Below are 55,746 nucleotides of genomic sequence, written 5' to 3'. Positions count from 1 at the left end.
CACGCCGGAGCTGAAGCATGGGCCGTTTCAGGCGCCTGGAACAGCCGTGCAGGCGGGCTTCATACGTCAACGGGAGAAAAGATTTCTGATTCGATTCCATCCGCAAACTTTGCGATCTGGTGGGATGGCGATCTGCTGCGGGAACTGGCAGATCATACGTATAACGAATCAGCTGCAGCCGGCGTCGGTACGATCGACAAATGGGATTACGAGCAAAATAAACTTGTGAATCTACTAACGGCAGAAGGAACATTCTCAAACAATACGACAAAAGGCAATCCGGCCATTCAAGCAGACTTGTTTGGCGACTGGCGTGAAGAAATTGCCTGGCGGACAGAAGACAGCTCTGCTCTTCGTATTTACACGACAACGGATTTAACGGAGCACAAACTGTACACATTAATGCATGACCTGCAGTACCGTCAGGCGGTTGCCTGGCAGAATGTCGGCTACAATCAGCCGCCTCATCCATCTTTCTTCTTAGGAGAGGAAATGGACGGCCAGCCGGAAGCCCGTATTGAACCAACAAAGTAAGGAAAGGAAGCGGCTCAGTGCCGCTTTTTTTCAGAATTATTTTGTGAATAATTTCACAAAAATGTGACATTGCTCGTTTTTGGACAATGACTTTTATATAATGACGTTATAACAGACCATCAGGAGGGAAAAGAATGACAAAGTGGGCATTTGTTTCTGATTTTGACGGCACGATTTCAAAACGCGATTTTTACTGGCTTATGATCGATGCGTATTTTCCGGAAGGACGCGATTTATATCCGAAATGGAAAAGCGGCGAGTGGAAAGACATTGATTTTTTGGCGAAAGTGTTTGGGTCCATTCACCAAAGCGAGGAACAGATTGCAAAAGACATTTTGTCTATTCCTATTGATGAAGATGTACCGGAGTTTGTCCGGTCTGTGCAGGCGGCTGGCGGCGATTTTTTCATTTTAAGCGCCGGTACCGATTACTATATTAAACCAATTATAGAAAGCCGCGGGCTGGAAAACGTAACTGTGCTTTCAAATAAAGGCGTGTACCGCGAGCAAAATATTCACCTTGATATTGATCCGGAGCACTGGAGTTATTCAGAACGGTATGGGATTGATAAAGCGATTGTAATTCAGCGATTGAAGGAAGAATATGATGTCGTTTATTTTGCTGGAGACAGTGAGCCGGATTCTCATCCAGCTGTTTTTGCGGACCGCACGTATGCGAAAGAAGCACTTCCGGCTATATTAGACGAAAAAGGGGTCCCTTATGTCCGTTTTGAACGCTTTAATGATGTTAAAGCAGATTTAATTAAAGAAGGAAGGCTGCCCGAATGAATCGTGCGCTGGCCTATGACATTCATGCCCCATTCTATTAAAAGAACTGATCAGCCCGATGACGATAAGGGGAATTGCAACTGAAATAAGCGGCTCAGAGCACTTGATTTCACACGCGCTTGATCCAATGGACAGAAAAGCCGCAAATGCACGTCATTCAAGTCGATGTCGCTGCTTTACATTATGGCGCTTGTGCAGGAGCATCGGCACGAGTGAATGTACAGGGCATTTTCGCGTAGAGGCTTTTTTGATTATGTAAAAACCATTGGAATGAAGCGGTTTGAATTTCTAATGGCTATTGACCGGGATCCGGAATAAAGACGAGCCGCAGCACGTACTTGCACGAAGAAGCATACAGAGAAAAAGAGGAGCAGGTAGTGAAGCAGAATTCGACATTGAAAGAGATTTTGCATGAAGAGAAAAACGGTTGTTTTTTCGACAAAGATTCTCTATAGTGATGAAGTAATAACATCTGTAAAGACAGGAGAAGGGATCAATGGCAGAAAAAACAATTTCTCAGAAAAAACTGCTTGGCGTTGCCGGGCTCGGCTGGATGTTTGATGCGATGGACGTCGGCATGCTGTCGTTTATTATTGCGGCGCTGAAAGTAGAGTGGGATTTAACGCCGGAGCAAATGGGCTGGATCGGCAGCGTAAACTCTATTGGTATGGCAGTGGGTGCACTTGTATTTGGCATTTATGCTGACCGGATCGGCCGAAAAAATATTTTTATTATTACATTGTTGATGTTTTCCCTGGCAAGCGGCTTATCCGCCCTGACAACGACGCTTACTGTTTTCTTATTATTACGCTTTTTCGTTGGAATGGGCTTGGGCGGCGAGCTGCCGGTCGCTTCTACACTTGTATCAGAAAGCGTTCCGGCGAAGGATCGCGGCCGTGTGGTTGTGCTGCTTGAAAGCTTTTGGGCATTGGGCTGGCTGCTGGCTGCTGTCATTTCGTACTTTGTTATTCCATCCTATGGATGGCAGACGGCTCTCGTCATTGGAGCACTTCCGGCGCTTTACGCGCTGTATTTAAGGCTGAAGCTGCCGGATTCGCCGGCGTTTTCCCCGTCTAAAGCTGAAAAACGGACGATTGGGCAAAATATCCGCGATGTATGGTCGAAAAAGTATGCACGGTCTACACTCGTACTATGGATCGTATGGTTTACGGTCGTGTTTTCTTATTACGGCATGTTTTTATGGCTGCCGAGTGTAATGGTGATAAAAGGTTTTGATTTAATTCAAAGCTTCGGATATGTCCTTGTTATGACTCTGGCACAGCTGCCTGGCTACTTTACGGCTGCCTGGCTGATTGAACGGGCGGGCCGGAAGTTTGTTTTAGTTGTTTATCTGCTTGGAACAGCTGCTTCTGCTCTTGTATTTGGAAATGCTGAATCAACTGCAGTATTGATTGCCTCAGGAATGCTTCTCTCATTCTTTAACCTGGGGGCGTGGGGAGCACTATATGCCTACACGCCAGAACAGTACCCAGCTGTTATCCGTGGTACGGGATCGGGTATGGCAGCTTCTATTGGGCGAATTGGCGGTATTTTAGGTCCGCTTTTAGTTGGCTCGCTTGTTGCCTCCGGCCAGTCAATCGGCTTTGTGTTTGGTTTGTTTTGCGTAAGTATTGTCATCGGCGTACTTGTGCTGGCTCTGCTTGGGCGTGAAACAAAACAAACGGAACTCGAATAAATGTCTTTTATGTTTCACTCGTTCATCAAACCGTAATGTAACTTAACTCCATTGTCACACGTGTGTAACTGCCCAACGCTATACTAACCTCATGAGATTACGTGAGAGGGGCGTATAGCAGAAATGAGCTTTTTTCTTATCATGTTTGTAACATTTATTGTTGCGATTGCGATCGCCAGCGGCGGGCTTCATTTGCTGTTTAAACAGCTAAATCAATATTTAGATCAAAACAAACGTTAATATAAAAAAACCGCCCCATAACGGCGGTTTTTTTCTTTATGCCAGAAAAATAAAAAAGAAGGTAACGAAAAAAACAAGGGCAAACAATACAACGAAAATAGTCCGCTGTTTTTTCTCTGCTTCTTTCATAAAAAGATCTTCAATCGTCATAAAAATAGCGATAACCGCTACAAGCAGCGCGAATCGGCTCCAGCCGCCCGGATAAGCGGAAATTCCGTAAAAAAGCGAAAAAATAATTAATACGATGCGATATATGAGCCGGAATGACCATGTTTTCAATCTATCACTTCCTTTTAGTTACTATTTTACGAAAAGATCTTACATAAGTACAGCTGAGTGGGTAAAATGTCACATATATACGGAAGAAATTGTCCATGTTACAATAGATTGAAAAAACATGTCAAAATGAGGGATCACGCTTATGAACTTGCCAAATGACCTTGTACACCCGAAAGTGGCGTTAACAAAAAATATGGAATTGATAAGTGGAACCCACATTTTATATTTATATGAAAATCAGGAAAAGTACTGGGAAAATATGTTTTCCTTCGCTATAACGGGTTTGGAGCTGAAGCATCAGGTGATCCTGCTTGAGTCGGCAAAAAAGATTGATAAAATCAAACAGCAGCTTGCTCAAAAAGGGTTCTCGGATGAACAAATCACCTCTATTGGATTTATAGACCACTGCCAATTTTATAACACCTATCAATCATTTGAAACCGAAACGGTGCTGCAGGGGCTTGATGACGCTGTTCGTCATTATGTAGCGAACGGGGCACCTATTCGTATATGGAGCCGTGTGATATGGCGTAAAGATGTGGACTGCGATAAGGAAATTCCGCTTTATGAGCAAGAGGCCAACGCCCTTTTAAAACCGTTCCACGTATTCACAGTCTGTGCGTATGATGGCAATGATGTTTCGGCAAACTTCTCTTTAAAACTGATGAAGGGCCACTCGCATATCATGACAGATAACGAGATTACAAATTCACCGTATTATGAAAGTGAACGAAACACACCCTCTCTATTTGTAGAAGACTTTTTGCAGGAAAAAGTCCAGCACTATAAACATTTAATCAACGAAATGCCTGATGCTGTTTTTATTTTTTCGGCTGAGAAAGTGGTGTATGGAAATTATACCGCTTTAAAGATGCTGAATTGCAAAGAAAGTGATTTGCAGCATGCGACCATTTGGGACTTATTCACAAAGGAATATCATCCTCTTATTTACAAAAATACAGAAAAACTTTTGCGAAACGATAGAGTACCGCTTGAGGAAATGAAAATAAAAACGTATGACGGCCAAATTTTAGATGTTGAGGTGGCGACTTTTCCTTTTTCATTTGATATTGAAAAAGATTTTACGGTCATTGCCATTATCCGCAGCATTCAGGATCGCAAAGCTCACCAGCAGCTGACTATTAAAACAGAAAAGCTCAGCCTTGCCGGACAGCTTGCTGCGTCGATTGCCCATGAAGTGCGCAACCCGCTGACTTCGATTAAGGGGTTTATTAAGCTGGCCCGTGAAGACGCCATGCATGATGTATATTACGCGATTATCGAAGAAGAGATTGACCGGATTGAAACGATCGCGAGTGAGCTGCTTGTGCTCGGCAAGCCGATGTCGGTTGAAATTGAAACGTGCGATGCCGGTAAAATGCTGAAAGACGTATCGATGCTGCTTCAATCACAGGCAGTAATGCGGAAAATTGACATTCAATACAGTGACATAGAACCGAATTGCTTTGTTCGGTGTAATGCCGGGCAGATGAAGCAGGTGTTTATTAATATTATAAAAAATGCAATTGAAGCGATGGAAAATGGCGGAGTGGTACGCACTTCGGCACGTTTAAACGGTGAAAAAGTGGAAATTGTAATCACTGATGAAGGAAAAGGGATGCCGGAAAGCGTATTAAAAAAGCTGGGTGAACCTTTTTATTCGACAAAGGAAGATGGGACAGGCCTCGGATTAATGGTTTGCTTTAATATTGTCGAGCAATATGAAGGCATTATCCGCGTTGAATCTACGGTGGGCAAAGGGACAGCTTTTACAATCGAGCTGCCGCTTGTTTCGGTTTAAAGTCGTCTATTGAGGGCGTCTTTTTTTTTCACTCTTTTTTCATTAAAACATGGTATAACAAAAAAAGCGAAAGGAAGTGGATCGGATGAATATATTGCTGGCAGAAGATGATTTGCAGCTTGGGGAATTAGTCAGCTTTATGCTGAAGAAAAAAGGCGGTCATGGGGTAGAATGGGTGAAAACAGGAGAAGACGCTTATGATTATGCATCCTCTGTTCACTATGATGTTCTCGTTTTAGACTGGATGATGCCGAATGGCACTGGAGTGGAGGTATGCCGGGACCTGCGCAAAGAAGGATACGGTGGAGCCATTTTAATGCTGACGGCAAAGGATGCAGTAGAAGACCGGGTGATGGGGCTTGATGCAGGAGCAGATGATTACCTGGTAAAGCCGTTTGAAATTGATGAGCTGCTTGCGCGGCTTAGGGCGCTTACCCGCCGCAACTATGCCCCTATTGTGGAAGAAACGGTATCTATTCAAGGAGTAGAGCTGAACCGGAATAGCCAAACAATTCAAAAGAACGGCCAATCTATTCAGTTAAGCCCTCGTGAGTTCCAGCTTTTAGACCTGCTTGTGCAAAATAAAGGACAAGTATTAACCCGGGATGTGATGCTTGACCGCATTTGGGGGTACGAGGCGGACGTAACGGCCAAAACGATCGATGCAACGGTAAAGCTGCTGCGCAAAAAGCTCGATCTCGTTGACCGGCCGGATATTGTGCAAAGTGTACGGGGAGTCGGATATAAAGTTGAAGAATAAAAGGTTAAAGATAAACTGGTTCAAGAGCAGCAGCGACTTGTTTCAACAAACACAGCGGAAACTCACTATGCAGTACAGCAGCTTAATTATGCTGTTTCTCGTTCTTTTTATCGTGGTTGTATACACGCTGCTATATATCGTGATTTTGCGTGACCAGCATCGGGAGCTTGAACAGCTGACCCGGCAGGAAACGCGGGTGATCAGTAATTACTTGGCAGAGAGCGCCCGAAATGAATTGCAGGGAATCGGCAGCCAGGAGCTGGTGCTTGCCGGGGTTGACCAGTTTTTTTACTATGTGACAGATGCAGACGGGAATTTTGTAATGGGAAATGAGATGGTTCCGAATATACGGGAGGATTTGTTTTCGCTTGTGTCGGGCTGGGTGCCTGACCGCAATCAAATTCGTGAAGAAACCATACAGGTGCAATTTGATGAACGGCGTATCGGCGGAAAAGAAATTAAAGAACAGCCGAAATCTGATACAGTCCGGCTGATGATCGACGGCAGCCCGATTTTTTATAATGGACAGTTTGTCGGCATGATTTACATTGGCAAGGACATTTCTTTTGCGTATCAATTGTTTCAATGGCTGCTTGTTGTGCTGGTCAGCTTAACGGTACTGTTTGCCGGCGTAGCGATTTTTATCAGCTCTGTTATGTCGAAAAAAGCGATGGGACCCATTTCAAATGCTTTTAACCGGCAGAAAGAGTTTGTCGGTGATGCTTCACATGAACTGCGGACGCCGCTCAGTGTCATGCTTTCATCCATTGATGCGATTCACATGACCGACGGTGTTGAAGCAGATCCTTTTGCACAGAAACTACTGCGAAATATGAAGTCGGAAGTGAAAAGAATGACAGGGCTTGTCAGCGATCTGCTTGTGCTGGCCCGTGCTGATTCGGGCGGGGTAGAGCGTACAGTGGCCAGCTTCGATGTGAGGGAAGAAGCTGGCCGTGTGATCGAATCGCTGACACTGCATGCCGAAACAAACGGTGTTTCACTTGAGATAGAAGCACCGGAAAGCCTGCCGGTCATGGGGGATCGGGAGCGATTAAAACAGCTTATGTACATTTTGCTGGATAATGCAGTCAAGTATTCACCGGACGGAGGCAGGGTCAGCCTGCAATTATCAGAGACCGCCCGTCACTGGACGATGAAAGTAACAGATGAAGGCATCGGTATTCATCCTGATGACCAGCCTCGTATTTTTGACCGCTTTTACCGCTCTGATAAATCGCGCACCCGCACTGTCGGCGGGCATGGGCTAGGCTTATCGATCGGCAAGTGGATTGTTGATATTCATCACGGCACCATTTCTGTAGAGAGCGAGCCGGAAAAGGGCAGTACATTTATTGTTACGATACCAAAAGAAAAAGCTGTTTCCGCATAATAGGGAAACAGCTTTTTTATTGTTCACCGCCGCCTGTGTAAGAACAGCCAAGCCGTTTTTAGGTGAGCGGTGGGAAAGACCATCAACCGAAATAAAATAAAAAACACTTTTTCTGCATTTTCACCGTCTTTTCACTTTTCTTTTCTACAATAAAGTCAATTCAGTAAATCAATTACGCAAAAGGAGCAGATAAATATGGAGACAGAAGAACGTTATACACCACAGCCAGAGAAAAAAGGAAAGGCCGGTTTCATGAAAATGGCAGCCGCTTCATTTACGGGTGTTTTGGCCGGCGGCACAATGATGTTTTATATGGCACCATCTCTGCTTGATACCAATACAACAGCGACTGAAACAAAGTCGTCAAATACAGCAAATGAAATCACTGTACAGCCGGCATCAACGGCTTCCTCTTCGGAAAATAACTTAATGTCCGCCATTGATTCAATGAGTGAAGCGGTTGTCGGTGTCGTTAATTTGCAGCAGCAGGAGCAATTTAATCCTTTTGGCAGCCAGTCCATGGCTGCTACAGGTGAAGGTACTGAGGAAACAGAAGCTGGTACTGGCTCGGGAGTTATTTTCAAAAAAGGGAAAGATGTCAGCTACATTGTAACGAATAACCATGTCGTGGAGGGAGCCGACACGGTGGAAGTGGCGCTGGCAGGAGGAGAGAGGATTGATGCAGAGGTAGTTGGAACGGATGCACTGACGGATCTTGCTGTTTTGAAAATTTCCAGTGACCATGTTACTGAAGTCGCTGACTTTGGTGATTCAAGTGCCCTTAAATTAGGTCAGCAGGTAGCAGCAATCGGCAACCCGCTCGGACTGGATTTATCAAGTTCAGTTACGGAAGGGATTGTCAGTGGAATCAACCGGTCTGTGCCGGTTTCAACCTCAGCAGGTGAATGGGAAGCAAATGTCATTCAAACCGATGCGGCGATCAACCCGGGAAACAGCGGCGGCGCGCTTATTAATAGTACCGGCCAGGTGATCGGCATTAACAGCATGAAAATTGCGGAAGAAGGTGTAGAAGGGCTTGGTTTTGCCATCCCATCTGAGGATGCCATCCCGGTTATTCAAGAATTGATGGAAGACGGGAAAGTGGATCGTCCGTACCTTGGAGTAGGTTTGGAAGATGTGAGTGTGTTATCACGTGAAGTTACAGAAAACCAGCTGAATTTGCCGGCAAGCGTCACGGAAGGCACTGTAATTTCCCAAGTGGAAATGGGGTCATCAGCCGCAAAAGCCGGCTTTGAGGTTGGAGATGTGATTGTAAAGATTAATGATACAAAAGTGGCAAGCACATCAGAATTCCGAAAGTACTTGTACAATAAAGCGAACATTGGAGACAAAGTGAACATCACCATTTATCGAGGCGGCAAGGAGCAAACGATTTCGATGACGTTATCCGCGCAAAGTGAATAACTTTCACTGATTTTTCACCAAGGCTGGTTACAGTATGAGCAGGGCTGGAAAAGCTCAAATCTAAAGGAGGAAAGTGAATGAAAAAAAGCGTTTTTAATGTAGTGGTGACCGGAGCCCTATCACTAGGTGTCCTCGGTGCAGCAAGCCTGCCGGTGTTTGCAGCGAGCAATTCTGCACTCGACAGCAGCACACAGGCAAAAGCAGACACTATTATGAGTAATTTACGGACAAAGCTTGAAGCCATCGGTGTGGACCTTCCGGAAAAAGACGGGATGTTCGCGAACTTGGATGAGGAAACAAAAGCGAAAGCCGAAGCCATTGTGGATAAAAAGAAAGCCGGTGAGATCACGGAAGAAGAAGCAAAAACACAGCTTGAAGCACTGGGAGTTCAAATGCCAGAGCGTGGCAAAGGCATCGGTCATCTGGCACAAGATGTAGAAGATGCGGATTTGAATGAAGCCGCACAGAAGAAAGCCGATAATATTCTTGCGCAGGCAGAAAACGGCACCATTACCCATGATCAAGCGGAGGAGCAGCTGGCGGCGCTCGGTATTGAAACCAATGAACGTGGCGGCAAGGACGGCTTTCTCTCAAGCTTAGATGAAGATACGAAAGCAAAAGCCGAAGCGATTTTAGAAAAGAAAAAGAACGGCATTTTAACGGAGGCAGAAGCAAAGAAACAGCTTCAAGCACTCGGTATCACTCTTCCTGAGCGCCCGGATCTATTTGCGGACTTGGATGATGAAACAAAAGCAAAAGCGGAAGCGATTATGGAAAAACTGAAAAGTGGAGATTTAACACGTGAGCAAGCGGACGAGCAGCTTGAAGCGCTTGGTGTAGATCTGCCTGAACATGGCAGACATGGCGGCAAAGGACGCGGTAATATGCTGCAAGGGCTGGATGATGAAACAAAAGCAAAAGCAGAAAGCCTGATTGAAGAAGCGAAAACACAGCTTGAAGACCTTGGTGTTGACAAAATGCCATTGCATTAAAGAAAAGCGTAAGGCGGCCGTTCAGCCTGACGGCTTATGACCGAGGGGCTGGCTGGCTGAAGCTGGACATTGAGAAAAGCACAAAGCTTACCTGGATCAAGAGCTGTCAGCCAGCGGCCGGCCGTCAGCCCTTGTAACCCAGCAGCGGATTGGACATCCGGAGTTGGACAGCGTAACAAAAAAGCCCTGGGGAGCCAGGGCTTTTTTGTTTTGGAAAAAACTTATATACTAAAAAAAAGATTGGAGGCTGCCATATGAGTAACATAAATATCGCCGACGTTTTATTTCAAATAGTTATGCTGCTGATGCTCTTCGTGCCAGCCGGTTTGATTTTCATCGGTATACGCTCCTGGCGCAGACGATCAAAGCAGCTGGACCGAATAGAAAGAAAGCTGGAGGAGCGCCAATGATTGTCGAAAGCTTTTACACCGTGGGCCTCGGGCTTTTGCTCGGAGTACCGGTGCTTATTTTATTAGCCGCACTGATTAAAATCGGTAAAAAAAGAAGCTGAATAAAGTCGGCTTCTTTTTTGCAAAGTTTTTGAACAGTAAAAAGGCGGGTAAAGAAAGAGAAAGAAAGGTGGCGTCATCATGAATCTTACACGAGTCAGCCAGACACCGGACCGCATTTCTCTGAGCTGGGAGACAGCAGGACCGGTGCGCATTTTAAAAGACGGCAAAGAGGTCTACAGCGGCCAGGATACGACGTTTACAGATACAGGCCTGAAACCGGGAACCACATATTCCTATTTATTTAAAGGAGACAGCACGCTGAAGGTTCAAACGGCAACAGCAGTAGAGCGTGAGGACAAAAATGCGGACATTCCGCTGCAGGAACTGATTGTTACAACAGTTGTAGAAGAAGGAAAAATCGCGATGGCCTGGGAGCCGATTCGCGGTGTAGAGGAGTATGCGATTTACCGTAACGATGAATATGCCGGAACCGTAACAGAGCCGGGTTTTCATGATACCCGTATAACGATGAATGAATCATATGTATACGAAATTAAAGGTGTCCGGCCGCTTGAGCCGGGAGATGAAGAAGCGGCGGAAAAACCATCTCCGATTGCCAAAGTGATCGATTTGTTAAAAGTTCAAAAGAATGAAGATGATATGCTTGTTGAAACGTTTTTGCTTTTTAAAGATATTGGCCGGCCGGCCGATGCGTTAAAAGAACAGCAGGCCTCTGTAGATCGCGACCATGTTCTTCGTTATACAACCTTTTTAGAAGATGAGTGGGTAGAAAACCCGAATGTTTTATCGAAAATGCGCTTTTTCGCAGGAGACGGACGGACATTTGATCCAGAAGCGGAGCGGTACCGGACAAGAGCTGAAGTGAAGATTAAGGGCAAAAATGTTACGCTTTCACGGAGTGTTGGCGCATCTGAAGGCTATACTGTAGAAAAGGAACTGGTTGAACGGGACCGGGCTTCAGATGAAGGGATTGTCATAAAAAGTATACAAACCGACGAGGAAAAGCTATCTTTTCTGCTTGATCATTCCGTAGGCAACCCGTTAATGCCATCACCGGACATTGTGTATAAGGTGCATGCCGCTTTTTATACAAACGGATTGATGGAGATAAGCGGTGAACATGATGAAGCACCGCATCATGAAGTGTATTTAAAAAGCGGAGGCGGGGAATGGAAGCCGCTGCACCGTTCCGAGAGCCGCGGGCTTGGGCGCCTGGCTCCGCCGACAGCTAACCGGTTCTGGCGGTATTCCAATATAATATAAGAAAAAAAGAAGCAGCACTCCTTAGGAGGCTGCTTTTACTTTTATGCGAGAATCAAGAGCATATTTAGACGAGCCGGCAAGAGCCAGGTGAACAGACATCGCCAGCAGTACAATATCCAATTCCAGTCCGCCTAAAAAACCAGCCGACAGCTTGACTGTAAAAATGGCCCCTATTAAAATAACGGCAAACAAAATAGACAGGATGCGCACACCCAATCCGAGCATTAAAAGGATACCTCCAACAAGTTCGATGCCTGCAACCACATACGCCATAAAGCCCGGAATTCCTACACTTTCAAAAAAACCGGCTGTGCCGTCAATGCCGCCTCTCCACTTGTCTAATCCGTGCATAAAAAACGTAAATCCAAGCACAATCCTCAAAATAAGGTTTCCTTTTTCCATTGTAAATCCTCCTTTTTATTATTCACTACAAAGCATAGTGTTGTAACACTATGCTTTGTAGTTTACTATGAAATGAGCGAAATAATTGTTAAGATTTTGTTTCAAAAATGTTACACAATGGATTCTTGACGAAGTCTTCGCCTGCACACTACAATGAGTAATGTGAGGGGGGCGGGAAGTGAAAATTCAATCTTTTAAATTTAATGAGCGCGGCTTGAACCGTTTTTTTGGACCGCTTGAAGCTAAAATTATGGATGTGCTTTGGTGCGGCGGCGAAAAGTCGATCAAGGACGTTCAACATGAATTAGAAAAGGATAAAGCGACTAATTTCAATACTGTCATGACGGTCATGAACCGTCTCGTGGAAAAAGGCATCCTGACAAAACGGTTAGAAGGACGGACTTCTATGTACCAGCCGGTTCTTACACGGGAAGAGTTTGTAAACACCCAGTCAAAAGAAATGACACAGGAGCTGGTAGATGAATTTGGAAGCGTGGTTGTCAGTCATATGATTGATGCGCTTGATGAAGCAGATGATGACTTGGTCGCACAGCTGGAGCAGAAAATAAAAGAATGGAAAAAGGACCGGTAATATGAGGACTACACATCCATCAAAAAGTCTGTTTCTTGTCAGCCTGCTTGCCTCGGGTACGATTTTATCCCAGATGGGGCTTTATGCTGTTTCGCTGTTAGCCGGCTGGGATGTGCGCTTGAATTTCGTCGCTGTGTGCCATAGCGCGTTAAAATGGATCGGTTTGACGTTTTTTGAATACGCCGTTGATGCGCTTGTGTTCAGCACGCTTATACTATTCGTTTGGAAGATTAGCAGGCAATGGCTTCTGGCCTCTCGTCTGAGACGGTGGTTTGGCGCATATGAAATCAGTACACTGACAAGCGAATGGTCCAAGCGGTACAGTGCGGATATCCGCTTGATTTCATACCCTGCCCCCGTGGCAGTGACAATGGGATTTTTTCGGCCGGTTGTCGTTCTGTCAACTGGATTAAAGGACATGCTGACGGACTCGGAATTTGAGGCAGTCGTGTATCATGAACTCTATCATCATCGAAGCCGCGATCCGTTGAAAGTTTTTTTGCTGGCGGTGTCGGCATCTGTTTTATGGTACATGCCTATTTTAGGATGGGTACGGGAGCAGTATCGGCGTGATAAAGAACTGCTGGCTGATGCGTATGCGATTGAGAGGACAGGCTCTGCAGCCGAGCTTGGCAGCGCGCTTGTTAAAATGATCAAAGCAGGCAGGCAAATTCATATGCCGTTGTCCTGTGTGTCTTTTGCCGATACATCTGTAAACGAGCGGATTCACCGCCTGCTGAACCCGGCTGCGGACCGGCCGCTGCATATACCGGTTCAGTCAGCTTTTTGGTCGCTGTCTGTTTTTGCTGGGATTTGCTTGTTATTTATTGATGTGCTGTTGTAAAGAGATGTTTGAATAGAGAGAAGCTGCGAACCGCAGTTTAAAGGAGATGAAAAGTTTGGCGAAAGGTGTTTTTTGGATTGTCGGCTTTTTTGCCATTTGTATGGCAGGAGTCGTTTTTTTATCGAACGTAAGTGAAAAAAGTGCCGAGATTAATTATGAGAAGGAACCATTTTTAGGCAAAGAAGAGGCGCCAGTTTCCATTGTAGAATTTGGTGATTATAAATGCCCTGTGTGCAAAGATTTTAATGAATCGTTTTTTCCGCTGATCAATGAACAACTCGTGGAAACGGGAAAAGCAAAGTTTTATTTTATGAATTACTCATTTATTAACGTGGATTCCAATCGGTCGGCTCAGTTTGCTGAAGCAGTTTATCAGACACTTGGCAATGACCGCTTCTGGAAGTTCCATCATCTTATGTATGAAAAACAGCCGGATGATTTATCATTTGAAAAAGTCGACCTATATACGAATGACTTTTTAAAAGAAACGCTGTCGGAGATTGCAACCGATGAAGAAGTGGCAAAAGTGATGGCGGTCGTGGAAAAAGAAGGCTCGATGGCAGCGTGGGAAAAAGACGCCGAAACGGCAAAAGAGCTCCAGGTATCTGGAACACCGACTCTGTTCGTAAACGGAAAAAAGTTTGAAGGAAACTCGTTTGACGATTTAGTCAAAATGGTAGATGAGGCAGCGGCTGATGCTGAGTAAGCCGCTTCTCGCCGCCTGGCTCACGGCTCTTACAGCCACGCTTGGCAGCTTGTTTTTCAGTGAGCAAATGGGGTTTATTCCTTGCACGATGTGCTGGTACCAGCGTATTTTAATGTACCCGCTTTGTATTTTTCTCGGCCTGGCGTTTTATTGGGGCGACACACGCATGTACCGCTACATTCTGCCGGTCAGCATATTCGGAATGGGGATCGCAGGATATCACTATGCTTTGCAAAAGATACCGGCGATGAAGCATTTTGAAATGTGTACAAGCGGTATTCCCTGCTCAGGAGAATATATTAACTGGCTTGGGTTTATTACCATTCCGTTTTTAAGTTTGTGTGCCTTTACCATTATTACAATATCTATGGTTGTTCTTCGTAAAATGTCCGTTTAAATCAAACGGGCATTTTTTCATTTATTCTTCACGCGATGTTCACATCTGATCTGTATAATGCATGAAGTAAAGAAAAAGAGGGGGCAGGAAAATGGAACAATCGCGAAGGCATTACCAGTGGATTTGGCGCTGGCATTTTTATGCCGGTCTCATTTTTGCACCTTTTTTGCTTGTACTCGCGATAACAGGTGCAGTTTATTTGTTTAAAGCAGAAATTGAGCATGCGCTTTATGCAGATTTATACGATGTAAAGCCGCAGTCAGAGATGATGCCAGCCAGTCATATGTTTGCGGGTGTTAAAGAGCAATATCCGCATGCCGTTATCACACGCTACCGTCCTGCAGATTCGGCAGACCGGTCAGCAGAAATCGGCATCACCGATCATGACGGAACAGCGATGACCGTATTTGTAGATCCGCACACGATGCAGATTATGGGAACGTTCGATGACACGGACCGGATTATGGACAAGCTTGAAAAAATTCACGGCGAATTAATGGCAGGCACAGTCGGTGACCGGCTGGTGGAACTGGCCGCGTGCTGGGCACTGATTTTAATCATTACGGGGGCGTATCTCTGGTGGCCGCGTAAGAAGGAGAGAATATGGGGCGTTGTGCTGCCGCGTTTTTCCAAAGGAAGCCGGACACTCGTCCGCGACTTGCATGTAGTCCCAGCCGCCTGGATCTCCGCCGGCATGTTTTTTCTTATCATGACGGGCCTGCCGTGGTCTGGTTTTTGGGGTACGCAGGTGCAAAACGCGGCAACCAATTCTGGAGAAGGCTATCCGCCATCGATCTGGGTGGGGGAAGCGCCGCTTTCGGGCTTGAAAACAGAAGATGTAGCGGATGTTGGCTGGTCGGCGGAAAATCTTCCAGTGCCGCAGTCTGTGCAATCGGCGTATGTCCCGCTGTCGATTGATGATGTTATCCATATTATCAATGAACGGGGCATTAAGCCGGGCTATGACTTATTTATTCCGCAGGAGAAAACAGGCGTGTACACGGTTTCCGCGTTTCCTCCAAAAGCACAGGATGAAGTGACGATGCATATTGATCAGTATACCGGCGCAGTACTGGCAGACTATCGTTATGAAGACTACGGACCGGCCGGTAAGGCGATTGCGCTCGGCATTACCCTCCATAAAGGGTCACAGTTTGGTATGATCAACAAGCTGACTGGGCTTGCAGTTTGTATAGGGATGATACTTGTTATTGTAAGCGGGCTGCTTCTATGGCGGAAGCGGAAGCACGGCGCACCCGCGCGTCCTGCAGCGGGAGTGGCAAAAGGATTATGGGCACTGATTATTATGCTTGGTATTTTGTTTCCACTTGCAGGTGCATCCATGCTCGGTGTATGGATCATTGATCAAATCGCAAAGCGGGTAAGAGGAGGATTTGCAGCATGAGAAAGTGGATCATCTTTAGTAGTCTATTTTTATTATCCGGCTGCAGCCTTGATCCCGATTCAGCGGATCAGTATGTCGCAGAGGAAAAACTGGATGCAGAGATTGATGTATCAGCCGGCCATATACAGATTGCCACATCACCGGGTGCGGACGTATCTGTTTCTTTTTGGCCGGAAGGCGGACAAAGGGAAACGCTGCCCATGCAGGAAGGAAAAGACGGGGTTTTTACAGCACAAAAAAGGATTATAGAAAAAGGAATTTATTTTGTAAAAGCGGATATTCAAACGAATGGACAGCATATTATGCCAACCAAAAAAATATGGGTGGGCGTAGAAGCAGACGTTGAGCAAAATGGGCCTTCCGTAGATATGAAGCACCACCATTGATCTCCTATTTTGGCCGAAAATGTTGTATAATGGTATAAATAGGGATCAGGGGGATTAGGTACATTATGCCAGAACAAAGAAGGATGGAAAGACGAAAGCGCCGTCGGCTGAAAAGCTGGGTCAGAGTGTCGCTTTTCGGCTTATGTTTAGCCGTTGCAGCAGCTGTTGTGTTAAATATAATGGTGACGAAAGAAAAAGCACAGGGGGTACCAAAAGGTATTTTGGATGAAACAACGGCTTCCCAAAAAGAAACGCCGCCTGTATCAATTAAAGTGAGTGCAGCAGGAGACTTTACACTTGGAACGGATGAGACATTCACATATGCCGGGTCATTTCCAGATGAAGCAGAGCGGAACGGCTTAGCTCATTTTACAAAAGGGCTGAACGGTATTTTTCAACGTGATGACTTGACAACGGTAAACCTGGAGACGACACTGACCGAAGCGACAGAAAAAGCAGAAAAAAAATTCCGTTTTAAAGGAGATCCAGAATATACACAGATTTTAACGGATGGCGGTATAGAAGCAGTCAATGTGGCCAACAATCATATTTTTGATTACCTGGAGCAAGGATATGAAGATACAAAGGCGAATTTAAAAGCAGCGAACATTGGCTTTTTTGGTTATGAAGATTCCTTTTTAACAGAAGTAAAGGGTGTGAAAGTCGGTGCGCTCGGCTATGAAGGCTGGGCCGATACGGCGGAGATCCGTGATCAGGTGGAAGTGGATATTGCGCAGATGCGGGAAAAGGGCGCGGCGATCGTGATTGTCCATTTTCACTGGGGAGTGGAGAGAAGCTACGTGCCGGAAGAATCGCAGAAGACACTGGCCCGATTTGCAGTCGATGCCGGGGCTGACCTTGTTGTAGGGCATCATCCGCATGTGGTACAGGGAATTGAAGAATATAATGGTAAATTTATTGTTTATAGTCTTGGTAACTTTATGTTTGGCGGAAATCGCAATCCGTCCGATAAAGATACGTACGTGTTCCAGCAGACGTTTGAAGTAAAAGATGGAAAGCTGACGGATGGAAAAGATATTAATGTGGTACCTTTCTCCATTTCTTCACGAACAGACCGGAATGATTACCAGCCGACCCTTCTTCAAGGTGCGGAGCGGGAACGGGTAATGGAAAAGATTTTGGATGTATCCAATCAAATTCAGCCAGCCGATTGGGTACAGTACATGAAAAATGAGCCGTCCAATTAAGGGGCGGTTTTTTTTTTTTTGATAAAAAAGGTTTAAAGAAGGGTATAGGAAGGTATATGTTCTTTTAGAAAAGGGGGAAGTGTTTAACAATGAAAGAGCAAACGGATGAGTTTATTGTGGAAGCGTATAAAAAAGCAGTGAAACTGGATCTGGATCACGATTTTCTCTTGCTGCTCGAAGAAGAGCTTGAGCGCAGAGAGTTAGATATACATAGAGAAAAAGTGTATTAAAAAAGGGTATCTCATAAGGAGACACCCTTTTTTATTTGTCCGCATTTCCGCTGCATCCTTTTCGTATGCCATGTATGACCTAAAAAGTTTTCTTCGTATTCTTCTACAAAGGAAAAACCATTCGTCTCGTAAAATTGCTCCCCGGACACGTTGCCACTTTCTACATCAGCAGTTATAGTGCAGGGTTTGGAAAAATGATTGATCATTTCATGCAGCAGCCGTGTGCCGATCTCTTGCCTCGGGGCATCCGGATGGAGATAGACCGCCTGCAAACTGGCATTTGGCCCTTCTTGCACGGCGTTTGCGAACCCGACCACCTGCCCGCCGCACTCAGCCACGAAAAACAAGCTCTGGAAGCGCTCCTTAAGCTGGTTTACCGCATAAGCGTGATCCAAAAAAGCATTCTGCACAGGCCGTGGAATGATCTCTTCATATGTATCGTACCACGCTGCCCGTGCGACAGCCTGGACGGCTGGAATGTCTTCGGTATTTGCCGGTCGGACGAGCGGGAAATCGGCCTGGTACACAACGTTTAACAAGCAGGGCTGCCCTTCTTTTTTTTCAAGTGCTGCATGTATGTCCGGGTAATCCGCTTCGACGCTACAGGTAATAAACGGCAGTTTTTTCTGCGCGGCCTGTGACCGTTTGTTCACAAGGCGCGCGCCGATAAAAACGCGGTTAAGGCCCAGCTCAGCAAAAGCTGTCTGCAAAATAGCGTATTTAGAAGCCCTGTTATAGCCCTGTCCCCAATATTCGTGTCCAATCCATGTGCCGAGACTGCATGAACCGTTTTCCCGGTCAATGAACATTAAAGTTGTAATACCAATTAGTTTACCGTCTTCATTGATTATTGCCCGTGATACTGTTTTTCCTTCCAGCTCTTCCGCCATCACTGCCTGTAAAAAGTCAATCGTGTCATGGACTGTATTTACTTGCAGGCCAAGCGATTCCTTTATCTCGGGCGCAGAAGTCAGCGTAAAAATTCGGTCTGCATTCGTTAAACTGTGCGGCTGCAAGGTAATTTTTTTCATTCACTCCACACCTCCTTCAATGTTTGGCGGAACAAATCGTTTAAGCGTTCTGTTGGATTCTCTGACGGCCGCTTGAGGGACGCAGCACGGCTTCGAAGCTCTTCTATCTCCCGTTTAAGAAATGCGTCTATGAGAGCAATGTCGGATCCACCGTTTCCCTCTTTACCCGCTGTTTTTTGTGCAGCAAGCTGCTGGATGGCCATCAGGAGTGCTTTGTCCCTAATCAGCGCGTCCAGCAGGGAACCGAGCGGAAAAGGGGGGATAGTCTGCCGATCAGCAATCCACTTAGCGGCGAGCACCGGGCGCAGGATATAAAAATATAGTTTAAGTTTACTGTTTTCTTTTTGGTGTACAGCCCGGTAGTTGCTGGCTGCCATATTGATGTAATGATGCATGCAGGAAACCGGTGAAAACACGCTGCCGCTCATTTCTCTCATCTGCCCGGCGGCTTGGTACAGTTCTTCATATACAATATCGGAGAACAGCCATTCCAAAAGCAGTGGATTGGATTTACGAAACAGCTTAAGTGTTTTGGTCAGATCCCAGCCGCTTACATCAAGCTCATCATGAATCGGGCGTTCAATCACGTCACGTTTTTTTCCAACACCTACAGGGTCAATGCTGAGATACACTTCTGGGCGGTGTATATAAAAAAAGCGAACATCCCAGTCGCTGTCCGGAGATGGAAACCCCCATGCACGGCTCCCTGATTCACAGGCGTACAGGATCTTCACATCGTATTCCTGTTCAATGCTCCGTAATGCTGCCAAAATCTCCTTTTCCATCCTTTTACACCTCCGTTTGCGGTAGTGTACTCGCTTTTTCAATTATTGTAAACCTCAAGACGGGATAAAGACGTAAAAAAGGAGGAGAAAAGATGATGGCTATTACACATATAAGGCTCGCCGTGCCGGATTTGGAGAAAGCGGTCGATTGGTATGAGAAAACCCTCGGGTTTGAGCCCATTGCCGGGCCGTATTGTCGGAAGAAGAAAACCCCAATATGACACAGGATTTACAGGGAAGCACGTAAAGAGAATGAAAAATGCCCCTTAACAGCCAGAAACGGGGTAGGGCTGGAGCTGTTCAAATTTATGGGGCCAAGGATGGATCGAAGAGAACCAGAAGGATACCGCCCAGGCTTTTTTCATCTTTGTCTCGTAGTAGAGGATGTGGAGGCAACAGCCGAACGCATTGAAGAGGGAGGAGGGGAGCGGATCAGCAAAAAATAGAACACCCGCTCCGGCAAGCCGCACTTTCTCCGGTACTGCCCCAGGCCCCCTTTGGCAACACCATTAAGCTGTACAGCCGTAGTACGGAACTGATGTGTGGAAACCGGAACTGACGAAAAGCGCTTGTGCCAATGGGGCACGGGCGTTTTTCTTTCATAAAAAACTGTTTGTTTTCACCGTTCTTTCACCAACGCGGTTTACACTTCAGAATATCGATAGAAGAAAATGGAGTGTGAAGAGAATGAAGAAACGGTTTGATCCGTGGCTCGCGGCGATTTTGGCGCTGTCAGCGATATTGAATTTTTATAACATAGGGGCATCAGGGTCCAACTCGTATTATACGGCGGCTGTGAAAAGCATGACGACCAATTGGAAGTCGTTTTTCTACGCGTCATTGGACTCAGGCAATTTTATTACGGTGGATAAGCCGCCGGTCGCTCTTTGGGTTCAAGCGATGAGCGCGAAGATTTTTGGCGTGAGTGACTGGAGCGTGCTGCTTCCGGAAGCGATCGCCGGTGTACTATCCGTTTTTGTTTTATATAGGATTGTCAAACCCGTATTTGGTGTGAAAACCGCACGCTGGGCGGGGCTTGTGCTGGCGGTAACACCGATTTTCGTTGCGGTAACACGGACGAACAATACAGATGCGATGCTGATTTTAACACTGCTTTTTGCTGTATGGGCCCTCATGAAGTCGGTTCAGCAAAAAAAATTCGGCTGGCTGCTCCTTTCCATGGGGTTGGTTGGGATCGGCTTTAACATTAAAATGCTGCAGGCGTACATGGTTGTACCGGCTTTTTATCTTTTTTACTTAATCGCTGCGCAGCACAACTGGAAAAAACGAATCGTTCACCTGGCTATGGCAACAGTCGTTTTACTGGGCGTTTCGGTTTCATATGCAGCGGCTGTACAGCTGACGCCGGAAGAGAACCGTCCATATATCGGTGGAAGCCAGACAAATTCAGTACTGGAGCTGGCATTTGGCTATAACGGGATTCAGCGGCTGACAGGAGACCAATCAAAAAGCGGCGGTACCAATGATAAATCAAGCGGCTCACTGAATAACAACTCTTCTCAGGGAGCCGGCGGTGAAGATATTGGCGAAGCGGGCGTTCTGCGTTTATTCTCAGATTCGATGTCTGGGCAGTCGAGCTGGCTGCTTCCATTTGTCCTGGTCGGTTTAATCGGAATAGCGGTATCGATCAAGCGTCAAAGGGCACTTACAATGCAGCATAAATTCGCTATTTTCTGGCTGGCATGGCTGCTTCCGATGATAGGCTTTTTCAGCATCGCAAGCTTTTACCACCGCTACTATTTAAGCATGATGGGACCGGCTGTTGCGGCTTTAACAGCTATTGGCGGCGCAGTGCTGTGGGGACTGCACAAGGAGAAAAAGAACTGGAGCCGCCTGCTGTTTCCAATAGCGCTGCTGGCTACATTTGCTTTTGAGGCATACGTACTTTACCAGAACATTGACTCGATTCAGCCATGGCTGATCGGCGGAGTGCTGGCTCTCGGATTGATGGTCTGCATCCTGCTGATTATCACGACAAAATACGCCCATCATGTCCGGACAGCGGCGATGCTGGGACTGCTTTTAATGCCGGCTTACTGGGCGGCAATCCCCGTTGTGGCGGGTACGACAAACAGCATCATGCCAACCGCCGGACCTGCTGCAGCAGGCGGACCGGGAGGCGGTGTATTCGCTGACCGGGGGATGGCGATGGCAGCAGACGGTGAACGTCCGGAGATGCCGGAAGGAATGGAAATGCCTCAAGATGTTGAAATGCCAGCTGGAATGGAGCGTCCTGACGGGACAGATGAAAACAGTTCAGACGGCCGAGGCGGCGGTGGTATGGGCAGAGAGATGAGCGAAGAGCTGATCAGCTACTTGGAGGAAAACAATACAGGCGAAACCTACCTAGTTGCAGTGCAAAATGCGAATTCCGCTGCCAGCATCATTTTAAATACAGACTATACAGCCCTGGCTATGGGAGGATTTGGCGGCTCCGATCCGGCTATGACGGTTGAAAAACTGGAAGAAATGACAGCCAGCGGAGAAGTGAAGTTTTTCATGACATCAGGCGGCGGACCGGGCGGCGGCCAAAATAGTGAAGTAACCGAATGGATTCAAGAGCATTGCAAGGAAGTCACATCTGATGACTGGAGCGGTTTATATGTTTATGAAGGAGCGTGAGGATTTGAAATACTCCATTATTATCCCAGTATACAATGAAGAATTAGTGATCCGTGAAACATACAGCCGCCTTAAAACAGTAATGGATCAGGCAGACGGTTCGTATGAGCTGCTGTTTGTGAATGACGGCAGCCAGGATGCGACCATTGATATTTTAAAAGAGATTGCGGTGCAGGACCGCCATATGAAATATCTTGATTTCTCTCGTAATTTCGGACACCAGATTGCGATTACAGCCGGCATGGATCATGCTGCCGGCTCCGCAATCGTGGTGATTGATGCTGATTTACAGGATCCGCCGGAGCTTATTCTAGACATGATTGAGAAATGGAAAGAAGGCTATGATGTTGTGTACGCCAAGCGGACAAAGCGCAAAGGAGAGACCTTTTTCAAAAAACAAACGGCGAAAATGTTTTATCGGCTGCTGAGGGCGTCTACCGATATCGATATTCCGCTCGATACCGGCGATTTCCGCCTGCTCGACCGGAAAGTATGCGATCAGCTGAAGGGCATGAAAGAACAAAGCCGCTTTGTCCGCGGTCTTGTCAGCTGGGTTGGCTTTAAACAAACCGCGATTGAATATGAACGGGACGAACGGCTGGCTGGCGAAACAAAATACCCGCTCAAAAAAATGCTGAAGTTTTCAATGGACGGCATCACCTCTTTTTCATATAAACCGCTCAAGCTGGCAAGCCTGCTTGGCGTCATGCTGTCAGCAGCAAGCTCACTGGCTATTTTGATCGTCTTGTATCAGCGCTTATTTACAGATACCACGACTCCGGGATGGTCATCCTTACTGCTCACTATGCTGTTTTTCAACGGTGTCATCCTCATTATGCTGGGCGTCATTGGAGAGTATATCGGCCGCATTTACGACGAAGCAAAAAACCGGCCGCTGTATATTTTGCGTGACAGCCGTCAATCCGAGCATGAAAGCGACGTTGTGACCCGCTATGCGAAATTTAAATGAAGTGATGAAATTTGGGATTATAGGCGTGTTGAATACAGCGGTCGATATGCTCCTTTTTTTCACTCTTTGGTCGGTTGGTGTGCCGTACTTGTGGGCACAAGTATTATCCTACAGTGCAGGCACGCTCAACAGCTTCGTCTGGAACCGGTCATGGACGTTTAAAGCAAGCAGGCGGACAAATATGGAGGAGATAACAAAGTTTATTCTCCTGAATGCGATTGCTCTTTCTATGTCGACGTTTCTGCTATCCCTTTTAAGCGGGCAGCCGCTTTTTGTTAGTAAAACCATCGCCACACTCAGCGGCCTGTCCGTCACATTTTTCGGCAGCCGTTTCTGGGTGTTCAGGCAGCAAAGGAAAGGAGAAAATCAATATGACTATTAAAAAAGCCGTCATTCCAGCAGCAGGACTTGGCACAAGGTTTTTGCCTGCTACAAAAGCACAGCCAAAAGAAATGCTGCCGGTTGTTGATAAGCCGGCCATTCAATACATTGTGGAAGAAGCAGCTGCCTCGGGCATCGAAAGCATTATTATTGTGACAGGGCGCAACAAAAGATCGATTGAGGATCATTTTGACCGCTCGATTGAATTGGAACAAACATTAGAAGGAAAAGGGAGGAATGAGATGCTGGCAGAACTGCAGGGGATTTCGAATCTAGCTTCCATTCATTATATCCGGCAAAGAGAGCCTCTGGGCCTTGGACACGCGGTTCTTTCCGCCCGTCAATTTATCGGCGATGAACCATTTGCGGTACTTTTAGGAGATGACTTAATGATGTCTAAAAAGCCGGCGCTTCGCCAGCTGATGGATGTGCACGAACAGGCGGGGACCGATGTTGTCGGCGTACAGCATGTTGCGCCGGAGGACGTATCAAAGTACGGTATTATCGCCCCCCGTGCCTGCACAGGTTCTGTGTACGAACTCGCTGATCTGGTGGAAAAACCATCTGTTGACGAAGCGCCGTCGATGATTGCGGTTATGGGCCGTTATGTGCTCAACCCATCTATTTTTCCTGTTTTAGAATCTTTAGAGCGTGGCACAGGAGGAGAGATTCAGCTGACGGATGCACTTCGGAAACAGTGTGCTGCTTCCCCGATTCATGCCGTTTTACTTGAGGGACAGCGTTATGATATCGGCGACAAGTTCGGTTATCTGCGTGCCGGCATTGAAATGGCACTCAGCCGGCCGGAAATGCGCGGCCAGGTGCTTGCTTATTTGGACGGGCTTCGCGGAAGAATGACGGTTCAGTAATGAAACCACTCTTTAAAAAGGACGTTTATACCTCGTCAGACCGGGAACAGTCATAACAAAGGAGTGATATTTCATGGACCATCCAAAGGAATTAACAAACAAGCAAAAGGAAAACATGAAAGAAGCCCAGAAACAGGAAGCGCAAAAAATGGCTGATAAAAACCGTATGCCTGATGACCAAAATCGTTTAAAAGACACAGAGACGCGTCTCCCGTAAAAAAAGAAAATTGACCGGCCAAAAACGATTCCCTTGTGAAAGGAATCGTTGAGAGTGTAGACGAAATAAGAAAGCAACAGCATGAAAAAACGATCCCCTTACACTAGGGGATCGTTTTTTCATGCTGTTGGCATTTTTTATGATAAAGCAAGAATCACCTGGTAACAGGCTGCCGCCGGATGGTAGTCAGCTTTAGGGGCAACGCTTTTTTCTCCTTCGTACCGCTCATTTTGTTCATTTAGCAGCGTATACCAGCCGCCGTGTGTATGATCGATAAAGCACTCCGAGGCATAAGCAAACAGCTGGCGATAATGGTCCCAGTATGGATCATGGCCGGTTTTTGCGCCTAAAAGAGCGGCAGCGGCGATGGCTTCAGAAATCACCCAGTAATTTTTATCGGTGTCGATCACTTCACGCTCCGGGGAAAGAGAATAGTAAATGCCGCCGTGCTCAGCGTCGTGTCCATATCCCCAGCCGTTTCGGTACAAGTCTTCTGCTGCCTCAAGCATCCAGGACTCCGAACGGTGACGATCGAGCCAGAGAAGCAGCTTGCTCCATTCAAGCTGATGGCCGGGAATGAAGCCGTACGGCCGGAACTCGTCTTTGGTGTTACCTTGGTTGTACACCCAGTCCGGCTGCCAGTCTGGTGTGTAATGCTCCCAGATCATACCGCCGCCCTTTGTCCGCAGTTCTATGGGCACCTTTTTTGCCAGCAGGTATGCCCGGTCAAGATACTTGTTTTCCCCAGTTGCTTCAAATGCTGTCAGCATAGCTTCACACATATGCATATTGGCATTTTGCCCGCGGTACGCAGCCAGTACAGACCAGGAAGCATCCCATTCATCGCGGTACAAGCCATGCTCCTCGTCCCAAAAGCGCTGCTCTGTTATCTCGTCAACAATCTCGAGTAATTCTTTGGCGCCCGGGACACCGGCTTGATGGGCGATCGAAGCGGCCAGCAGCACAAAAGCATGACCATAGGCCATTTTTGTATTATCTTTTACATGAGTGCCTTCGAGCTCAAAAAAGAAGCCGCCATTTTCTTTGTCCCGGTGGTGCTCAGTCAAAAAGCGAATGCCGTGCTCCGCCGCATCCCGGCACCAGTCCGGTCCGTCTGTCAGTACACCGATGCTGAAAAGATAAACAAACCGGCTTGTGCCGACAAGATGCTTTGTTTGGCTGTCTGTCACTGTCCCGTCATCGGAAAAGCCGCTCCGATAGCCGCCGTTTTTTTGGTCGATACAGGCAGGGTAATAAAAACGAAGGATATTATGAATGTGTGAGGTGAGTGTGCTTTTTTCGGTAAAATCCAATTTATTTCCCCTCTTTCTATGTAAAGTAAAAGGGCAGAAAAGCGGTCTGCTTTTCTGCCTGGAATGATCAAGAAGACATCGCCATACCGCCATTGATATGAATACATTGTCCGGTAATATAAGCCCCTTCATCAGATGCAAGCAGCACATATGCGCCTGCATGGTCTGCCGGCTGTCCGGGACGCCCGAGCGGGGTATTTGTTCCAAATTCGGCGACTTTCTCACCTTCAAATGTGGCCGGGATAAGCGGTGTCCAAATAGGACCGGGCGCCACCATATTCACACGGATGCCTTTTGGCGCCAGGTTTTGCGCCAGGCTGCGTGTAAAGCCGACGATCGCCCCTTTTGTTGCTGTGTAATCCATTAAGGTTGGGTTGCCGATATAAGGATTAATAGAAGTGGTGGAAATAATGGCGCTGCCTTGTTTTAAATGCGGCACCGCATGCTTGCTCATAAAAAAAACGGAATACATATTGGTACGGAATGTTTTATCCCACTGTTCTTCAGTAATGTCTTCAATGTTTTGTGTTGGAAACTGAATCGCTGCATTATTTACGAGAATATCGAGTTTTCCCAGCTCGCTCACTGTTTTCTCTATGAGCTCCTTGCATGTATCTTCTTTTGAAACGTCGCCAGGGAGCAGGAGACAGCGTACACCTTCCGCTTCAATAAGCTGCTTTGTTTCTTCAGCGTCACTATGTTCTTCAAGGTAGTTAACCGCCACATGAGCACCTTCTTTAGCATAGGCAATAGCAACAGCACGGCCAATTCCGCTGTCACCGCCTGTAATCAGCGCTACACGGTTCTTTAGCTTGCCGCTGCCTATGTAGTTAGTCGGCTGAATCGGGCGGGGCTCCATTTGAGATTCAATTCCGGGCTGCTTGGACTGTGACTGCGCCGGCTGGCCGTTTTTTTGCTGTTCATAAATATTCATCTGGATCTCCTCCTTCTTTTTGTACACAATAGTACCTTAACCTTTCCAAAAGATGGCTAAACATATTCTTGCAGTTGTCTGTTTTAAAAAGGGTGATTCTGGCATGGAAAGGATTCGGTTTGATACAATAAAGAAAAGGCATGACTTCAACTGAAAAAGGAAGGGAAGAATTACATGAATTGGAGCGAAGTCATTTCGTGGATAAAGTCGATTGCCATGGCGGTCATCATAGCAGGTGCTGTACGCTACTTTTTATTTTCAAGTATTATTGTACACGGAGAATCCATGGCACCGACATTTGAGGACGATGATAAAGTCATTATTACCAAAACAACGAAGATTGATCGGTTTGATCAAATCGTATTTAATGCGCCGGATGCGGATGAACATTATATTAAGCGGGTTATCGGAGTACCGGGAGATTCGATTGAGGTGAAAAATGACGTGCTGTACGTGAATGGAAAAGCAACAGAGGAGCCGTATTTAGATGAAAACCGGGACGGGCTGATGCCCGGTGAAAAGCTGATGGGTGACTTTACTTTAAAGGAAAAAACCGGGTATGACCGGGTTCCGGACGGATATTTATTTGTAATGGGCGATAACCGCCGAGTCAGCAAAGACAGCCGCGCGTTCGGGCTGATCCCGGAGAACAGTGTGAACGGAGAAGTGCAGCTGCGGTTTTACCCATTGTCCTCAATCCAGACCTATTAAAAAAGCAGTCTCGGTAAAGAGACTGCTTTTTTATTAAACGGTAAAGCGTCGGGTCATCTCTTGAAGATGGGTTGCCATTACGGCTAAGGAACGGGCAGAAGCAGCGATTTCCTCCATAGAGGCCATCTGCTCCTCGGATGCCGCCGAGACATTTTCCGTGCTGGCAGCAGCTTTTTCTGAGATAGAATGAATTTGATCCATGCTTGCAACAACTTGCTCAGTGCCGGCAGCCATTTGCTGGACAGCGGCGGATACCTCCTGGATTTGACCGGTTACGTCGCCGATTGCAGAAGTAATATCTGCAAACGAGCCGCCCGCATTATGCACCACATCAATACCGCCCTGTACTTCAGCCGTGGCTGATTTCATCGCTTCGACAGCTTGGGCGGTTTCTGCTTGAATAGCGGAAATCAGCTCGGAAATTTGGCTGGCTGACTGGGCAGATTCTTCAGCAAGCTTACGAACTTCATCCGCCACCACCGCAAATCCGCGGCCTTGTTCGCCGGCCCGTGCCGCTTCAATCGCTGCATTCAGCGCAAGCAGATTCGTTTGGGCAGCGATCGCTGTAATAGAGTCAATAATCTGGCCAATTTCGTTTGAACGGCGGCCGAGACCTTGAATAACACCGGAAAGCCCGTCGAATGTTGTATTAATGGACCCCATTTGGTTAACGGCCTGGCGGATCGACGTGTTTCCAGCAGTTGCGCGTTCAATGGCCCCGGCAGCTGTTTCGGAGACAGAGTGCGCATTGCGGGCGATTTGCTGAACGCCGTCTGCCAGTTCGTTCATCGTTGCCGTTGTGTCAGACACTTGACGCAGCTGGCTGTCCGACCCACTTGCCATTTCTTCCATTGTGTTTGCGATCAATTCGGTCGCGCGTGTTGTTTCCTCTGAATTCGCATTGAGCTCTTCCGAGGAAGCCGCAACCTGCTCCGCTGTTTCAGCGACCTGCCGAATCACATCGCGCAGTCCGTTCGTCATGTCATTGAAGGACGCAGTCAGCTGGCCGAGCTCGTCACGAGAAGCATACGTTCCGGCAACAGTTAAATCTCCTTTTTGGGCCTGGCTCATTAATTCCTGAATGGCCCGAATAGGGTGAGTAATCATCCGGGAAATCAAAATCGCAAGTCCTGCGAAAAGAAGAATGGAAAGAAGAGAAGCGATTAAAATAATAGCGTTCGCTTTTTGGGCGCTTTCCTGGTTTTCTTTGTTTAATACAGCCGCCGTGTCTCGATTATAATTGCTTAATTGAGTGCCAAGCTCTGTCATTTTTGCACGTGCAGGTTCTACCTCTGCTAAGTACTGCTCGTAGGCTTCTTTATTTTTATTTTGTCCAGCGAGAATTTGAGCATCGATTGCTTTTTCACTGAACGTTTTAAATTCTTCTACAAATGGCTCAGCCAGTTCAAGTTCTTTCGGATCGGATTTGCTGGCGTTCAGGTAGTCTTCCATGAGCTTGTTGTTTTCATCAATCAAGCTTTCCGTTTTCTGGCGGAGCTCCTGGTTCATGTTTGAATCAGTAGTGATCATTAATTCCAGTGTATAAGCCGTGATGGCCCGGTTGTTTGTCCGGATTTGGCCGATGTTTTGAATGGAAACCAGTTTATTTTCATATATCTCCTTCGACTTTTCGGCTGTCTGATTCAAAAAGAAATAGCTGGTACCGCCGATCATTAGCAAAAAAAGAACAGCCGTTATGATTAGAACGAGCATTTTTTGTCCGATTTTTAAATGCTTCATAGGTATAACCTCCTGGTTTTTGTCGTAATATGTCGATATCTTGCTATGTATTTCGGCAAAAAATGATAAATATTTAGCTCCTTTGGCCAGCTTTCTGGGAGAAGTGATAAATATTTTATTTAATTTTAAAAGCGGGGCCGCAAATGATATACTACGGTCATCTAAAAAGAAAAGAGGCGTACCATGCTTACATTTGAAGAAAAAAAAGCGATTCTTGCGACATTTCCACAGCTGACAGCGAAAGATGTGTCTTTGAAGCGTGTTAATTACCATTTTGAGGAAAGTTTGTATGAAAAAACAGTGGTGGTATATCACCTGCATCCTAATGGGAATGGATTTGTTTTTGTAGGCGACTTGCCGGGGTATGACGCTGATTCAAAAGGGCTTATCAATATTCGGGACTTTTCAGAAAGTGAACTCCGGGCAGCGGTATCGGATTCGATCCGGTATTTGTCAGATAAACCAGAAGACGAAGCCATTGAGCAGGAGGAGCTTGTGAAAGAAACGGAATGGAAAAACCGTGAAGGACAAGTGCTGTTGCTTGCAAATGAAGATGAGCTGTGGAATGTGTACACAGGTTTAAATTTGGAAGAAAGCTTTGAATCGTTTAAAGAAGCAGAGCGTTATTTGCTGGAAGAAGGATTCCAGCCGCAGTCGAAGTAAGAAAAGCCCTGGCATTCCTGCCAGGGCTTTTCCTATGAAACGATCCGTTACCCAAGTTTGTAATAGTTTTTCACAGCCTGCATAAACTCGTGGAGGCTGGGTTCTTCGGTCAGGTTGGCAAGCATACCGCGCAGCACAGCGGGCCGCGGACTGCTGCTTTGGAGTTCCTGTTCGATTACATCAAGCGAAACGAGGATGTCATCAGACCAGTTTTCCTGTTTTAAATCAGACAGCCAAAGAACAAAAAGATCGTCGTTCAAGTGATGCTTAAACAAATTTTCCATGATTTGCGAGTCGATCACAGGCGGCTTGGCACGGCGCTTGAGCCCGGCCTGCAAATCATCGGCACTATCTAATAGAAACTCCGCAAATGAATGAACATCCAGCTCTATTCCATCTACAAGTGTCATATGCAGAAACGCATGCTGGATGCCTTGAAGTGCAGCGGACAAGTCCCAAAAGTACGGTTCAATCTCGCGTCCATACATACCGATCAGCCGGTTTCGATAAAGTTGATGCGTCTCCGTACGCATTTTGAAAATAAACGCTTCGATATCGTCATTGAATGGAATTGCATTTTCACGTGCCTGCATGATAAGAAACTCTTTATGTTGTTGAATCTCACGCATTTGGCATTCAATTTGCTTTACAAACTTTTCGCGCGGCGACAAGTTTTCAGATTCAATCGTCTTGATTTTAGCTGATAACAAATCAAAGTAATAATGCAGAACCGCTAACAGCAATGCTTCTTTGGATTTAAAGTGAAGATAAAAAGCACCTTTTGATATGTCGCAGGCGGTAGCGATTTCTTGTATGGAAGTGGCAGCAAAGCCTTTCTGGGCAAATAGTTTAAGGGATTCTTCGATAATTCGTTGTTCTTTCTCAGTCATAGACGTTCACCTCTACTTCTATTATGACCCACAAGTCATAGTTTTGAAACCGGAAATTATTTGACGGTTGACCGACTAGTCATATATATTGAAAAGAGAACTGACCGGTTGGTCATAAAGGAGAGGAAATATGAACGCGTTAATTAACTTCGTCTTAAAAAACAAATTTGCCGTCTGGCTGATGACCATCATCATAACTGCGGCTGGTTTGTATGCCGGGCTTTCTATGAAGCTTGAGACGATTCCTAATATTACGCCGCCAATTGTGACAGTCACAACAGTGTATCCGGGAGCGACGCCGGAAGAAGTGGCGGACAGTGTGTCAGAACCCATTGAAAAGCAGCTTCAAAACTTAGGAGGCGTAAAAGTCGTCAGCTCGACTTCCTATCAAAACGCTTCCTCTGTCCAAATAGAATACAGCTTCTCAACGGATATGGAAAAAGCGGAACAGGAAGCAAAAGAAGCACTTGGGGGCCTGGATTTTCCAGAAAACGTGCAGGAGCCTGACGTATCGCGTTTAAGCATTAATGCATTTCCGGTCATGGCGCTCAGTCTTTCAGACCAAAACCTGTCTCTGGAAGAGCTGACAACACTTGTAGAAGAGGAGATTGTGCCGGAAATTGAAGGCACTGAAGGTGTGGCCTCGGTTCAAATATCCGGCCAGCAGGTAGAGGAAGCAGCCGTTGTGTTTGACCAGGCAAAGCTTGCCCAGCTGAAGCTGGATGAAGACACGGTTACTCAAATGATTCAAGGAGCTGATATTCAAGCACCACTTGGCTTATTTGAATTTGGCAGCACGGAAAAGTCTGTGATGGTTGATGGCAATATTACAACGCTTGAAGATCTGCAGAACCTTCCAATCGGACCGGTCAAGCTGTCGGATATCGCTGAGGTGAAATTAACCGGAAAAGCCGAATCGATTTCCCGGACAAACGGCCAGGAATCCATTGGCCTGCAAATTGTAAAAGCAGCCGATGCGAATACAGTGGACGTTGTCAACGCAGTAAAAGAAAAAGTAGATGAGTTCGAAAGTGATATGGACGGCCTGACCATTACTTCTACTTTTGACCAGGGCGGTCCAATTGAAGAATCTGTAAAAACAATGCTGAACAAAGCGCTGTTCGGTGCTCTTTTTGCGGTTATTATTATCATGCTGTTTTTGCGTGATGTACGCTCGACGGTTATCTCGGTTATTTCGATTCCACTGTCGATTTTAATTGCATTAATTTTATTGAAACAAATGGACATTACGTTGAATGTTATGACTCTTGGAGCAATGACGGTTGCCATTGGGCGCGTAATTGATGATTCAATCGTGGTTGTGGAAAACATTTATCGGCGTCTGTCGCTTCAGGGTGAGACGCTACGCGGAAAAGAACTGATCCGTGAAGCAACAAAAGAAATGTTCGTGCCGATTATGTCTTCCACTATTGTAACCGTTGCGGTGTTCCTGCCGCTTGGGCTGGTAGAAGGAACGGTAGGAGAATTGTTTCTTCCATTTGCGCTGACGGTTGTGTTCGCGCTGCTTGCCTCGCTCCTGGTAGCTGTCACCATTGTGCCCATGCTCGCCCATACACTGTTTAAACGCGGCGTTAGAGCAAAAGCACACGAAGAAAAGCCAGGGCGGCTTGCTGCGGGTTACCGTTCTGTGCTGAACTGGACCTTAAATCATAAAATCATTACATTTTTAACGGCAGTTGTGCTCCTGATCGGCAGCTTTTTCTTAGTGCCGAAGATCGGCGTCAGCTTCCTGCCGAGTGAAGAAGAGAAAATGGTTATTGTCACGTACGCTCCGGAGCCGGGACAGACAATGGAGGAAGTAGCGGATATTGCGGCTGACGCGGAGCGCTACTTTATGGATACCGATGATGTAGAGACGGTTCAGTATTCAGTCGGAAGTGAAAACCCGATGAACCCGGGCCAATCGAACAGCGCCATGTTTTATGTGATGTATAACGAAGAGACAAAAGATTTTACACAGAAAAAAGAAGACGCGCTCAAAGATTTGCAAGACTCTGTTTCTAAAGGAGAATGGGCGTCGCAGGACTTCTCGGCCAGCGCCGGAAGTAATGAAGTCGCCGTTAATATTTACGGCGAAGAGCTGGAAGACATCGAGCCGGTTGTGGCAGATGTAGAAGAGATGATGAAAGATAGCGGTGATTTTAAAAAGGTGGAAACGGGTCTTGCAGACGCCTATGAAGAATACACGCTGGTTGCCGATCCAGAAAAAATGGCGGCAGCAGGCCTGACGGCCGGTCAAATCGCCATGGAGCTGAGCCCGGTGCGGCAACGCCCAATTTTAACGACTATTGAAAGGGATGGAGAAGACGTCAATGTTTATATTGATGTGCCTGCGCAGTCATATGAATCTATTGACGATATCACGAACCGTTCTGTTTCAGCAATGAACGGCCAGCCGGTGAAAATCGGCAGTGTCATGACAGTAGAAGAAGGAGAAACATCGGATACGGTTTCCCGCCGTAATGGGAAAGTTTTCGTGGATGTGAACGGGGAACTGAAAGGCGACGATGTATCTGCGGCCTCCAATTCACTGCAGGAAAAACTCGATAACCTTGATTTGCCTGCAGGTGTAAATGTAGAAATAGGCGGTGTAACGCAGGATATTAATGAATCGTTTACGCAGCTTGGCCTTGCTATGCTGGCGGCGATCGCGATTGTATATCTTGTACTCGTCATTACATTTGGCGGCGGTCTCGCGCCATTCGCGATTTTGTTCTCGCTGCCGTTTGCTATTATCGGTGCGCTTGTGGCGCTCTTGATTGCTGGCGAAACAATCAGTATTTCCTCTATGATTGGTGCGCTTATGCTGATTGGGATTGTAGTAACGAATGCAATCGTGCTGATTGACCGGGTGATTCATAAAGAACGCGAAGGCTTAACGACGCGTGAAGCGCTGCTCGAAGCAGGATCAACGCGTCTGCGCCCTATTTTAATGACAGCGCTGGCGACGATTGGTGCTCTGTTTCCGCTTGCACTCGGTCTCGAAGGAGGAGGCTTGATTTCAAAAGGCCTCGGTGTAACTGTAATCGGCGGCTTGACAAGTTCAACTTTGCTGACACTTGTTATTGTGCCGATTGTGTATGAAGTTCTATCCAAATGGATGAAAAAAAGAGTATAAAAAAAGCGGCTTCCTAATCAGGAAGCTGCTTTTTGTACATTAGCCATGGAAAGTAAAAAAACACCCGCAGTTGTTACACTGCGGGTGTTTTGGCAGGTGGTTAACGATGGTCTTTCGCATGACCAATATGGTTCTGCACATCGCCTTTTAATTTATCGGCTTTTCCCTCTGCCTGCATTTTTGCGTTGTCTGTTGCATTCCCTGCCTGGTCTTTTACTTCACCTTTTGCTTTGTTTACGGCGCCTTTTAATTTGTCGCCAAGTCCATTGTTGTCATGTGCCATGATGAAAACATCTCCTTTTTGATACGTCTAGTAGATGTTTACCCGGGCTCCATAGTCTTAAACAAGATCATCGTCCGTTTCAACAACAGCATACTGATCATCCGCTTTTTCGGAAAACCGGTTATAACGAGCTTTAAATAAGCCAAACATATACTGAACAATGACTTTTAGAAGTGCATAAGTCGGCAGGCCGATCAATACACCAACTACGCCGTACAGGTGGGCAGCCGTCAGCAGAACAAAAATAATAGTAACCGGGTGAATTTGCAGCGATTTGCCCATAATTTGCGGAGAAATAAATTTGCCTTCTAAAAGCTGAACAACTGTCCATACTAAGGCAAGCTTTACCACCATAAACGGTGACGTCACGATGGCAATAATAATCGCGGGTGTAATGGCAATGACCGGTCCGAGGTATGGCACGACGCTTGTTACGCTGGCAATAGCCGCAAGCAGCAGCGCATAATCAAGGCCGATAATGAGAAAGCCGATGTACATCATAATTCCAATGCAAAGACTCACCAGCATTTGTCCTTGAATATATGAGCGAAGCTGTTCATCCATTTCAATCAGCATCGCCCCGGTACGGCCGCGCATTCTTGGCGGCAGTACATGAAGGAAGCCGTTATAAAGCTTATGGCCGTCTTTTAGCAGGTAAAACAAAATAAACGGCACAGTTACGAGCGAGACAATAAAATTAGTGAGTGTAGCGATCACATTCGTAATACTGTCAAGCGTATGTCCGGCAAAATCCGAAAAATTCTGCGTAATGGATCCTAGAAACTGTTCAGCGTTCGTCTGCATATTTTTAGAGATTTCCATATATTGTGCTTCAAAGGGTGAGTTGCGTGCCCACATATCGATATCCATGCCGAGCTGCCGGGCGTAGCTTGGGAATGAAGCAATCAGCGCCTCAGTCTGATCCCGCAAAAAAGGCAGGATAGTCACCAGTAAAATGGTAATCAGGCCGGACAGCGCCACGAAAACAATTAAGATTCCCCAGCCGCGCTGTATTTTATAGCGCTGCAGCAGATTTACAAGCGGGCTTAATAAGTAGTAGCCAACAATGGATAAAATAACGGGGAGGGCAACGGTGCCGATAAACCCGAAAATTGGGTCGAAAATAAAGGAAACTCGGGAATATACCATAATAGTAAGCCCAAGCAAAAGCACAAGGCTTAAGACGAATAGGGCTGTGCGTCCGCCTAAAAAACGGACGAGCGGGGATTGTTCATTCATTCAGGTCCACTCCTCTGGCAAATCACAAGGGCGAACGAAGCTGCCTTTGATTCCTTCTATTATACAATAAGAAGAAAAAAAACACGCATTTGCCGCTTTTCTGAAAACACTATTTTTAAAGGAACTGCCAGTTTTTCTCTTATAATGAAGAAAAAAAGGGGGAGCTGCTTTATGCACATTTTGCTTATATTGGCGGGTTCCGTGCTGATTGCCATTGCATATAATTTCTTTTTAATCCCACACGAGATTTTAAGCAGCGGATTAAGCGGGGTAGCGATCATGCTTGGCATTATTACGCCACTGAATACCGGATTGTTAAACTTTTTATTAAACCTTCCGCTGCTCATAATCGGGGTAGTCAAGCTTGGAAAGAAATTTATTGCGTATACGATTTTATCAGTCGTATCGCTGTCTTTGTTTCTTTATTGGATTCCCATCACGCAGCTGTCCACTGAGCCGATCCTCTCCTCTTTGTTCGGCGGCGTGCTAACGGGTGCGGGAGTCGGCCTGACTTTCCGTGCGTCTGCTTCATCCGGCGGTTTTGATATTATCGCGATGCTGCTGGCACGCAAGCGGGACTTCCCGCTCGGCACACTGCTGTCCATCATGAATGCGGTTGTGATTGTAGCTGCGGGCTTTCTGTTCAGCTGGGATGCTGCTCTCAGCACCTTGATTGCCATTTACGCAACAGGCAAAGTGGTCGATACGATTCACACGAAGCACATTAAGCTCACACTGCATATCGTAACCTCAAAAGGCGATGAGCTCTGTGCGAAAATGCTGAAAAACCTGTACCGCGGCATTACCGTCACAGAAGCAAAAGGTGCATATTCCGGCGAAAGCCGCTCCGTCTTAATGACCGTTATTACCCGTTATCAATTAAATGAAGTGAAACAGATGATTCAAGAAGTCGACCCGCACGCGTTCGTAAACATTACGCAGACGGTTGAAGTGATGGGGCTGTTTCACCGGGAATAAAAAACCGATCCGCAAAAGCGGATCGGTTTTTTATATTGTTCTTTTCATGTACTAAAAGCACGAATGAGATCATGGTGTAAAAATTTTTCCTGTCTGATCAAATACTGTCCACCCTTCTACAAGTGGAGGATGGTTCATTCCCCTGCTGATTGTCCTTCCTCCATTCATACGCGGATCATCGAAAACAAACAGTAAAACTCTGTCTTGTGATTTATCATACATATATTGATATCTTATCTTTTTTTCATCTTTAAATTTGTAAGAAATTTCCCACCTTCCTTGTTTGGAATCTCTATACGATCTTTTTTTCCATACTTTGCTTTTATCGATTCCTTGTACTTTCATATACTCGTTTATCCTGGTCTCTGCAAGTTTTTCGTGGGCAGGATACTCGATATACCAATACAGAGTACTTCCTATTGTAAAAATGAGCAGAAGAATGGTTATTTTGAATCGTTTCATTAGTATAGCCTTCTTTCGTCCCGTATTTTCTTGCCTTGATAAATGTCCTTGTGCTGGTTTGTTTCAATGATTGAAGTTATTCGCACGCTCCAGCAGGAACACGCCGTTTTGGGACGGTATAGAAAAAAGCTTTACCTGGCCGTTTTCTTCACTGTAAAACTCGTATTGAGTTTCTGGTTCCTTTTTTCGCACCACGGTAACACGATACCGCCATGGTGTTCCGTTTGACATCCAGTCATCAACGACTTTAATAGATAAAAGGTCATCTTCACTCCAGCCTTGGCTTTTTTCTAAATAAGCGAGCACTTCCTGTTTCACTTGTTTTTCTTTGAATGGGCGAGGGTCCCACAAATAGAAAGCAAGATCAGCGGCCAACAGAAATAAAACAATCCATTTTGTCATATTCAGCACTCCAGTCTGCTTTTTTACTGCTTACATCGGTACAACGCCTGTTCGTAGAAACACGAGCAAAAATAAAAAACAAAAAGCCAGGCTGTTTAACAGAATGCTGATACGCGCAGTCCGTCTTCTTTTTCCTAAAAGAGCACAAAGAATACCAAGCAATGGAAACAGCCCCATTAAAAAAATGGAAAATTCACCGAACGTATAAAAAAACACATCAGTCATCATAAGAAAAGGAATAGAAAAATAACCAAATAAGCAGATAATAGAAAAGAAAATATAATATTTTTTCATTAAAAACTCCCCTTTAGTGTAAAAATACACTAAAGGGGAGTTTTTGTAAATAGATATTTTTAAAATCAATTTCAATCGTACGAAAAAGCCTGCCCGTTTTAAATCGGGCAGGCTTGACGATTATAAAATCTCGGTTACTTCACGGTCGATCAAGCTGGCACTTTTGGCAGCGGTGAATAAGCCGGTGGAGGCCATAAAAACGCCGGATGTGATAATCGCGTTCATCGCCTGCGCAACGGCTGTCTCATCCACCGGTTCAACCGGTGTGTCGATCGTGAGGCTGGACGTGCCGCCTCCGGCAGTAGTGAATTGAAGCTGTAGGGTTTTAGCCATACAGTATTCCTCCTTTTTAGTTAATAGTTGAAGTATCGTTTCGCTCAATGGATACGAGCGGCCGTGCAGACAGCCCGGCAATCGCTGCAGCGGCAGCATTGAACTGATCAGGCGTGGCATCTGTTTTTACGTTTGAATATGTTTTTGTTTGGAACAGCTGCTTGCCATTTTCATCTACGCCATTGTCAAAGGTAAGGCGCAGTGATGATTTCGTTAAAGTTGCTTGTGCCATTGTTTTCCCCTCCTTTCACCCTTTATGTACAAGGAAGAAAGGAAAATCGATACCCTTATTTAAAAAAAGATAGGATGTATGCGAGACAGATATAATATCTAAATAAAAAGCCATCCCCCAAAAAGGGGGATGGCCGCTGTCAGGCATTGATGCCACGCGCTAAGATGGAATCAATTTTTAAAAGCTCTTCATTAGAAAAGTGAAGATTTTCGAGTGCTTTTACGTTTTCTTCGATCTGGCTTACTTTGCTTGCGCCAATCAGGGCTGAAGTGACCCGGCCGTTACGCAGTACCCAGGCTAGAGCCATCTGGGCAAGCGACTGGCCGCGTTCCGCAGCCATGTCGTTTAAAGCACGGATTCGTGCCCGGACTTCATCGGTAATCCGCTCTTTCTCCAGAAATCCGGTCCTTTTAGCGGCACGAGAATTGTCAGGTACGTCGTGAATATATTTATTTGTCAGCAGTCCCTGCGCCAGCGGACAAAAAGCGATCGAACCAATGCCGTGTTCATCCAGTACATCCTGCAGGCCGTCTTCTATCCAGCGCTCGAGCATCGAATAAGACGGCTGGTGAATGAGAATCGGCGTGCCAAGTTCCTTGGCAATGCTTGCTGCTTCGGCTGTCTGTTCGGCAGAATAACTCGAAATTCCGACATACAAAGCTTTTCCCTGGCGGACAAATAAATCCAGCGCCCCGATGGTTTCTTCTAAAGGTGTATTCGGATCTGGGCGGTGAGAATAAAAAATATCCACATAGTCAAGATTCATCCGTTTCAAGCTTTGATCCAGGCTGGCGGTTAAATATTTTTTTGAGCCCCATTCACCGTAAGGGCCTTCCCACATATAATAACCGGCTTTGGTAGAGACAATGATTTCGTCGCGGTACGGAGCAAAATCACTGCGCATGATTTTTCCAAACATAGCCTCAGCGGAGCCTGGCGGCGGTCCATAGTTGTTGGCAAGATCAAAATGAGTAATGCCGAGATCAAACGCCCGGCGCAGCATTGCCCGGCCATTTTCAAATGTATCAACACCGCCGAAGTTGTGCCAGAGGCCCAGTGAAATGGCGGGGAGAAGAAGACCTGATTTTCCGCTTCGACGGTACTGCATGCTGCCTTTGTAACGGTCAGGATTTGCCAGGTAATGATCGGAGTTGGTTAGGTAGCTCATATAAAAGTCTCCTTTGTCTCATAGTCCTCTTTCAGTGTAACGCTTTCATTTCTCGCTGAAAAGTAGTGAAATTTTTAAAAGGTAATAGGGTATGGTATAGGTACTATCAAAAAGATAGTAAGGGAGGTAGATATGAGTAAAGAAGAATTGATTATTGAATGTTCGATTGAATGGGCACCCGGTATCATTGGATCCAAATGGTCTTTTTTAATTCTGCGGGAATTGTTCTGCGGAACGAAACGGTTTGGAGAACTTGAACGCGCTGTCCAGGGGATCAGTCCAAAATCTCTGTCTGATACGCTTCGCCGTCTAGAAGCGGATGACATTATCGTACGGACTGTGTACCCGAAGTATACGTTAACCGAAAAAGGGCAGGATTTTCATAAGATTATTAAAGAAATGAAGCTGTGGGGCGCGAAGTGGAGATGAGAGAACCAGAAATATGTAAACAGGAGCGGACTACTTGTTATGAAGACCAAAAAACTACTTTTTCCGGCCTGGCCATGCAGAAATCCAGCCGTTGCCATGAAAAACAGCCTCCTTTAGAAAGGAGAGCTGCTTTTTCTTTTATTCTTTCATTTTATCGGGCAGATTTTGAATAGACTGAATGACGCCATCAAGCTTCGTTTCAATCCGGTACAAAAGGTAAAAAGTCACCGCGATTGGAAAGCCGACATCCTGGATAAGCGGCAGTATCGTCTCCATCAAACCATCCTCCTTTCTAATAGTTATATACAGGGAACGCGCTCAATTCGAAACCCCGTTTGAAAAAAACACTGTGAACGGAACCGTTCACAGTGTTACAGATTCATAGGTTGTAGTCCGGGCGCGTCCCTTGCGCTTTGACGCATAAAGAGCTTCATCTGCTTTTCGTATTAAAAGAGACGGGTGGTCACCAGGCTGAGGCGCAAGAGCGGCGCCTCCAATACTAACCGTAATCACTTTGTTTTTATGGTCTTCATGCGAAATGCCAAGACGTTCAACTGCCAGGCGGATTTGTTCGGCAAGTTTGAAACTCCTCACCGGCACGCCAGGCGGCAAAATAACGGCCAGCTCTTCGCCGCCATAGCGTGCAGCGGCAGCCCCGACTTCTTTTACGACCTCATCTACTGCTCTTGCTACATGCTGCAGCGCTTTGTCACCGGCATCATGCCCGTATCGGTCGTTGTATTTTTTAAAAAAGTCAATATCGAGCAGAAGAAGAGAAATCGGCTCTTTCAGCTCAAACGCTTTTTTCCATGACAGGGCTAGCATGTCATCAAAAAAGCGGCGGTTGCCAATGCCGGTCAAGCTGTCACTGAATGACAAGCGCCGCAGCTGCTCATTGGTCCGGCGCATTTCTTCTTCTGCCTGCAGGCGGAGTGACTGCTCTTTTTGAAGGTCACGTGCCATATCGTTATATGCACCGCAAAGCTCGCTGAACTCTTTGGACGCATTTGCGAATACCTGATCATCAATTCGGTGGCTGTAATGGCCTTTTCGCAAAATGGTGGTTCCTTCGAGCAGGGCTTGAATCGGCTCTGTGATCCGGCCGATCAACCGGCGTATAAAAAAATAAGAAATAACAAAAATAACCAGTAAAATAATACTCATGAAAAAAAGTGTATCCCGAAACGGCTGCTCAATTTCCGCCGTAGACACTTCGCTGATCAGCACCCATTCCTCTCCGTTAATCCACGTATACTGGCCGATAGATTCTATTCCACTCGCATTGAGATAGGGCTCGGTCCGGTTTTTCCGCTGAAGCGCGTCTTGAAACAGCTTTGTGTTTTTTAGGGATACAGGAAACGTGCGGGAGGAGGCGCTTAGTACGGTGCCCGTTTTATCAACAAGGTACACATTTCCTGTTTTCCCGTATGCAAAGTCACCGACAATATGGCGAATGTCATTCACCAGGACAATTCCAGCAAGGATTCCGCCAAACTGGCCATTTTCACTAGTAACGGGAGCGGAAAAAATAATTGAGCGGATGTTTCGCTCGCCAATCAGCCGCACACCGGTTGTAAAGGTATGCCACTCCATGCCTTCTTGAAAATAAGGCGTGTTGTACACATTGATTTTTCTCGTTTCTGCCCGAGGATTGGTATTGTATAAAATACGCCCATTCCTGTTGGCATAAAACAAATCATAAAAAAGCGTTCGATTGTTGCCAAGCAGCTCCAGTTTTTCATAAAAGCTTTTATCGGCGTTTGAAGCCTCCGGAAGCTCACTTAAATAGTTAATATCACGTGTCAGCTCATCCTGCCATTCGCTGATAAATTCATTCTGCATTTGCAGGGATTTATTTAAATTGGTAAAAGCATCGTGTTCACGCTGCTCCTGAACAAAAATCAATAAAGGGAAGATAGACAACAGTCCGCCAAACAAAATCAACATTGAAATGCCGGTCAAAAAGCGTCCTTTTAGTGTCATGGATCTCCCGTTAAATATCTGTGAAAAGGGCTTCATTTTTTCTCCCTCCACTGCCTCTCTCTGCTTTTATTGTAACAAATTTACTAGATCGGTATCGATTTTTCCTGTGCTCCTATATGCAAAAAAAAGCTAGTTTTCTAAACTAGGCTGAACATTTCTTTTTGTGTGAAAAAAGAACTGGTTGTATACTATTGAATAGAATAGATGCCTATTATTTCATGTTTTAAAGAATAAATAACTAGTTTTTTTGAAACTTTATGATTCGTTAGTCCGTATTTATTAGCTGGCGCGAAGGAAAAAACACCTAAAATAAACATAGAGTAGAAAGGGAGAGGGTAACGTGAGGAAAAGCATAAAAGGAAAAATGCTCTTTATTTTTTCAGTGATTGTTCTTCTGGCTTGCATGATCATTTCATTTGTTAGTTATCATGCTGCACAACAGCTGGCGAAAGATTCACTCAGCAGTGTAACGGAAAATATCGCAAGCCGTGCAGCTGGCATGATTGATCCAGCACAATATGAGAACATAACGGTAGAATCAGACGAAACCGCTTATTACAAGGAACTGCGTGCCAATTTAAATGAGTTAAGAGAAATGAATGGTTTAGAATATCTGTATACAATGGCTCGTGAGCAGGAAGGGGATGGCTATCGTTATGTTTATATGGTTGATGGCATGCCCAATGGGGATGAAAATGCGTCCGGGCTTGGAGAAATAGAAGAAAACGAAGAATACTACGCCATGATGAATCGAGTATTCGAAACAGGGAAAGTTCAAACAGAGATGAGCCGCACAGACGATTATGGTGCGCTGGTGACCACCTATGTACCGATCAAGGCTGGAGATGGCAGGGTAATCGGTTTGATCGGGGCAGATTTTGATGCCAGTGAAGCTTACAAAACCATGCATGCTAACAAAATCGATTTGATTCTCCTGACCGGGCTTATCCTCCTTTTAAGCCTGCTCGTTATTTTTCTTGTGACCCACTATTTAACAAAGCCGTTAAAGCGTTTGACAAAAGAAGTAGAACGGGTAAAAAGCGGAGACTTATCTTCCAATATCAAGCCCAGCTCAAGAGACGAGTTTGGTGTTTTAACGGAAGCTTTCCAAGGAATGGTCCATGATTTAAAAAAGGTAATCGGAGGAATCAACGATAGCACGGAGCAATTGGTGAAAACATCCGATGGACTGTTAGAGGATGCGCGTGAAATCAGCGAGGGAAGCCGAAAGGTTACAGCATCTATGCAGCAAATTGCATCAGGGACCGATATTCAGCGTAAACGGGCCGAGGAGAGTGCTGGCGTGATGAGTGAGTTGTCCCAAGGTATCCAGCATGCAGCCGCATCCAGCTCAGTTGTTTCGGAACGGGCTTCTTTAACGCTGGCTGAGGCTGAAAGCGGATTTCAAAAAGTGACAGATGTTGTTGGGCAAATGCATAACATTAACGAATCTGTCGGGCAGTCAAGCGAAGCGATCAAGCAGCTGGAGCAGCAGTCCGTTGAAGTAACAGACATCCTTCAAGTGATTCAGGATATTTCTTCCCAGACAAATCTGCTTGCCTTGAATGCGGCAATCGAAGCGGCAAGAGCGGGAGAGCATGGAAAAGGCTTTGCAGTCGTGGCAGAGGAAGTGCGAAAGCTGGCCGAGCAATCCGCACAGTCGGCGAAAGAAGTTTCCTTGCTGATTACGAATATGAATAAAGACACCAATCGGTCTGTTGACAGAATGAATGTAGTAGTAGAAAACGTGCAAAGCGGCATTTTGCTTGTTCGGGAAGCGGGAGAAGCTTTTGAAAGGATTTTGTCTTCAATAGAAGAAATTGCACGCCAAATTGAGGAGGTTTCTTCTATATCAGAAGAAATGTCCGCTTCTTCCGAAGAAATTGCTGCTTCGGTAGCAGATTCTGCGCAGATAGCTGCCCAATCGGCAGACAGCACAAAACATGTACAGGCTATTGCGGTTGAACAAAGCAGCTTAACCGAGCACATGTCGGGTTCCATTCAATCTCTTGCCCATATGGCGAAAGAACTTGATGGACTGGCACATAAGTTTAAACTTTAAAAAAACAAGCGGCACTTCATAAAAGAGTGCCGCTTGTTCCTTATGTGCGCCGGTTTTCTACGCTTTTCATACGATTTTGGTCGTCTGGCAGACGGCTTTTGTCTTCTAAACGCTCGTTCTTTTCCCTTTGAATTTGTTTCGTATTTTCTTCAAATCGTTCATCGTATGTTTTTTTTTCCACAGGTCATCACTCCTTATGAGCAGTGTCCCCGTTTTCAGAAAGGGTATGCGCGATCTGCCTGCCGTTTTGGATGCAGGCTCCGATTCCAACGCCAAAATAAGAGCAGCCTGCAAGATGCAGATGCGGGTGATGCCGGTTAAGTTCAGCAGAAAGCCCTGCTACAGCTTGACTGTGTCCGAGGTGATAATTTGGCATTAAATCCGTCCATAATGTAATATGGACGGTCGTTGGTACTTCATGAATGCCAAGGCTTTTTTGCAGGTCCAAAAGGGCCGCCTCGGTAAGCCCTGCTTCAGTCAAACGCGCAAGAGAAGAATAGTGCGGATTTGAGCTTTTATAGAAAAAACGGACGAGCAAGTTACGCTCCGCTGACGTGTGCGTCCATTTCCGGCTTGTCCACGTGCAGGCGTCACACGTTAAATCGGTGCCTTGCGTTACGATAAAGCCAGTCCCATCCGCTGGAAGCTGTTCGTCTGGCAGGTTAAACCCTAAATAAACCGAGATAAGCGAAGAATTTTTTAGCTCGTTAAAATGAGTATCGAGCACCGGATCATTTAAGAGCTTTTGCGCCGCATCGTGCGGGATGGCGAGTACGACATCATCGGCTAGGATCGATTCCCCGGTATGAAGCGAAACCGAAACAGCATTTCCTGTTTTTTGAAGGCTTATTACCTTTGTGCCCGTTAAGATGCGGGCCGATGGTGAACGTTCTGCGAGCCGGTCGACCAGTGTACCGAGTCCGCTTTTAAAGGAAACGAATTTTTTTCGTGCTTTATCACCGAGAAACGTTTCTTTATTGGCAGAAAACCCTTTGATGATACTGCCGTATTCGTTTTTATAATCAAGCAGATAGGGAAGCGTTGACTTCATCGTTAAATTACTCAAATTCCCGGAATAAACGCCGGAGAGAACCGGAGCGATCTGTCGCTCGACAATCTCAGGGCCAAGATAATAGGTTAAAAAGTCACCGACTGAATCTTCCGGGCCAAACGGATTGTCTTGTTTATCAAAATCAGAAAGTGCCGCTCGCTTTCCTTCTTCGGACAGAAGCGTGCTTTCGTTCAGCGATTCGATGCTTGTTGGAATGCCAAACACCGTTTCTTCAGGAATTTTGTGAAGAGTATTATCTGTATATAAATAAGATACACCAGTTTCATTATAGACAAGCTCATTTCCAAGACCCAGCTCTTCAATGAGTGGCAGAACGCCGGCATTCCGGGCGACCATCGAATCCGCCCCTGTTTCAATCGTAAACCCCTTCTCTTTGACTGTCCGGATTTTTCCGCCAAGTGTCTCGTTTTGTTCCACGAGCACGACGTTCCAGTCCGGCTGCCCTTTTGTCAGGTGATAAAGTGCGGTCACGCCCGTAATGCCGCCGCCAATTATAACAACTGTTTTCATCATTTCATCTCCTCAAGACGATGATAGCACTTTTTGAACGGAAGCCTTCAGTTCAATTTCGACATTTCCTTTAACAGCACGGCTGATCATGCAGGATGATTCCGCTTTTTCTGCCAGCCGGTGCGCTTTTTGCACATCCGCTTCTGTTGCATCCGCCGGCAGCACAATCTGCGGCTTATGGATGATGCGTTCATATGTAATCACGCCGTTTGTTACGTCCACTACACCATCGGAGGTCATTGTAAGAGATGATTTCTCCAGCCGGCTGCGCTCCATCATTGCCGCCAGCGTAATAATATAGCAGGTGGCCGCTGCGCCAAGCAGCATCTCGTCAGGATTGGTGCCAATGCCGGGACCATCCATTTCAGGAGGAATCGACACCTTCGTTTTTAAATGGCCAGACTGGATCGTACCGCTGTCGTTGCGTCCGCCCGGCCAGTCAGCTGTTAGGGTAAAGATATGCTTTGCCATGACATTCACTCCTTTTCTCCAGTGTAAATCATTTCGCCCAAAATAGCGGGAGAGACGCTTTTGCCCGCTCTTTATGTTATTCTTTGGAAAAGACATGCAAGTGGGGTGTGAGAAACATGATCATAGTCAGTTCTTGCCTGGCGGGTATGAAAGTGCGTTATAACGGGACAGACCGGCTGGATAAACGAATCCGCCAGCTCGTTGAAGAGAAAAAAGCTGTGATGGTATGTCCGGAATTATTGGGGGGATTTCAAACGCCGCGTCCGCCGGCTGAAATTGTCGGCGGAACAGGAGAAGATGTGCTCGATGGGCGGGCCAAAGTGATCGATCATTTTGGAGATGATGTAACGGATATGTACGTTGCTGGTGCGAAGGCAGCACTTAAAACCGCCCAGGAAATCGGAGCGGAGGCGGCCGTGTTAAAAGAAAACAGTCCGTCATGCGGCAGCAGGGCTATTTACAATGGAAGCTTCTCAGGCGAAAAAATAGCGGGAACCGGAGTCACAACGGCCTTGCTGCGGCGGCATGGTATTCGGGTGCTCTCGGAAGAAGCCTTTTCGGATGAGATAGACGATGATGTTCATCCGGCATAATGCTGGTCAAGAAGAAGTGGATCGTATGAAACCTGGGGTGCTGGGCACTTTCTTCCTGGCAGAGTGTATTCTCACCATCCTGTTTATCGTAGATGTTTCACTTCTTTTGCGCATGGCTGGCTTTCGCCGGCTTTACCGCGCTCAGCATTCTTACCGTTTTTATACCGCTCGTGCGGCTTAAGAAACAGATGGCGCGCACGCTGATACTGTCGACTAGTGCTGTACTTCTCGGACTTGCCCTGCTTGGAGCCATGGGTGCTTTTTGTGGGTTTGCCCGGGTCATGGGAGGCTGACAGGCTTGAAGTGTTTGTTAAGGAGCGGAAAAATTATCGGTGTGAGCATGAGAAACGGACTTCAATGGGAAAGACTATACCAAAAAGAGGAGAAGCCAAAAGTGTTTATACAGCGTATGGATCTCCCGGCTAGTTCGACAAGGAGGAAGCAGGTTGAATCGAATTATCGGAACATATGAAACAAACGACTATATCGTTGAGTATTCAAAGGTTGGAAACGGAACGCCGGTACTCATTGTGCATGGCGGGCATTCCAACTGCTACGAGGAATTTGGTTATGCACCTCTCTTAGAGCGTGGATTTCAGCTCGTGACACCGTCGCGGGCAGGCTATGGTTTAACAACGCCTGCCCCGCTGGAGGAAGCGGTCGGACGCTACGCTGAACTGCTGGATCATTTGGGCATTGACCGGGTGCATGTCATTGGCATATCAGCCGGCGGGCCAACCGCTGTTAAGTTTGCCGGCTTGTATCCAGAAAAAGTACGGACTTTAACCCTGCAAAGCGCAGTTGTCGGCAAATGGCTGACTGCTGAACATACCGAATACAAAACCTCTCAGGTTATTTTTCGCCCCCCGTTCGAGTGGATGACGTGGAAGCTGCTTTCAGTTATCGGCACTGCATTTCCGCGCCTGTCGTTTAGGCCAATGTTTTTTTCACTCAGCACGCTTACGTATGCAGAAGGAAAGCACCTTGTGGAAGAAGAGGACATCGAAGAGGTGCGAAAAATGAACTGCCGTCAGCGGTCTGGCACAGGTTTTCTTATGGATTTAAAAAGCTCCGGAATGGTTACAGAAAAGGATCTTTCCCGTATTTCCTGTCCGGTACTCATTCAAGCAAGCTTGAACGACCGCTCTGTATCTACAGCTCACGCTTATTTTGCAAAAGTGCATATTCCTTCTGCTGCATTGAAACTGTACAACACATGGGGGCATTTGATTTGGCTCGGCAGGGGCTCGGAGCAGGTTCACCGGGATGCCGCCGCTTTTTTAAAAGCGGATGGGGTGATTACCTAAACGGCTGATTTAGGGATAGCAGCAATCGTCACTGAAAGGAGCAGCGCCGTCTTTTATAAACTCTTGATGGTTTACAAAAGACGGCGTTTGCAGCGGAAGGAGCATCTTGAAAAATCAAGGTGGACAAGCTGTATAGAATGAATCAAAGGAGTAAAAGCGGTGAGAAATGTGCTGCTGTTCGTGCCGTTTTGCTTTTTGCTGCCGGGCTCATTCCGCCGCTTCCGGAGGATTATGCTTACAACATCATCAAAATCAGCGCCATCAAATCGTCATAATAATCCACGTAAAAGGCCAGCAGTCCATGAATGGGATAGGGATCAAGTGCCGTCAATTCTGAAAAGTTAATTTGTGCCAGAAGCGACAGGGCATGCCTTCAAGATTCATTGGAAACGCCATACTTTTCAGTCTGTATGCGAAGCCGCCTGCTTTTGATGGTTTTGTTAATATAATAATAAAAAAGGAGAAATGAACAATCATTTCGTGAAAACCGCTATAAAAGAAGGATACGTGGCAGAAGCCTAGGTGTATGGAAAATAGAACAGAAAGAGTTGTCTTTAGTAAAGACAGCTTTTCTTTAAAATGGAATTTACAAAAAATTGAAAAAAAGGTATGCTGGTGAAGAGGTGATGGAATGAAAGCGGTAAAGGTAACGTTATGCACCCTCACACTGATCGTGTTTGGTTTGTTTATGCTGGGGTACTGGATGACGCCGGCTCCCGGGGCCTCATCCGGTAACGGCAATCCCGCTCTGCTGATTTTAATAGGACTTATTCCTTTGTTTATTGTGATGACAGTACTCTGGTGGACACTGCTGCGCCGCTGCCCTTTTCAAGCCAAAACATATTGCATCAGTATTCTTCTGTTGCTTACCCATTTAGCAGCGGCTCTTTTTTACCGGCATCATTCACTTGAAGCATACCGCGGCGTGATCAGGCAGGCACTTTTAAACCGTTACGGCACATGGGACGAACAGTACGTACAGGATATTACAACCGGGCTTTCCATTCATATCAATCATCAAAATTTCAATGTAAATACGTTTCTGTTATTTTTGTCAGCTGTGCTTTTAGCGGCTATTGTATTCCGGATTTTGGACCGAACTGCCGGGCGAGAATCATAGAAGCTGGAAATAATTATGGTCTCTGCTCCAAAAATGGTATAAAATAGTAGTGACACCCATAGGAGGGAGCGATCAGATGCCAGCCTTTTTTATTCTAATGATTGTGGCCGTTGCCATATTTTTGGTTGTGAAAGCTGTTAAAAAGAAGTCGCTGCCGGACAATTACTACACGCCGTATGATGATCTTCAGCTCAGCCAGTCTTTTGATTCGCATTCCTATAAACGTCAGCAAGAAACAAAACATGAACATCCTTATGAGGAAAAAAAGCGTGACTAAGCCGTTTTATCCTTTTTACATGCAGCCGCTGTGCTGCTTCTTTTTTTGTTTGGGGGCAGGAAGGATATAAACAAAAAATATCTTCCTTCCCGGGCAGCGAAGTTGTCCATCACAAGTTAGGTGCGGTAATCGGTGAAAGCAGGGGGCAGCATCGTTAAGAAAATTATTTTTTTCTGCTGGACCAGCCGGATGTTAATACGTATATCACAATTGGACAAGGAGAGCGGGGTGATTCCGCTTATACGGTTCAAGTGCAGGCAGAATCTTGGAGGGAAGAAATGAAGAAATGGACATGTATACTGGCAGCGGGTTTCTTGCTTGCTGGCTGTTCACAGGGAGAGGATTTAAAGCAAAAAAAGCAGGCAGGGGAAGAAGTGATCATTGTCAAAGCCAGTGAATTATTTAAAGGAGGAGAAAAAGCTTTACAGCCACACCTCCATATTCAAGGCGATGCCGTTATATTAAATAAGCCGTCCGATGTCGCTATTACATTCGATATATGGCAAAACGGCAAAATAGCGCAGAAAGGCAGTCGGCTGTCGAATGATCCTCAAGGGGACATTAAAGAGGTTAGCTTCTCGCTTCAGCCCGATCTGTCAAATAAAAACAGCCGGCTTGTAACCATTGCTTGTAATGGCAATGAATTATCGCTTTCTTCATCCGTTGATGTTCCAAGTGACACATCCATAAGCTGGACAGCTGATCTTGCTGAGAATGCCGACGACGAAGGCTTGAAGATCAAACCGGGTGAACGAAAAGCCGTCTGGGGATATGGAATGATCAAAGTGAACGGAGCCGCAAGCTCCACAACCGAGGAATCAATTCAGCAGGCAGACTGGGGAATGCTTATTTATATAGAAGCAGCCAGGTAGCGAGGAAAAACAAGCATTGGCCGCCCGGCTTGCAGTCGTGGTTTCTATTTTAAATGAAAAGAAAAAACGGCTGTCTCGATGAGAGACAGCCGTTTTTTATAATGGATTAATTTACGCCGGCTGCCGTTGAAAAACGGGTCTGCCATTCGGCAAGCTCATCCGGTACCATTGGTTTGGCGTAATAGTAGCCCTGCACAATAAGGGAACGGGCGGTTTCAGTTAAAAAATGTACCTGCTCCGCTTTTTCAACCCCTTCAATGACAATATGCAAATTCAGCGACTGGCCAAGTGTAATAATGGCATTTAAAATAGCAGAATCTTTTTCTGAAAGCGGGACCCGATCAACGAATGATTTATCAATTTTGAGCGTTGTAATCGGCATCTGACGCAAAAAAGACAGTGACGATACGCCTGTTCCAAAGTCATCAAGCGCTACAGAAAATCCTTGATCGCGGAACGAGCCGATCGCCCGGATGGCACTTTCAGCAGATTGCACCACGCTTGTCTCTGTGATCTCAAGCTCAAGCTGCTTCGGATCCACATGGTAACGTTCAAGCACTTTTTTTAAAACCGCCTTTAGACGGGGCGATGTTACGTACTCGCCTGGAATATTTACAGCAATTTTTTGATTAGGAAGTCCACATTTGTCCCATTCAGCAATTTGCCGGGCCGCCCGGTCGATGACCCAGTCTGTCAGCTCGTTGATGCGATGATGCTGTTCGAGAATCGGAATGAAAATGCCTGGCGACAGCATCCCATGTTCAGAGTGACGCCAGCGAATGAGTGCTTCAAATCCGGCAAGCCGGTCTGTATCTGCCATGATTTTAGGCTGATAGACAAGGAAAAGCTCGTCTTTTTCCATTGCCCTTGTAAGTCCCCCTAAAATCTCCTGTTCAACGGAAAAGGCATGAACAGCCGGGTCATATAAAACAACGTCATGATTGTATGAAAGAAGGGGATACTCCAATACAGCCATCGCTTCTGCATACAGCTGATGAGTCGTATTTGTCCCGCTGACCGAAGAAACGGAGCACACAGAAGCGAGCTCAATCCATTTTTCCTCGATCTCTATAGGTTCCTTCCATTTTAATGCGATTGTTTTCATCGCCTGAACTAAAATATCCGGTTCAACTGCCGGAGCAAGAAAAGCAAAGCGATTTTCATCAATCCGATATAAATCGGTAAAGCCTGGACGCGCTTCCCGCAGCGTGCATGCAATCTGCTGAAGAACCTGCTCTCCGAACGCATAGCCGTAGCTTTGGTTAATTTGTTCAAGATTGTCGAAATGCCAGATTGCTAAACTGCCTCGTTCAGCTGGTTTATTGAGTGTTTTTTCAAACAAGCGACGGTTAGGCAGACGGGTAAGTCCGTCGAAATAGCTGATACGGTAATCAATATACCGGTCTAATATGCTCGAAAACAGCAACAGGACGAGCAGAAAAGACATTCCGGCGGTTACCGGCATAATGAGCATATTCATACTAGCATGATCAGCATGGCCGCCTTTTATAGCGGAAGGTAAGGCAAAAAAAGTGATCGCATCCATACCGGTGTAATGCATACTTGAAACGGCCACTCCCATTAAAAGAGCCGTAACAAGCTTGAACGTCCATTTTTCCATTAACTTTTTTAACCGGGAAAAAGCGTATAGCGCGATAAATGACACGAAGATGGCCAGGATAATAGACCAAACAAACAGGCCAAGGTGATACCGGTAGATGGCATTTCCAGCCATTGCAGCCATGCCAGTGTAATGCATGGCTGCGATTCCAATCCCCATTGTCAAACCGGCAAGAACAAACGAAAAAAGAGAATGCCTGGGCCGGCTGACTAAATAAAACGCTAAGAAAGAAGCGAGAATCGCCGGCACAATAGAAAGAAAGGTCCAGCCATAATCAAAATGCATCTCCATGGGCATGGAAAAAGCACTCATACCGATAAAATGCATAGACCAAATCCCAAATCCCATTGAGAGAGAAGATAAAAGCAGCCAAATCGACGGGTGGAAAAAACTGTTTTTTCGCACTCGTTCATTGAGCGAGAGAGCCGTATAGGAAGCCAGGCATACAATGAAAATGGACAGCAGCACAAGTAAAGGTGAATGATTTCCGGATAGCTCAATATATCCCGATGGAGCGGATAACGTAAACATAAAGAATTCCTCGTTTCTACACAGTCCTATCTGTATTATCGGTCAATTCCCCCCTCTTTTCTAGGAAGAAAAACCTATTTATTAAAAAAGATAACAAGCTTTGTTTTGTTGTAAAAAATAAAACAAATTAGGTAAAAACACACAAAAAAGGTACTATATGCTGAAATGTATAAAAACCGATGTCTTTCTCAGCGAATTCTTCTCCCTGTTTCATACACTGGAATAAAGGCGGAAGGAATAAAACCGACTGCAGCCGATGCAGTCATTGCTGGCCAGAGATAGTGAATACGAAACCGGAGCTTTTTTCTAAAATGGCGAACTGCAGTAAATATGATTTCATGTTTAGGTGAAATGTTCTAAGGAAAATAGAATAAGAGATTGTTACAAAGAACCTATAAAACAGCCGAAAAAATGAAATTGATCCTTGTTTTCAACAAGTGCCATTATACCTTAGAAGCATACTCATTTTTCCAATGCTAGCGAACTATTTACGTGTCTGCCTGTAAATGCTAAAATCAGCTCAACACACCTAGATAGGAGACTAGCATACTTGAATAAGTACACATTTTTTACCGCCGCTACTGCCGCTACTGTCACTGTTGCAAGCTTCTCAGCACCTGCAAGCGCAGCAGATCATGCAGATTATGAATTTCCTTTTAAAGATGTCGGGGACCGATATGCGGAAGCGGTTGAGTTTTTATATATGATCGAAGCCATTAACGGTGTATCCGAAACAAAGTTTGGCACACAGCAGACGCTGACGCGCGGAGATGCTGCCGTTATTCTTTCCAATCTGCTTGGACTGGATACAGAAAGCGCGCCGGATGCTGGATTTAAAGATTTAAATACTCGGATTAAAGGTTCGGTGAATGCCCTTGTAGAATACGGAGTTGTCTCTGGTGTAACGAAAACGGAATTCAAGCCAGGCGAGCCGCTGAGCCGTGGTGCAATGGCAAAGTTCCTTGTTACTGCGTTTGAACTTCAAGATTATGCGGAAGAAACGCCGTTTACAGACGCAGGCGGTGTATTCCAGCCGTATATCGAGGCTTTATACGGCACAGGTATTACAAACGGAAAAACAGCAACATCCTATGGCACGTATCAAAACATTACTCGTGGCGAGTTTGCAAGCCTGCTTTATGCTGCGGTTATGTTTGAATTTGAAAACTTGTATTATCCAGTTCCAGTCAAAGCGACTGTTACATCAGCTACCTCTACACAGGTTGTTTTTGAGGAAGCAGTACCAGACGATTATACACCAGGAGAAATTGCCAGCCTGCTTTACTTTTCTCTTGATTATAGTGATGGAACAGAAAACGAAATTAATCCCACGTCTTATACATTGTCAGCAGATCGTATGACATTAACCATCCGTCATGAAGATTTAACGGGCAAGAAAGGCACAATGCTGGTTAGTGATTTTGAAAAAGAAATTATAGCGCCGTTTAACTTTGAACCGGTTACAGCTACATCGAGCGCAAATGTAAAAGAATCATTTGAACAGCCTGCTGGTGTACCAGCGACCGAAGCCGCTCAATAAGAAAATAAAAAGCACTCCATATTTGGAGTGCTTTTTTCTATGTAGTTTTTACACCCTGTTCGGCCGGTTCCGTTTAATGCTGCCGAGCGCCACCTGCAGACTGGAGTAAAACTGCATGTCAGCGATATCGTTCATGATCCGGTTAAAGTAAAAGGCCATTTTGGGAGAAACGCCGCTGACGATCAGCTCCGCTCCCAGCAGCCGAACGGTATTTCGAAGATTTTGTATCCATTCCTCCGTCATACTAGAATCCAGATAGAGCCCGGTCACATCCACAATCACATGCTCCGTTTCTGTTTTGAACAGTTTGCCAGAAAGCTTATCGATAAGCAGAAAAGACCGGTTTGCATCCATTTGGCCGACAAGCGGCACGACCATCGTCTCATCATCAAGAGAAATAATGGGGATAGATAAATCTTCAATTTCTTTTTTTGCCGCTTCAATATCTACATTCAAGTTCATTTTATCTGTCACATCGTATTGGAGGCCAATAAAATAAAGCGTGTTATCCAGCCGGACCGGCTTAATATTGATCCGGTTCCAAAACGGTGTGCCGTCCTTACGGTAGTTTAAAAGTGTACGTTCAAATGGATGTACAAGCCTAATCGCTCTTCTCATTTCGGAGATGCTGCTTTTGTCGGTTTCTTCTCCTTGCAGAAACCGGCAGTTTCTTCCGACTGCTTCTTTCTTTGAATACCCTGTTACGCGTTCAAACCCTTTGTTGACAAACATAATGGGATTGTCAGGTTTAGCAGCATTTGTGATAACAGCCCCGTTTTCCATAAGGTCCAATGTATGAACCAATAATGAGGAAGCATGCTTTTCTTGTAAAAATTCCATAAGCTCTCCTTTATTCGTGCCCAGTCCCTATATGCCGGCAGGTTAATAATCGAATATGCAAAAGTCTATCCATGACTCTATACCCTTTTTTTGCTTTATTCAAACGCTTTGGTAGTTTAAAAGTATGGTGCAACGGCATGTACCTTTAAAAAAGGTAGGATTTTTTGAGGTGTAATAAGGTAAATATGGTATGATATTGATGATTGTGTTTATGAAAATAATATGTAGAGGGAATAGGAATTTTTTCTCTTTTCTGACCAAGCGATTCCAAAAGAAAGATAGCGTTTACAAGGAGGCGATTCGATGAACATTCGCCTGCTTCAACCACTGGAAGCACCGCCTTATAAGCTGCTGCTGCTGGCAGATCCCTCCCGGTCTATCGTAGAGAAATATGTAAAACGGGGACGGTGCTTTTTACTTGAAGAAGAAAGCAGAATCATTGGTGTGTATATCCTTCTGCCTGTTAATCCTGAAGTAATAGAGCTTGTCAATATTGCTGTAGAGGAAACCCGCCAAGGAACCGGCATTGGCAGGCTGCTTATGGAACACGCGATTAAACAGGCCAAAGCCGGGGGTTATCAAACAATGGAAGTCGGTACTGGTAATTCAAGCATTTCTCAGATTGTTTTTTATCAGAAGTGCGGCTTTCGCATGATCAGCATTGACCGCGATTTTTTTCTTCGACATTACAAAGAAGAAATTTGGGAAAACGGCATTCAATGCCGTGATATGATTCGAATGGCCATGACACTTACCTAAAAGGGTCACAGCCAAAACGTATATTTTTTAGAAGAACAATTGCCTGCTTCTTTAAAAAGCTTCATAAAAACCGATGTAATAAAGGATATAGCAAATAACGGAGTGAGGAGGAATACAATGAAAAGGGAAAAAGCAGGATCCTTGAAACGGACCGTCATCGGACTAGTTACAGCTCTGTTGATTGGTTTGTTTCTTTTGATCGGATCGTTTATGTACATAAATACGAAAAAAGCGATTGAACAAACTGTCCGCGAAACGGCTGTTCTGCATG

The 55,746-nt window shown here is 45.9% G+C and carries 63 protein-coding genes and 1 pseudogene (2 of these 64 running past the window's edge); 40 read left to right on the top strand and 24 right to left on the bottom strand.

All coding sequences use genetic code 11. From position 1 onward, the window contains the following. The 3 genes from L2D08_RS24165 to L2D08_RS00545 form a co-directional block, all read left to right on the top strand. On the top strand, positions 1–534 hold the end of the coding sequence (locus tag L2D08_RS24165) for a rhamnogalacturonan lyase family protein (protein ID WP_304653919.1). It extends 3,777 nt beyond the left edge of the window; the window shows 534 of its 4,311 coding nt (coding positions 3,778–4,311); the start codon falls outside the window, past its left edge; it ends in the stop codon at positions 532–534. Positions 535–668: 134 nt separating this feature from the next. Then, the gene (locus L2D08_RS00550) at positions 669–1,322 is read left to right on the top strand and encodes an MtnX-like HAD-IB family phosphatase (RefSeq protein ID WP_242231764.1); all 654 of its coding nucleotides are present in this window, start codon (positions 669–671) and stop codon (positions 1,320–1,322) included. A 496-nt stretch (positions 1,323–1,818) separates the two neighbouring features. Next, a complete protein-coding gene (locus L2D08_RS00545) occupies positions 1,819–3,018 on the top strand; it encodes an MFS transporter (RefSeq protein ID WP_242231763.1) in 1,200 nt (399 codons plus the stop codon). Positions 3,019–3,294: 276 nt separating this feature from the next. Here L2D08_RS00545 and L2D08_RS00540 read toward each other — a convergent pair whose 3' ends face one another. Continuing rightward, complete coding sequence (locus tag L2D08_RS00540) at positions 3,295–3,537, bottom strand: hypothetical protein (protein WP_242231762.1); 243 nt, start codon at positions 3,535–3,537, stop codon at positions 3,295–3,297. A gap of 142 nt (positions 3,538–3,679) precedes the next feature. Between L2D08_RS00540 and L2D08_RS00535 the strand changes: the two genes are divergently transcribed. From L2D08_RS00535 to L2D08_RS00505, 7 genes are all read left to right on the top strand, one after another. Next, the gene (locus tag L2D08_RS00535) at positions 3,680–5,338 is read left to right on the top strand and encodes an ATP-binding protein (protein ID WP_242231761.1); all 1,659 of its coding nucleotides are present in this window, start codon (positions 3,680–3,682) and stop codon (positions 5,336–5,338) included. An 85-nt stretch (positions 5,339–5,423) separates the two neighbouring features. Next, positions 5,424–6,098: a response regulator transcription factor gene (locus L2D08_RS00530; protein WP_242231760.1), complete on the top strand. Its 675-nt coding sequence runs from the start codon at positions 5,424–5,426 to the stop codon at positions 6,096–6,098. Between the two features lie 37 nt (positions 6,099–6,135). Then, positions 6,136–7,488 carry a sensor histidine kinase gene (locus tag L2D08_RS00525; protein ID WP_242231759.1) on the top strand — a complete coding sequence of 451 codons (1,353 nt, stop codon included), beginning with the start codon at positions 6,136–6,138 and terminating at the stop codon, positions 7,486–7,488. Positions 7,489–7,683: 195 nt separating this feature from the next. Continuing rightward, positions 7,684–8,913: a S1C family serine protease gene (locus tag L2D08_RS00520; protein WP_242231758.1), complete on the top strand. Its 1,230-nt coding sequence runs from the start codon at positions 7,684–7,686 to the stop codon at positions 8,911–8,913. Positions 8,914–8,990: 77 nt separating this feature from the next. Further along, entirely contained in the window at positions 8,991–9,905 is a 915-nt protein-coding gene (locus L2D08_RS00515) for a hypothetical protein (RefSeq protein WP_242231757.1), read from the top strand. A gap of 254 nt (positions 9,906–10,159) precedes the next feature. Next, a complete protein-coding gene (locus L2D08_RS00510) occupies positions 10,160–10,315 on the top strand; it encodes a DUF4083 domain-containing protein (RefSeq protein ID WP_242231756.1) in 156 nt (51 codons plus the stop codon). A 180-nt stretch (positions 10,316–10,495) separates the two neighbouring features. After that, entirely contained in the window at positions 10,496–11,641 is a 1,146-nt protein-coding gene (locus tag L2D08_RS00505) for a DUF3238 domain-containing protein (RefSeq protein WP_242231755.1), read from the top strand. A 21-nt stretch (positions 11,642–11,662) separates the two neighbouring features. Here the strand turns inward: L2D08_RS00505 and L2D08_RS00500 are convergent, their stop codons facing one another. Beyond that, positions 11,663–12,043 carry a DoxX family protein gene (locus L2D08_RS00500; RefSeq protein ID WP_242231754.1) on the bottom strand — a complete coding sequence of 127 codons (381 nt, stop codon included), beginning with the start codon at positions 12,041–12,043 and terminating at the stop codon, positions 11,663–11,665. Positions 12,044–12,221: 178 nt separating this feature from the next. On the opposite strand from L2D08_RS00500, the gene L2D08_RS00495 reads away from it, so the two are divergent. The 8 genes from L2D08_RS00495 to sda all read left to right on the top strand — a co-directional run bounded on the left by L2D08_RS00495 (position 12,222) and on the right by sda (position 17,811). Then, entirely contained in the window at positions 12,222–12,635 is a 414-nt protein-coding gene (locus L2D08_RS00495) for a BlaI/MecI/CopY family transcriptional regulator (protein ID WP_242231753.1), read from the top strand. Position 12,636: 1 nt separating this feature from the next. Continuing rightward, a complete protein-coding gene (locus tag L2D08_RS00490) occupies positions 12,637–13,479 on the top strand; it encodes a M56 family metallopeptidase (protein WP_242231752.1) in 843 nt (280 codons plus the stop codon). Between the two features lie 46 nt (positions 13,480–13,525). Next, positions 13,526–14,185 carry a DsbA family protein gene (locus L2D08_RS00485; RefSeq protein WP_242231751.1) on the top strand — a complete coding sequence of 220 codons (660 nt, stop codon included), beginning with the start codon at positions 13,526–13,528 and terminating at the stop codon, positions 14,183–14,185. Beyond that, positions 14,175–14,582, top strand: a complete 408-nt coding sequence (locus tag L2D08_RS00480; RefSeq protein ID WP_375337552.1) for a disulfide oxidoreductase — start codon at positions 14,175–14,177, stop codon at positions 14,580–14,582. The genes L2D08_RS00485 and L2D08_RS00480 overlap by 11 nt, the downstream gene beginning before the upstream one ends. A gap of 91 nt (positions 14,583–14,673) precedes the next feature. Beyond that, complete coding sequence (locus L2D08_RS00475; RefSeq protein ID WP_242231750.1) at positions 14,674–15,987, top strand: PepSY-associated TM helix domain-containing protein; 1,314 nt, start codon at positions 14,674–14,676, stop codon at positions 15,985–15,987. Next, on the top strand, positions 15,984–16,373 hold the full coding sequence (locus tag L2D08_RS00470; RefSeq protein WP_242231749.1) for a hypothetical protein: 390 nt from the start codon (positions 15,984–15,986) through the stop codon (positions 16,371–16,373). Before L2D08_RS00475 ends, L2D08_RS00470 begins: the two co-directional genes overlap by 4 nt. A 65-nt stretch (positions 16,374–16,438) precedes the next feature. After that, complete coding sequence (locus L2D08_RS00465) at positions 16,439–17,581, top strand: CapA family protein (RefSeq protein ID WP_242231748.1); 1,143 nt, start codon at positions 16,439–16,441, stop codon at positions 17,579–17,581. An 89-nt stretch (positions 17,582–17,670) separates the two neighbouring features. Beyond that, a complete protein-coding gene (gene sda, locus L2D08_RS00460) occupies positions 17,671–17,811 on the top strand; it encodes a sporulation histidine kinase inhibitor Sda (RefSeq protein WP_242231747.1) in 141 nt (46 codons plus the stop codon). An 11-nt stretch (positions 17,812–17,822) separates the two neighbouring features. Here sda and L2D08_RS00455 read toward each other — a convergent pair whose 3' ends face one another. Continuing rightward, the gene (locus L2D08_RS00455; RefSeq protein WP_242231746.1) at positions 17,823–18,842 is read right to left on the bottom strand and encodes a GNAT family N-acetyltransferase; all 1,020 of its coding nucleotides are present in this window, start codon (positions 18,840–18,842) and stop codon (positions 17,823–17,825) included. Beyond that, positions 18,839–19,627, bottom strand: coding sequence for a nucleotidyltransferase domain-containing protein (locus tag L2D08_RS00450; protein WP_242231745.1), 789 nt, complete (start codon positions 19,625–19,627; stop codon positions 18,839–18,841). The genes L2D08_RS00455 and L2D08_RS00450 overlap by 4 nt, the downstream gene beginning before the upstream one ends. A gap of 92 nt (positions 19,628–19,719) precedes the next feature. Between L2D08_RS00450 and L2D08_RS24420 the strand changes: the two are divergent. The 6 genes and pseudogenes from L2D08_RS24420 (at position 19,720) to L2D08_RS00420 (ending at position 24,707) form a co-directional block, all read left to right on the top strand. Next, a pseudogene (locus L2D08_RS24420) lies at positions 19,720–20,073 on the top strand (VOC family protein). 241 nt (positions 20,074–20,314) lie between these two features. Next, complete coding sequence (locus L2D08_RS00440) at positions 20,315–22,270, top strand: ArnT family glycosyltransferase (RefSeq protein ID WP_242231743.1); 1,956 nt, start codon at positions 20,315–20,317, stop codon at positions 22,268–22,270. Further along, positions 22,233–23,240 carry a glycosyltransferase family 2 protein gene (locus L2D08_RS00435; RefSeq protein ID WP_242231742.1) on the top strand — a complete coding sequence of 336 codons (1,008 nt, stop codon included), beginning with the start codon at positions 22,233–22,235 and terminating at the stop codon, positions 23,238–23,240. Before L2D08_RS00440 ends, L2D08_RS00435 begins: the two co-directional genes overlap by 38 nt. Further along, the gene (locus L2D08_RS00430; protein ID WP_242231741.1) at positions 23,224–23,622 is read left to right on the top strand and encodes a GtrA family protein; all 399 of its coding nucleotides are present in this window, start codon (positions 23,224–23,226) and stop codon (positions 23,620–23,622) included. The genes L2D08_RS00435 and L2D08_RS00430 overlap by 17 nt, the downstream gene beginning before the upstream one ends. After that, the gene (galU, locus tag L2D08_RS00425; RefSeq protein ID WP_242231740.1) at positions 23,612–24,490 is read left to right on the top strand and encodes a UTP--glucose-1-phosphate uridylyltransferase GalU; all 879 of its coding nucleotides are present in this window, start codon (positions 23,612–23,614) and stop codon (positions 24,488–24,490) included. The genes L2D08_RS00430 and galU overlap by 11 nt, the downstream gene beginning before the upstream one ends. A 73-nt stretch (positions 24,491–24,563) precedes the next feature. Continuing rightward, positions 24,564–24,707 carry a hypothetical protein gene (locus L2D08_RS00420; protein ID WP_242231739.1) on the top strand — a complete coding sequence of 48 codons (144 nt, stop codon included), beginning with the start codon at positions 24,564–24,566 and terminating at the stop codon, positions 24,705–24,707. Positions 24,708–24,844: 137 nt separating this feature from the next. Here L2D08_RS00420 and L2D08_RS00415 read toward each other — a convergent pair whose 3' ends face one another. Both L2D08_RS00415 and L2D08_RS00410 read right to left on the bottom strand, forming a co-directional pair. Then, positions 24,845–26,020, bottom strand: a complete 1,176-nt coding sequence (locus tag L2D08_RS00415; protein WP_242231738.1) for an AGE family epimerase/isomerase — start codon at positions 26,018–26,020, stop codon at positions 24,845–24,847. 67 nt (positions 26,021–26,087) lie between these two features. Next, positions 26,088–26,954 carry an SDR family oxidoreductase gene (locus tag L2D08_RS00410; RefSeq protein WP_242231737.1) on the bottom strand — a complete coding sequence of 289 codons (867 nt, stop codon included), beginning with the start codon at positions 26,952–26,954 and terminating at the stop codon, positions 26,088–26,090. Between the two features lie 174 nt (positions 26,955–27,128). Here L2D08_RS00410 and lepB point away from each other — a divergent pair, with 174 nt between their 5' ends. Beyond that, entirely contained in the window at positions 27,129–27,665 is a 537-nt protein-coding gene (gene lepB, locus L2D08_RS00405; protein ID WP_242231736.1) for a signal peptidase I, read from the top strand. A 33-nt stretch (positions 27,666–27,698) separates the two neighbouring features. On the opposite strand, the gene L2D08_RS00400 is transcribed toward lepB, so the two are convergent. Then, complete coding sequence (locus L2D08_RS00400; protein WP_242231735.1) at positions 27,699–29,405, bottom strand: methyl-accepting chemotaxis protein; 1,707 nt, start codon at positions 29,403–29,405, stop codon at positions 27,699–27,701. A gap of 183 nt (positions 29,406–29,588) precedes the next feature. On the opposite strand from L2D08_RS00400, the gene L2D08_RS00395 reads away from it, so the two are divergent. Then, positions 29,589–30,068 (top strand): hypothetical protein, encoded by a 480-nt coding sequence (locus tag L2D08_RS00395; protein ID WP_242231734.1) that lies wholly within the window; start codon positions 29,589–29,591, stop codon positions 30,066–30,068. 47 nt (positions 30,069–30,115) lie between these two features. Here L2D08_RS00395 and L2D08_RS00390 read toward each other — a convergent pair whose 3' ends face one another. Continuing rightward, complete coding sequence (locus L2D08_RS00390) at positions 30,116–30,958, bottom strand: TetR/AcrR family transcriptional regulator (protein WP_242231733.1); 843 nt, start codon at positions 30,956–30,958, stop codon at positions 30,116–30,118. A gap of 130 nt (positions 30,959–31,088) precedes the next feature. Here L2D08_RS00390 and L2D08_RS00385 point away from each other — a divergent pair, with 130 nt between their 5' ends. Then, complete coding sequence (locus L2D08_RS00385; protein ID WP_242231732.1) at positions 31,089–34,097, top strand: efflux RND transporter permease subunit; 3,009 nt, start codon at positions 31,089–31,091, stop codon at positions 34,095–34,097. Positions 34,098–34,197: 100 nt separating this feature from the next. Here L2D08_RS00385 and L2D08_RS00380 read toward each other — a convergent pair whose 3' ends face one another. Continuing rightward, positions 34,198–34,380 carry a CsbD family protein gene (locus L2D08_RS00380; RefSeq protein ID WP_242231731.1) on the bottom strand — a complete coding sequence of 61 codons (183 nt, stop codon included), beginning with the start codon at positions 34,378–34,380 and terminating at the stop codon, positions 34,198–34,200. Positions 34,381–34,437: 57 nt separating this feature from the next. Then, positions 34,438–35,619 carry an AI-2E family transporter gene (locus tag L2D08_RS00375; RefSeq protein ID WP_242231730.1) on the bottom strand — a complete coding sequence of 394 codons (1,182 nt, stop codon included), beginning with the start codon at positions 35,617–35,619 and terminating at the stop codon, positions 34,438–34,440. 171 nt (positions 35,620–35,790) lie between these two features. Here L2D08_RS00375 and L2D08_RS00370 point away from each other — a divergent pair, with 171 nt between their 5' ends. Continuing rightward, positions 35,791–36,597 carry a YitT family protein gene (locus tag L2D08_RS00370; protein WP_242231729.1) on the top strand — a complete coding sequence of 269 codons (807 nt, stop codon included), beginning with the start codon at positions 35,791–35,793 and terminating at the stop codon, positions 36,595–36,597. A gap of 69 nt (positions 36,598–36,666) precedes the next feature. On the opposite strand, the gene L2D08_RS00365 is transcribed toward L2D08_RS00370, so the two are convergent. From L2D08_RS00365 to mgrA, 6 genes are all read right to left on the bottom strand, one after another. After that, the gene (locus L2D08_RS00365; protein ID WP_242231728.1) at positions 36,667–37,059 is read right to left on the bottom strand and encodes a DUF3139 domain-containing protein; all 393 of its coding nucleotides are present in this window, start codon (positions 37,057–37,059) and stop codon (positions 36,667–36,669) included. A 63-nt stretch (positions 37,060–37,122) separates the two neighbouring features. Beyond that, positions 37,123–37,461 carry a DUF3139 domain-containing protein gene (locus tag L2D08_RS00360; protein WP_242231727.1) on the bottom strand — a complete coding sequence of 113 codons (339 nt, stop codon included), beginning with the start codon at positions 37,459–37,461 and terminating at the stop codon, positions 37,123–37,125. 30 nt (positions 37,462–37,491) lie between these two features. After that, complete coding sequence (locus L2D08_RS00355) at positions 37,492–37,755, bottom strand: hypothetical protein (RefSeq protein WP_242231726.1); 264 nt, start codon at positions 37,753–37,755, stop codon at positions 37,492–37,494. A 120-nt stretch (positions 37,756–37,875) separates the two neighbouring features. Next, positions 37,876–38,088 carry a DUF2922 domain-containing protein gene (locus L2D08_RS00350; protein WP_242231725.1) on the bottom strand — a complete coding sequence of 71 codons (213 nt, stop codon included), beginning with the start codon at positions 38,086–38,088 and terminating at the stop codon, positions 37,876–37,878. 16 nt (positions 38,089–38,104) lie between these two features. Then, the gene (locus tag L2D08_RS00345) at positions 38,105–38,320 is read right to left on the bottom strand and encodes a DUF1659 domain-containing protein (protein WP_242231724.1); all 216 of its coding nucleotides are present in this window, start codon (positions 38,318–38,320) and stop codon (positions 38,105–38,107) included. 139 nt (positions 38,321–38,459) lie between these two features. Beyond that, positions 38,460–39,488 carry an L-glyceraldehyde 3-phosphate reductase gene (gene mgrA, locus L2D08_RS00340; RefSeq protein WP_242231723.1) on the bottom strand — a complete coding sequence of 343 codons (1,029 nt, stop codon included), beginning with the start codon at positions 39,486–39,488 and terminating at the stop codon, positions 38,460–38,462. Positions 39,489–39,620: 132 nt separating this feature from the next. On the opposite strand from mgrA, the gene L2D08_RS00335 reads away from it, so the two are divergent. Further along, positions 39,621–39,917, top strand: a complete 297-nt coding sequence (locus tag L2D08_RS00335) for a winged helix-turn-helix transcriptional regulator (protein WP_242231722.1) — start codon at positions 39,621–39,623, stop codon at positions 39,915–39,917. Positions 39,918–40,055: 138 nt separating this feature from the next. Here L2D08_RS00335 and L2D08_RS00330 read toward each other — a convergent pair whose 3' ends face one another. Both L2D08_RS00330 and L2D08_RS00325 read right to left on the bottom strand, forming a co-directional pair. Further along, a complete protein-coding gene (locus tag L2D08_RS00330) occupies positions 40,056–40,193 on the bottom strand; it encodes a YvrJ family protein (RefSeq protein ID WP_242231721.1) in 138 nt (45 codons plus the stop codon). An 87-nt stretch (positions 40,194–40,280) separates the two neighbouring features. Continuing rightward, entirely contained in the window at positions 40,281–41,936 is a 1,656-nt protein-coding gene (locus tag L2D08_RS00325) for a sensor domain-containing diguanylate cyclase (RefSeq protein ID WP_242231720.1), read from the bottom strand. A 304-nt stretch (positions 41,937–42,240) separates the two neighbouring features. On the opposite strand from L2D08_RS00325, the gene L2D08_RS00320 reads away from it, so the two are divergent. Beyond that, on the top strand, positions 42,241–43,962 hold the full coding sequence (locus tag L2D08_RS00320) for a methyl-accepting chemotaxis protein (protein ID WP_242231719.1): 1,722 nt from the start codon (positions 42,241–42,243) through the stop codon (positions 43,960–43,962). A 40-nt stretch (positions 43,963–44,002) separates the two neighbouring features. On the opposite strand, the gene L2D08_RS00315 is transcribed toward L2D08_RS00320, so the two are convergent. From L2D08_RS00315 to L2D08_RS00305, 3 genes are read right to left on the bottom strand one after another with little or no spacing between them, the layout of a single operon-like run. Next, a complete protein-coding gene (locus tag L2D08_RS00315) occupies positions 44,003–44,143 on the bottom strand; it encodes a hypothetical protein (protein WP_242231718.1) in 141 nt (46 codons plus the stop codon). Between the two features lie 6 nt (positions 44,144–44,149). Further along, on the bottom strand, positions 44,150–45,544 hold the full coding sequence (gene hemG / locus L2D08_RS00310) for a protoporphyrinogen oxidase (RefSeq protein ID WP_242231717.1): 1,395 nt from the start codon (positions 45,542–45,544) through the stop codon (positions 44,150–44,152). Positions 45,545–45,556: 12 nt separating this feature from the next. After that, positions 45,557–46,015: an OsmC family protein gene (locus tag L2D08_RS00305; protein ID WP_242231716.1), complete on the bottom strand. Its 459-nt coding sequence runs from the start codon at positions 46,013–46,015 to the stop codon at positions 45,557–45,559. Between the two features lie 116 nt (positions 46,016–46,131). Here L2D08_RS00305 and L2D08_RS00300 point away from each other — a divergent pair, with 116 nt between their 5' ends. The 4 genes from L2D08_RS00300 to L2D08_RS00285 all read left to right on the top strand — a co-directional run bounded on the left by L2D08_RS00300 (position 46,132) and on the right by L2D08_RS00285 (position 48,190). Beyond that, the gene (locus tag L2D08_RS00300; RefSeq protein ID WP_242231715.1) at positions 46,132–46,608 is read left to right on the top strand and encodes a 2-thiouracil desulfurase family protein; all 477 of its coding nucleotides are present in this window, start codon (positions 46,132–46,134) and stop codon (positions 46,606–46,608) included. Then, positions 46,589–46,789 carry a hypothetical protein gene (locus tag L2D08_RS00295; protein WP_242232051.1) on the top strand — a complete coding sequence of 67 codons (201 nt, stop codon included), beginning with the start codon at positions 46,589–46,591 and terminating at the stop codon, positions 46,787–46,789. The genes L2D08_RS00300 and L2D08_RS00295 overlap by 20 nt, the downstream gene beginning before the upstream one ends. Positions 46,790–47,054: 265 nt before the next feature. Beyond that, positions 47,055–47,915, top strand: coding sequence for an alpha/beta fold hydrolase (locus L2D08_RS00290; protein WP_242231714.1), 861 nt, complete (start codon positions 47,055–47,057; stop codon positions 47,913–47,915). A 137-nt stretch (positions 47,916–48,052) separates the two neighbouring features. Then, entirely contained in the window at positions 48,053–48,190 is a 138-nt protein-coding gene (locus L2D08_RS00285; protein ID WP_242231713.1) for a hypothetical protein, read from the top strand. Here the strand turns inward: L2D08_RS00285 and L2D08_RS24415 are convergent. After that, the gene (locus L2D08_RS24415) at positions 48,151–48,246 is read right to left on the bottom strand and encodes a hypothetical protein (RefSeq protein ID WP_375337551.1); all 96 of its coding nucleotides are present in this window, start codon (positions 48,244–48,246) and stop codon (positions 48,151–48,153) included. The two genes, L2D08_RS00285 and L2D08_RS24415, sit on opposite strands and share 40 nt — an antisense overlap. Before the next feature lie 300 nt (positions 48,247–48,546). Between L2D08_RS24415 and L2D08_RS00280 the strand changes: the two genes are divergently transcribed. The 3 genes from L2D08_RS00280 (at position 48,547) to L2D08_RS00270 (ending at position 50,184) form a co-directional block, all read left to right on the top strand. Continuing rightward, positions 48,547–49,035, top strand: coding sequence for a hypothetical protein (locus L2D08_RS00280; protein ID WP_242231712.1), 489 nt, complete (start codon positions 48,547–48,549; stop codon positions 49,033–49,035). Positions 49,036–49,111: 76 nt separating this feature from the next. Beyond that, the gene (locus L2D08_RS00275; RefSeq protein ID WP_242231709.1) at positions 49,112–49,312 is read left to right on the top strand and encodes a hypothetical protein; all 201 of its coding nucleotides are present in this window, start codon (positions 49,112–49,114) and stop codon (positions 49,310–49,312) included. A 278-nt stretch (positions 49,313–49,590) separates the two neighbouring features. After that, positions 49,591–50,184 carry a hypothetical protein gene (locus L2D08_RS00270; RefSeq protein ID WP_242231707.1) on the top strand — a complete coding sequence of 198 codons (594 nt, stop codon included), beginning with the start codon at positions 49,591–49,593 and terminating at the stop codon, positions 50,182–50,184. A 106-nt stretch (positions 50,185–50,290) separates the two neighbouring features. Here the strand turns inward: L2D08_RS00270 and L2D08_RS00265 are convergent, their stop codons facing one another. Further along, positions 50,291–52,336, bottom strand: coding sequence for a bifunctional diguanylate cyclase/phosphodiesterase (locus L2D08_RS00265; RefSeq protein ID WP_242231706.1), 2,046 nt, complete (start codon positions 52,334–52,336; stop codon positions 50,291–50,293). 550 nt (positions 52,337–52,886) lie between these two features. On the opposite strand from L2D08_RS00265, the gene L2D08_RS00260 reads away from it, so the two are divergent. After that, on the top strand, positions 52,887–53,876 hold the full coding sequence (locus L2D08_RS00260) for an S-layer homology domain-containing protein (protein WP_242231705.1): 990 nt from the start codon (positions 52,887–52,889) through the stop codon (positions 53,874–53,876). Between the two features lie 48 nt (positions 53,877–53,924). Here the strand turns inward: L2D08_RS00260 and ytvA are convergent, their stop codons facing one another. After that, complete coding sequence (gene ytvA / locus L2D08_RS00255) at positions 53,925–54,716, bottom strand: YtvA family blue-light photoreceptor (RefSeq protein ID WP_242231704.1); 792 nt, start codon at positions 54,714–54,716, stop codon at positions 53,925–53,927. Positions 54,717–55,019: 303 nt separating this feature from the next. Between ytvA and L2D08_RS00250 the strand changes: the two genes are divergently transcribed. Continuing rightward, the gene (locus L2D08_RS00250; RefSeq protein WP_242231703.1) at positions 55,020–55,475 is read left to right on the top strand and encodes a GNAT family N-acetyltransferase; all 456 of its coding nucleotides are present in this window, start codon (positions 55,020–55,022) and stop codon (positions 55,473–55,475) included. A gap of 117 nt (positions 55,476–55,592) precedes the next feature. Next, positions 55,593–55,746, top strand: the 5' end (the start) of a protein-coding gene (locus L2D08_RS00245; RefSeq protein WP_242231702.1) for a methyl-accepting chemotaxis protein. It continues 1,595 nt past the right edge of the window; only the first 154 of its 1,749 coding nucleotides appear in the window; its start codon is at positions 55,593–55,595; its stop codon lies beyond the right edge, outside the window.

It is taken from the genome of Domibacillus sp. PGB-M46 (genome assembly GCF_022668875.1).
In the GTDB taxonomy this organism is placed as follows: Bacteria; Bacillota; Bacilli; order Bacillales; family Domibacillaceae; genus Domibacillus.
This window is presented reverse-complemented; position numbering and strand designations above follow the sequence as displayed.

Bases quoted from the DNA above. Each gene is read 5' to 3' on its own strand.
- L2D08_RS00485 (WP_242231751.1), top strand. From the start codon at position 13,526: ATGAAAAGTTTGGCGAAAGGTGTTTTTTGGATTGTCGGCTTTTTTGCC.
- L2D08_RS00480 (WP_375337552.1), top strand. From the start codon at position 14,175: ATGCTGAGTAAGCCGCTTCTCGCCGCCTGGCTCACGGCTCTTACAGCC.
- sda (WP_242231747.1), top strand. From the start codon at position 17,671: ATGAAAGAGCAAACGGATGAGTTTATTGTGGAAGCGTATAAAAAAGCA.
- L2D08_RS00375 (WP_242231730.1), bottom strand. From the start codon at position 35,619: ATGAATGAACAATCCCCGCTCGTCCGTTTTTTAGGCGGACGCACAGCC.
- L2D08_RS00450 (WP_242231745.1), bottom strand. From the start codon at position 19,627: ATGGAAAAGGAGATTTTGGCAGCATTACGGAGCATTGAACAGGAATAC.
- L2D08_RS00535 (WP_242231761.1), top strand. From the start codon at position 3,680: ATGAACTTGCCAAATGACCTTGTACACCCGAAAGTGGCGTTAACAAAA.
- hemG (WP_242231717.1), bottom strand. From the start codon at position 45,544: ATGAAAACAGTTGTTATAATTGGCGGCGGCATTACGGGCGTGACCGCA.
- L2D08_RS00400 (WP_242231735.1), bottom strand. From the start codon at position 29,405: ATGAAGCATTTAAAAATCGGACAAAAAATGCTCGTTCTAATCATAACG.
- L2D08_RS00330 (WP_242231721.1), bottom strand. From the start codon at position 40,193: ATGGAGACGATACTGCCGCTTATCCAGGATGTCGGCTTTCCAATCGCG.
- L2D08_RS00280 (WP_242231712.1), top strand. From the start codon at position 48,547: ATGAAAGCGGTAAAGGTAACGTTATGCACCCTCACACTGATCGTGTTT.
- L2D08_RS00300 (WP_242231715.1), top strand. From the start codon at position 46,132: ATGATCATAGTCAGTTCTTGCCTGGCGGGTATGAAAGTGCGTTATAAC.
- L2D08_RS00350 (WP_242231725.1), bottom strand. From the start codon at position 38,088: ATGGCTAAAACCCTACAGCTTCAATTCACTACTGCCGGAGGCGGCACG.
- L2D08_RS00520 (WP_242231758.1), top strand. From the start codon at position 7,684: ATGGAGACAGAAGAACGTTATACACCACAGCCAGAGAAAAAAGGAAAG.
- L2D08_RS00410 (WP_242231737.1), bottom strand. From the start codon at position 26,954: ATGAATATTTATGAACAGCAAAAAAACGGCCAGCCGGCGCAGTCACAG.
- galU (WP_242231740.1), top strand. From the start codon at position 23,612: ATGACTATTAAAAAAGCCGTCATTCCAGCAGCAGGACTTGGCACAAGG.
- L2D08_RS00285 (WP_242231713.1), top strand. From the start codon at position 48,053: ATGAATCAAAGGAGTAAAAGCGGTGAGAAATGTGCTGCTGTTCGTGCC.
- L2D08_RS00270 (WP_242231707.1), top strand. From the start codon at position 49,591: ATGAAGAAATGGACATGTATACTGGCAGCGGGTTTCTTGCTTGCTGGC.
- L2D08_RS00510 (WP_242231756.1), top strand. From the start codon at position 10,160: ATGAGTAACATAAATATCGCCGACGTTTTATTTCAAATAGTTATGCTG.
- L2D08_RS00395 (WP_242231734.1), top strand. From the start codon at position 29,589: ATGCTTACATTTGAAGAAAAAAAAGCGATTCTTGCGACATTTCCACAG.
- ytvA (WP_242231704.1), bottom strand. From the start codon at position 54,716: ATGGAATTTTTACAAGAAAAGCATGCTTCCTCATTATTGGTTCATACA.
- L2D08_RS00430 (WP_242231741.1), top strand. From the start codon at position 23,224: ATGCGAAATTTAAATGAAGTGATGAAATTTGGGATTATAGGCGTGTTG.
- L2D08_RS00365 (WP_242231728.1), bottom strand. From the start codon at position 37,059: ATGAAACGATTCAAAATAACCATTCTTCTGCTCATTTTTACAATAGGA.
- lepB (WP_242231736.1), top strand. From the start codon at position 27,129: ATGAATTGGAGCGAAGTCATTTCGTGGATAAAGTCGATTGCCATGGCG.
- L2D08_RS00530 (WP_242231760.1), top strand. From the start codon at position 5,424: ATGAATATATTGCTGGCAGAAGATGATTTGCAGCTTGGGGAATTAGTC.
- L2D08_RS00335 (WP_242231722.1), top strand. From the start codon at position 39,621: ATGAGTAAAGAAGAATTGATTATTGAATGTTCGATTGAATGGGCACCC.
- L2D08_RS00490 (WP_242231752.1), top strand. From the start codon at position 12,637: ATGAGGACTACACATCCATCAAAAAGTCTGTTTCTTGTCAGCCTGCTT.
- L2D08_RS00325 (WP_242231720.1), bottom strand. From the start codon at position 41,936: ATGAAGCCCTTTTCACAGATATTTAACGGGAGATCCATGACACTAAAA.
- L2D08_RS00475 (WP_242231750.1), top strand. From the start codon at position 14,674: ATGGAACAATCGCGAAGGCATTACCAGTGGATTTGGCGCTGGCATTTT.
- L2D08_RS00370 (WP_242231729.1), top strand. From the start codon at position 35,791: ATGCACATTTTGCTTATATTGGCGGGTTCCGTGCTGATTGCCATTGCA.
- L2D08_RS00465 (WP_242231748.1), top strand. From the start codon at position 16,439: ATGCCAGAACAAAGAAGGATGGAAAGACGAAAGCGCCGTCGGCTGAAA.
- L2D08_RS00500 (WP_242231754.1), bottom strand. From the start codon at position 12,043: ATGGAAAAAGGAAACCTTATTTTGAGGATTGTGCTTGGATTTACGTTT.
- L2D08_RS00250 (WP_242231703.1), top strand. From the start codon at position 55,020: ATGAACATTCGCCTGCTTCAACCACTGGAAGCACCGCCTTATAAGCTG.
- L2D08_RS00265 (WP_242231706.1), bottom strand. From the start codon at position 52,336: ATGTTTACGTTATCCGCTCCATCGGGATATATTGAGCTATCCGGAAAT.
- L2D08_RS00275 (WP_242231709.1), top strand. From the start codon at position 49,112: ATGCCAGCCTTTTTTATTCTAATGATTGTGGCCGTTGCCATATTTTTG.
- L2D08_RS00440 (WP_242231743.1), top strand. From the start codon at position 20,315: ATGAAGAAACGGTTTGATCCGTGGCTCGCGGCGATTTTGGCGCTGTCA.
- L2D08_RS00470 (WP_242231749.1), top strand. From the start codon at position 15,984: ATGAGAAAGTGGATCATCTTTAGTAGTCTATTTTTATTATCCGGCTGC.
- L2D08_RS00390 (WP_242231733.1), bottom strand. From the start codon at position 30,958: ATGACTGAGAAAGAACAACGAATTATCGAAGAATCCCTTAAACTATTT.
- L2D08_RS00305 (WP_242231716.1), bottom strand. From the start codon at position 46,015: ATGGCAAAGCATATCTTTACCCTAACAGCTGACTGGCCGGGCGGACGC.
- L2D08_RS00385 (WP_242231732.1), top strand. From the start codon at position 31,089: ATGAACGCGTTAATTAACTTCGTCTTAAAAAACAAATTTGCCGTCTGG.
- L2D08_RS00515 (WP_242231757.1), top strand. From the start codon at position 8,991: ATGAAAAAAAGCGTTTTTAATGTAGTGGTGACCGGAGCCCTATCACTA.
- L2D08_RS00545 (WP_242231763.1), top strand. From the start codon at position 1,819: ATGGCAGAAAAAACAATTTCTCAGAAAAAACTGCTTGGCGTTGCCGGG.
- L2D08_RS00295 (WP_242232051.1), top strand. From the start codon at position 46,589: ATGATGTTCATCCGGCATAATGCTGGTCAAGAAGAAGTGGATCGTATG.
- L2D08_RS00505 (WP_242231755.1), top strand. From the start codon at position 10,496: ATGAATCTTACACGAGTCAGCCAGACACCGGACCGCATTTCTCTGAGC.
- L2D08_RS00455 (WP_242231746.1), bottom strand. From the start codon at position 18,842: ATGAAAAAAATTACCTTGCAGCCGCACAGTTTAACGAATGCAGACCGA.
- L2D08_RS00355 (WP_242231726.1), bottom strand. From the start codon at position 37,755: ATGAAAAAATATTATATTTTCTTTTCTATTATCTGCTTATTTGGTTAT.
- L2D08_RS00435 (WP_242231742.1), top strand. From the start codon at position 22,233: ATGACTGGAGCGGTTTATATGTTTATGAAGGAGCGTGAGGATTTGAAA.
- L2D08_RS00360 (WP_242231727.1), bottom strand. From the start codon at position 37,461: ATGACAAAATGGATTGTTTTATTTCTGTTGGCCGCTGATCTTGCTTTC.
- L2D08_RS00345 (WP_242231724.1), bottom strand. From the start codon at position 38,320: ATGGCACAAGCAACTTTAACGAAATCATCACTGCGCCTTACCTTTGAC.
- L2D08_RS00380 (WP_242231731.1), bottom strand. From the start codon at position 34,380: ATGGCACATGACAACAATGGACTTGGCGACAAATTAAAAGGCGCCGTA.
- L2D08_RS00420 (WP_242231739.1), top strand. From the start codon at position 24,564: ATGGACCATCCAAAGGAATTAACAAACAAGCAAAAGGAAAACATGAAA.
- L2D08_RS00550 (WP_242231764.1), top strand. From the start codon at position 669: ATGACAAAGTGGGCATTTGTTTCTGATTTTGACGGCACGATTTCAAAA.
- mgrA (WP_242231723.1), bottom strand. From the start codon at position 39,488: ATGAGCTACCTAACCAACTCCGATCATTACCTGGCAAATCCTGACCGT.